The sequence below is a fragment of the Microcoleus sp. MOSTC5 genome, from assembly GCF_036701825.1.
Taxonomy (GTDB): domain Bacteria; phylum Cyanobacteriota; class Cyanobacteriia; order Cyanobacteriales; family Microcoleaceae; genus Microcoleus; species Microcoleus asticus.
In genome coordinates this window covers 1-57,671 of record NZ_JAUBRK010000049.1, presented here as the reverse complement: position 1 = coordinate 57,671, position 57,671 = coordinate 1, and the positions used below count along the sequence as shown (strand labels likewise).

Annotated in this window: 47 protein-coding genes; 22 read left to right on the top strand and 25 right to left on the bottom strand. The window is 46.1% G+C overall.

The annotated features are described in order from the left end of the window. Positions 1-19 precede the first annotated feature (19 nt). Positions 20-154, bottom strand: a complete 135-nt coding sequence (locus tag QUA54_RS24220; protein ID WP_333416633.1) for a hypothetical protein — start codon at positions 152-154, stop codon at positions 20-22. Between the two features lie 393 nt (positions 155-547). Next, positions 548-1,528, bottom strand: a complete 981-nt coding sequence (locus QUA54_RS24215; RefSeq protein WP_333416632.1) for an ABC transporter ATP-binding protein — start codon at positions 1,526-1,528, stop codon at positions 548-550. Between the two features lie 110 nt (positions 1,529-1,638). Between QUA54_RS24215 and QUA54_RS24210 the strand changes: the two genes are divergently transcribed. Beyond that, entirely contained in the window at positions 1,639-1,845 is a 207-nt protein-coding gene (locus tag QUA54_RS24210) for a hypothetical protein (protein ID WP_333187318.1), read from the top strand. Between the two features lie 199 nt (positions 1,846-2,044). On the opposite strand, the gene QUA54_RS24205 is transcribed toward QUA54_RS24210, so the two are convergent. Both QUA54_RS24205 and QUA54_RS24200 read right to left on the bottom strand, forming a co-directional pair. Next, complete coding sequence (locus QUA54_RS24205) at positions 2,045-2,974, bottom strand: phosphoribulokinase (RefSeq protein WP_172186600.1); 930 nt, start codon at positions 2,972-2,974, stop codon at positions 2,045-2,047. Between the two features lie 802 nt (positions 2,975-3,776). Then, positions 3,777-5,408: a YcjF family protein gene (locus QUA54_RS24200; RefSeq protein ID WP_172186598.1), complete on the bottom strand. Its 1,632-nt coding sequence runs from the start codon at positions 5,406-5,408 to the stop codon at positions 3,777-3,779. A 267-nt stretch (positions 5,409-5,675) separates the two neighbouring features. Between QUA54_RS24200 and QUA54_RS24195 the strand changes: the two genes are divergently transcribed. The 3 genes from QUA54_RS24195 to QUA54_RS24185 all read left to right on the top strand — a co-directional run bounded on the left by QUA54_RS24195 (position 5,676) and on the right by QUA54_RS24185 (position 9,016). Continuing rightward, the gene (locus tag QUA54_RS24195; RefSeq protein ID WP_333416631.1) at positions 5,676-6,008 is read left to right on the top strand and encodes a hypothetical protein; all 333 of its coding nucleotides are present in this window, start codon (positions 5,676-5,678) and stop codon (positions 6,006-6,008) included. A 148-nt stretch (positions 6,009-6,156) separates the two neighbouring features. Further along, positions 6,157-8,088 carry a HAMP domain-containing sensor histidine kinase gene (locus QUA54_RS24190; protein ID WP_333416630.1) on the top strand — a complete coding sequence of 644 codons (1,932 nt, stop codon included), beginning with the start codon at positions 6,157-6,159 and terminating at the stop codon, positions 8,086-8,088. A 397-nt stretch (positions 8,089-8,485) separates the two neighbouring features. Then, positions 8,486-9,016, top strand: a complete 531-nt coding sequence (locus tag QUA54_RS24185; RefSeq protein ID WP_333416629.1) for a DUF937 domain-containing protein — start codon at positions 8,486-8,488, stop codon at positions 9,014-9,016. 117 nt (positions 9,017-9,133) lie between these two features. Here QUA54_RS24185 and ilvD read toward each other — a convergent pair whose 3' ends face one another. Then, positions 9,134-10,819, bottom strand: coding sequence for a dihydroxy-acid dehydratase (ilvD, locus tag QUA54_RS24180; RefSeq protein ID WP_333416628.1), 1,686 nt, complete (start codon positions 10,817-10,819; stop codon positions 9,134-9,136). Between the two features lie 280 nt (positions 10,820-11,099). Between ilvD and QUA54_RS24175 the strand changes: the two genes are divergently transcribed. Next, positions 11,100-11,942 (top strand): pentapeptide repeat-containing protein, encoded by an 843-nt coding sequence (locus QUA54_RS24175; RefSeq protein WP_333416635.1) that lies wholly within the window; start codon positions 11,100-11,102, stop codon positions 11,940-11,942. Between the two features lie 80 nt (positions 11,943-12,022). After that, a complete protein-coding gene (locus QUA54_RS24170; protein WP_333202471.1) occupies positions 12,023-12,886 on the top strand; it encodes a sulfite exporter TauE/SafE family protein in 864 nt (287 codons plus the stop codon). 92 nt (positions 12,887-12,978) lie between these two features. Here QUA54_RS24170 and QUA54_RS24165 read toward each other — a convergent pair whose 3' ends face one another. Continuing rightward, on the bottom strand, positions 12,979-13,779 hold the full coding sequence (locus tag QUA54_RS24165) for a hypothetical protein (protein ID WP_333416627.1): 801 nt from the start codon (positions 13,777-13,779) through the stop codon (positions 12,979-12,981). A 331-nt stretch (positions 13,780-14,110) separates the two neighbouring features. Between QUA54_RS24165 and QUA54_RS24160 the strand changes: the two genes are divergently transcribed. Together QUA54_RS24160 and QUA54_RS24155 are read left to right on the top strand one after the other, a co-directional pair. Further along, positions 14,111-14,437, top strand: coding sequence for a hypothetical protein (locus QUA54_RS24160; protein ID WP_333416626.1), 327 nt, complete (start codon positions 14,111-14,113; stop codon positions 14,435-14,437). A 59-nt stretch (positions 14,438-14,496) separates the two neighbouring features. Continuing rightward, positions 14,497-15,036, top strand: coding sequence for a GIY-YIG nuclease family protein (locus QUA54_RS24155; protein ID WP_333416625.1), 540 nt, complete (start codon positions 14,497-14,499; stop codon positions 15,034-15,036). A 145-nt stretch (positions 15,037-15,181) separates the two neighbouring features. Here the strand turns inward: QUA54_RS24155 and QUA54_RS24150 are convergent, their stop codons facing one another. The 5 genes from QUA54_RS24150 to QUA54_RS24135 all read right to left on the bottom strand — a co-directional run bounded on the left by QUA54_RS24150 (position 15,182) and on the right by QUA54_RS24135 (position 27,058). After that, complete coding sequence (locus QUA54_RS24150) at positions 15,182-16,504, bottom strand: response regulator (RefSeq protein WP_333187340.1); 1,323 nt, start codon at positions 16,502-16,504, stop codon at positions 15,182-15,184. Between the two features lie 106 nt (positions 16,505-16,610). Next, on the bottom strand, positions 16,611-20,741 hold the full coding sequence (locus QUA54_RS24145) for an ATP-binding protein (RefSeq protein ID WP_333416624.1): 4,131 nt from the start codon (positions 20,739-20,741) through the stop codon (positions 16,611-16,613). Positions 20,742-20,773: 32 nt separating this feature from the next. Then, positions 20,774-21,301, bottom strand: coding sequence for a DUF6887 family protein (locus QUA54_RS24140; RefSeq protein ID WP_333416623.1), 528 nt, complete (start codon positions 21,299-21,301; stop codon positions 20,774-20,776). Further along, positions 21,288-21,473, bottom strand: coding sequence for a DUF6888 family protein (locus tag QUA54_RS34545; RefSeq protein WP_422614725.1), 186 nt, complete (start codon positions 21,471-21,473; stop codon positions 21,288-21,290). Before QUA54_RS34545 ends, QUA54_RS24140 begins: the two co-directional genes overlap by 14 nt. Before the next feature lie 77 nt (positions 21,474-21,550). Next, positions 21,551-27,058 (bottom strand): PAS domain S-box protein, encoded by a 5,508-nt coding sequence (locus QUA54_RS24135; protein ID WP_333416622.1) that lies wholly within the window; start codon positions 27,056-27,058, stop codon positions 21,551-21,553. A 241-nt stretch (positions 27,059-27,299) separates the two neighbouring features. On the opposite strand from QUA54_RS24135, the gene QUA54_RS24130 reads away from it, so the two are divergent. After that, complete coding sequence (locus tag QUA54_RS24130; RefSeq protein ID WP_333416621.1) at positions 27,300-31,112, top strand: glycoside hydrolase family 2 TIM barrel-domain containing protein; 3,813 nt, start codon at positions 27,300-27,302, stop codon at positions 31,110-31,112. Positions 31,113-31,115: 3 nt separating this feature from the next. Here the strand turns inward: QUA54_RS24130 and QUA54_RS24125 are convergent, their stop codons facing one another. The 9 genes from QUA54_RS24125 to dnaK all read right to left on the bottom strand — a co-directional run bounded on the left by QUA54_RS24125 (position 31,116) and on the right by dnaK (position 39,754). Then, the gene (locus QUA54_RS24125) at positions 31,116-31,502 is read right to left on the bottom strand and encodes a type II toxin-antitoxin system VapC family toxin (protein WP_333416620.1); all 387 of its coding nucleotides are present in this window, start codon (positions 31,500-31,502) and stop codon (positions 31,116-31,118) included. Continuing rightward, entirely contained in the window at positions 31,499-31,735 is a 237-nt protein-coding gene (locus QUA54_RS24120) for a toxin-antitoxin (TA) system antitoxin (protein WP_333416619.1), read from the bottom strand. The genes QUA54_RS24125 and QUA54_RS24120 overlap by 4 nt, the downstream gene beginning before the upstream one ends. A gap of 91 nt (positions 31,736-31,826) precedes the next feature. Further along, positions 31,827-32,072, bottom strand: coding sequence for an HNH endonuclease (locus tag QUA54_RS24115; protein ID WP_333202488.1), 246 nt, complete (start codon positions 32,070-32,072; stop codon positions 31,827-31,829). Then, the gene (locus QUA54_RS24110) at positions 32,069-32,485 is read right to left on the bottom strand and encodes a KGK domain-containing protein (protein ID WP_333416618.1); all 417 of its coding nucleotides are present in this window, start codon (positions 32,483-32,485) and stop codon (positions 32,069-32,071) included. Before QUA54_RS24110 ends, QUA54_RS24115 begins: the two co-directional genes overlap by 4 nt. 104 nt (positions 32,486-32,589) lie before the next feature. Continuing rightward, entirely contained in the window at positions 32,590-32,793 is a 204-nt protein-coding gene (locus QUA54_RS24105; RefSeq protein ID WP_333416617.1) for a hypothetical protein, read from the bottom strand. Positions 32,794-32,896: 103 nt separating this feature from the next. Then, positions 32,897-35,332: a dynamin-like GTPase family protein gene (locus QUA54_RS24100; RefSeq protein WP_333416616.1), complete on the bottom strand. Its 2,436-nt coding sequence runs from the start codon at positions 35,330-35,332 to the stop codon at positions 32,897-32,899. A 384-nt stretch (positions 35,333-35,716) separates the two neighbouring features. Beyond that, a complete protein-coding gene (locus QUA54_RS24095) occupies positions 35,717-36,931 on the bottom strand; it encodes a J domain-containing protein (protein WP_333416615.1) in 1,215 nt (404 codons plus the stop codon). 181 nt (positions 36,932-37,112) lie between these two features. Further along, on the bottom strand, positions 37,113-37,463 hold the full coding sequence (locus tag QUA54_RS24090; protein ID WP_172186580.1) for a four helix bundle protein: 351 nt from the start codon (positions 37,461-37,463) through the stop codon (positions 37,113-37,115). 182 nt (positions 37,464-37,645) lie between these two features. Further along, the gene (gene dnaK, locus QUA54_RS24085; RefSeq protein WP_333416614.1) at positions 37,646-39,754 is read right to left on the bottom strand and encodes a molecular chaperone DnaK; all 2,109 of its coding nucleotides are present in this window, start codon (positions 39,752-39,754) and stop codon (positions 37,646-37,648) included. 55 nt (positions 39,755-39,809) lie between these two features. Between dnaK and QUA54_RS24080 the strand changes: the two genes are divergently transcribed. From QUA54_RS24080 to QUA54_RS24045, 8 genes are all read left to right on the top strand, one after another. Further along, positions 39,810-39,968 carry a hypothetical protein gene (locus tag QUA54_RS24080; RefSeq protein WP_333416613.1) on the top strand — a complete coding sequence of 53 codons (159 nt, stop codon included), beginning with the start codon at positions 39,810-39,812 and terminating at the stop codon, positions 39,966-39,968. Positions 39,969-40,060: 92 nt separating this feature from the next. Then, complete coding sequence (locus QUA54_RS24075) at positions 40,061-41,311, top strand: FAD-dependent oxidoreductase (protein WP_333416612.1); 1,251 nt, start codon at positions 40,061-40,063, stop codon at positions 41,309-41,311. A gap of 34 nt (positions 41,312-41,345) precedes the next feature. After that, entirely contained in the window at positions 41,346-41,600 is a 255-nt protein-coding gene (locus tag QUA54_RS24070) for a hypothetical protein (RefSeq protein ID WP_172186576.1), read from the top strand. Positions 41,601-41,690: 90 nt separating this feature from the next. Beyond that, complete coding sequence (locus QUA54_RS24065; protein WP_333204284.1) at positions 41,691-42,731, top strand: DUF6745 domain-containing protein; 1,041 nt, start codon at positions 41,691-41,693, stop codon at positions 42,729-42,731. Between the two features lie 245 nt (positions 42,732-42,976). Next, positions 42,977-43,747 (top strand): Uma2 family endonuclease, encoded by a 771-nt coding sequence (locus tag QUA54_RS24060; RefSeq protein ID WP_333416611.1) that lies wholly within the window; start codon positions 42,977-42,979, stop codon positions 43,745-43,747. A gap of 123 nt (positions 43,748-43,870) precedes the next feature. Further along, positions 43,871-44,959: an SPFH domain-containing protein gene (locus tag QUA54_RS24055; protein ID WP_333416610.1), complete on the top strand. Its 1,089-nt coding sequence runs from the start codon at positions 43,871-43,873 to the stop codon at positions 44,957-44,959. A gap of 86 nt (positions 44,960-45,045) precedes the next feature. Then, positions 45,046-46,308, top strand: coding sequence for a hypothetical protein (locus QUA54_RS24050; RefSeq protein ID WP_333416609.1), 1,263 nt, complete (start codon positions 45,046-45,048; stop codon positions 46,306-46,308). Between the two features lie 464 nt (positions 46,309-46,772). After that, on the top strand, positions 46,773-47,402 hold the full coding sequence (locus tag QUA54_RS24045; RefSeq protein ID WP_333416608.1) for a TraX family protein: 630 nt from the start codon (positions 46,773-46,775) through the stop codon (positions 47,400-47,402). Between the two features lie 102 nt (positions 47,403-47,504). Here QUA54_RS24045 and QUA54_RS24040 read toward each other — a convergent pair whose 3' ends face one another. Further along, a complete protein-coding gene (locus tag QUA54_RS24040; RefSeq protein ID WP_333416607.1) occupies positions 47,505-48,143 on the bottom strand; it encodes a restriction endonuclease subunit R in 639 nt (212 codons plus the stop codon). Positions 48,144-48,236: 93 nt separating this feature from the next. Beyond that, on the bottom strand, positions 48,237-48,797 hold the full coding sequence (locus QUA54_RS24035; protein WP_333416606.1) for a DUF6009 family protein: 561 nt from the start codon (positions 48,795-48,797) through the stop codon (positions 48,237-48,239). A gap of 196 nt (positions 48,798-48,993) precedes the next feature. Here QUA54_RS24035 and pds point away from each other — a divergent pair, with 196 nt between their 5' ends. Both pds and crtB read left to right on the top strand, forming a co-directional pair. Next, positions 48,994-50,367, top strand: a complete 1,374-nt coding sequence (gene pds / locus QUA54_RS24030) for a 15-cis-phytoene desaturase (RefSeq protein ID WP_333187388.1) — start codon at positions 48,994-48,996, stop codon at positions 50,365-50,367. A gap of 92 nt (positions 50,368-50,459) precedes the next feature. Continuing rightward, a complete protein-coding gene (gene crtB / locus QUA54_RS24025; protein WP_172186569.1) occupies positions 50,460-51,389 on the top strand; it encodes a 15-cis-phytoene synthase CrtB in 930 nt (309 codons plus the stop codon). Positions 51,390-51,531: 142 nt separating this feature from the next. Here crtB and QUA54_RS24020 read toward each other — a convergent pair whose 3' ends face one another. Both QUA54_RS24020 and QUA54_RS24015 read right to left on the bottom strand, forming a co-directional pair. Next, positions 51,532-52,029: a hypothetical protein gene (locus tag QUA54_RS24020; RefSeq protein ID WP_333416605.1), complete on the bottom strand. Its 498-nt coding sequence runs from the start codon at positions 52,027-52,029 to the stop codon at positions 51,532-51,534. Positions 52,030-52,184: 155 nt separating this feature from the next. Continuing rightward, the gene (locus QUA54_RS24015) at positions 52,185-54,908 is read right to left on the bottom strand and encodes a valine--tRNA ligase (RefSeq protein ID WP_333416604.1); all 2,724 of its coding nucleotides are present in this window, start codon (positions 54,906-54,908) and stop codon (positions 52,185-52,187) included. A 102-nt stretch (positions 54,909-55,010) separates the two neighbouring features. Here QUA54_RS24015 and QUA54_RS24010 point away from each other — a divergent pair, with 102 nt between their 5' ends. Continuing rightward, positions 55,011-55,376, top strand: a complete 366-nt coding sequence (locus tag QUA54_RS24010; protein WP_333416603.1) for a GxxExxY protein — start codon at positions 55,011-55,013, stop codon at positions 55,374-55,376. A 62-nt stretch (positions 55,377-55,438) separates the two neighbouring features. Here QUA54_RS24010 and QUA54_RS24005 read toward each other — a convergent pair whose 3' ends face one another. After that, the gene (locus tag QUA54_RS24005; RefSeq protein WP_333416602.1) at positions 55,439-57,091 is read right to left on the bottom strand and encodes an FAD-dependent oxidoreductase; all 1,653 of its coding nucleotides are present in this window, start codon (positions 57,089-57,091) and stop codon (positions 55,439-55,441) included. A 58-nt stretch (positions 57,092-57,149) separates the two neighbouring features. On the opposite strand from QUA54_RS24005, the gene QUA54_RS24000 reads away from it, so the two are divergent. Together QUA54_RS24000 and QUA54_RS23995 are read left to right on the top strand one after the other, a co-directional pair. Beyond that, entirely contained in the window at positions 57,150-57,320 is a 171-nt protein-coding gene (locus tag QUA54_RS24000; RefSeq protein WP_333416601.1) for a hypothetical protein, read from the top strand. A 41-nt stretch (positions 57,321-57,361) separates the two neighbouring features. Then, positions 57,362-57,616 carry a hypothetical protein gene (locus QUA54_RS23995; protein ID WP_333416600.1) on the top strand — a complete coding sequence of 85 codons (255 nt, stop codon included), beginning with the start codon at positions 57,362-57,364 and terminating at the stop codon, positions 57,614-57,616. The last annotated feature ends 55 nt before the right edge of the window (positions 57,617-57,671 follow it).

Here is a 57,671-nt window from a genome sequence, read left to right as displayed (position 1 = left end):
GAGTTGGGGTACCACCATTTCAAGCCATTGTTTTCTCAGGTGTCTTTCTATGCTTTCTTTCGCTATCTAATGCCTCGGGGGGAGTGTTTTTATATAAAATTTTGGCAATTTCAGCAGTAGAGCCTTGTAAACGTTCTTGTTCGTCCGGTGTCATGTTGGATTCCTAAAAATTATTCCTTGACTATTGTAACTCTTGAGTCCCTCTATTCTGCAACTGCTAGAAAATAACTCATTGACCCTAAAACAGATTTTTCGGCAAAGTTCTAGTAGGGAGCTTGAAAAATTTTATAAAAATATCATACTTCTGCATATTTGCAAAACCGGGATGCTCCCGACAAGATGCACACCCACAAGAAACTTGATGTGCTGTGGAACGGGCATCTTGCCCGTTTTTTTATTAGTCAGGGCGGGCAAGATGCCCACCCCACAATAAACTTGATGTGGTGTGGAACGGGCATCTTGCCCGTTTTCTTAGTCCGCGAAGGCGGACTTTGTATTTGTAGCCGCGGTTTCAACCGCCCGGTTTCAGCCGCCAATTTTATGGACTTCAACCACTAGAATAAATCCCTCTTTCTTGCAGTTGCTGCATAAAAAAATCTTCCAAACTAGGCTTAGCCAAATTCATCCCAATTAGCTGCCCTCCCGTACCGTTCAGACTAGAAAGAAACTCCTTCGGCTCGCCCTGCAAATGACCGTACCACAAATCATTATCAACTTCCATATCCGGTATCCACTTTTTCAGGATATTCAAGTGACCCCCCCTACCTTCAACCCGGTAAGTTTCAGTATTGCCGAGGAGTTGGTCTATCGCACCAATGCAAATTAACTCACCCTTCGCCAAAATTGCCACTCGATCGCAAATCTTCTCCACATCAGACAATATATGCGAATTAAAAAAAATTGTTTTTCCTTGATTTTTTAGAGATAAAATTATCTCCCGCATCTGATAGCGTCCCATCGGATCTAAACCAGACATCGGCTCATCTAAAAATACCACATCTGGATTGTTAATCAAAGCTTGAGCCATGCCGATCCGTTGCAGCATTCCCTTAGAATACTGGCGCAACTGTTTTTTAATTGCTGCCGATTGAGATAGCCCAACTAAGTCTAGCAAATTCGGAATTCGCTGCCGCTGAATCGAGGGGGGAATTTGAAATAACCCCGCCGCAAATTGCAAGAATTCCCAGCCCGTGAGATAATCGTAAAAATAGGGATTTTCTGGCAAGTAGCCGACTCGCTGTTTCACAGTGCGATCGCCCAAAGGCCTCCCCAACAGCAGCGCCCGGCCAGAAGTGGGGCGCACTATACCCAGCAAAGTTTTCAGCAGCGTAGTTTTCCCCGCTCCATTTTGGCCTAACAACCCGAAAGTTTCCCCCTCAGAGACAGTCAGAGTGCAATTTTTGAGCGATTCAATTTTTTCATTCATCCAGAAGCCGGTACGGTAGAACTTCCCCAGATTAAATGTTTCCACCACTGGGGTATATCCGGGCATCTCGGTGGGAGTTGGCGCATCTATAAGAGGTTCCATTTTCGTAAGCGAAATAAGTAGCACCTGATTATATTCTATGGCATAAGTTCAGTAATAATTGTTCTTTTTAATGTTAAACTAATATTAGCTGCACTTAAATATTTCTGAATATGGATCGTTCAAAAATTATTGCTATTATCACTGGGGTGATTTCTATAATTTTAGCAGTTGCCTACCTGCTGCTCGTTACCATCCTCGACTTCCGAGGCGAAATGCTGCCCGCACCTCAAAGTCATTTGCCCGTCTCGCTGCCGATTCAGCAATTGGCTAATGCTACTCTGACTTTACCAGCACTGAGGATTTATCCTCAATTGTGACACAAATAATATAATTTAAATTCCGCAATTTCGCCCATAAATTATGTACGTAAAACTGCGGGCGAAATGCTGCTATTTGTAGGGTGCGCAATGCGCACCTTACCACTATTTAGTCCGCGCAGGACGTTCGGCGAATCGAGCGTCGAGCCGCGGACGAAAGTTTGACTCTTGAGCGGTTTCAACCGCCAAGTTTTCTCAATTAATACACGTGAATTGCTTTCATCATGTGATACGCAACCAGCAACTGCGTCAAAGCTAGCGGGTAACTTTGCAAAACTTCGCCAGTTGTGCCGATCAGTTTGCCAATTTCCGGGTTGCCTTGGGCGGTGCAAAATCCCCGCAGGTGTGGCAACTCGCTGCACAAGATCATTTCCAGTTCGTTTACTTGATCGCTGGTAGCGTGGGAGTCTACTTCCAAAACGTCAACAGGTTTGCCCATATCCCGATCGAGTTCCAAGCGAATTGCAGGTTTAAAACTCTCGCTGCCTAGACCTAAAATTTCAGTAAAATCAGGGTGAGGAATTGTCGGTCTGAGCACTAAACGGACGCTCAAATTCGATTCATTGTCCGCTTCGGGAGGGTAAAAACTAACTACAACGTCGGCCGATTCACGCTGAGGACGAATGAAGTCTTCCGAGTCCGGTTCCCGTTTTTTTATTTCTGCAAGCACCTGTTCTTCAGTATAACCGCGCTTCATGATATCCCGCTTAACTTTCCACTGAGTTCGCAACTCTTCGGGAGGAGCGAGATACACTTTTACGTCGTAAGAATCGCGGATTGTTCGGGTTGCGTAACCCAGCAAACCTTCAACTATGACAAATTTGCTGGGCTTGATGTATTCCGGCGCGTCGAATGTACCTGTGGTGTGGTTGTAGATGGGTTTGAGAATTGCTTGTCCCGTGCGCAGCAGGCTGAGGTGCTGCTGCATGATGTCGAGGTGATTGCAGTCGGGATGCAATGCTGTGATTCCGATTTCTGCCCGCTGCTTTCTGTCGTAGCGGTGATAGTCGTCAGTGCAAATCACAGTGACATTTTCTGGTCCCAATACTTGGGCAATTCCCCGCGTCAGGGTGGTTTTGCCCGCTGCGCTGTCTCCGACAATACCGAGAATAATTGGTCGATCGCTCATTGTTTTTACCCCGACGGACAATAGCAAATTTTGTTGTGAATCTTACATCTTATCAAAGTTGTGTTCGATCCGATCGCTCGATCCGATGGTTTGACCCGATCCCCCGGACTCTCCCTAATGTGTAAAATTATTGTCATATTTCTTAATATAATGCGGCACCTGAGACTGAAAGAGTATCTGATTAAAAAATCACGCCCATTTCTCAACTGCCGGCGATGTCGATCGTACTTTTGAATCCGGCTATTGTGGGAATTTCGGGAAAATTACCCCTGCAAAGTGTCCCGGTAGTCTCTTTTCTAGTGCAAATTGCACCAGCCAGCGGTCGGAATCGTGGGATATTTTTGGTTTCAAAACGGCCAGCAAGCAGTGAATCAACTTGCCAGTCCATCAATCAATCGACGCCGAAGCCGATCGAATTTACTTGCAATATGAAGTTTTAGCCACAGCTTTCGCTGTGCGCGACCAATTAGTATAAATTTGAGTTCAGGACGCAATCATGCTCTCAAAAACCTATTTCTTTTACTCTTGCTTGCTGTAACGAAGTTTTTCCGTGAAAAAAATAGGTTTCGACGCACCCATGCGTAATTTCTAAATTTAAACAAATAAAAGATAAATCTTCGGTTAAAATGCGTGGTGCTGTTGAGATTAAAGATAAAGGAGAAATGATGGTTTATTTATTGCTGGGGCGACATTAGTTCATTACCCCTCAATCTGCGGTTGAAACCGCTCAAGAGTAAAACAAAGTCGGCCTGCGCCGACTGAGAAATCCGGGCGATATTTAAGCCGGACTTGATATTACTAATTACCACTCATCGTTTCGCTTGTTGGTGTGGGTTTCCCAATCGTCGTGTTGCGGCGACTGATACAAAGGTTCTGGTTCCAATTCGGCTGACATTTCTAATTCTGGTTCCGATTCTTGCTGATAGATGTTCAGAGGTTCGACAACGCGGGCGATCGCATCTTTGACAAATGCTTTGACAAACTCGTCTTTCCTATTTAACTGAAACTGCCTTTGCACAACTTCGGTGATGCCACCATCGCCCCAATCTTGGTCGTGACGGAAATATTCAATAAAACTTTTACCGGCAATTCGGGTTAAATAAGCGGCACTTACTGCTTGAATGGCTTTGCCAAGTACAAACCCGGCTACGCTTAATTGCAGCGCCCTTGACACTACTTGAATTACGCCTTCAACTATTCCCAAACTGGCTAGGGTTTTTGCTAGAGACAATGCCAATTCTTTGGCGCGATCGATATTTAATTCGCAGCCGTAAATCTTGGCAATTTCTACTACCATCTGAGCGTTAACTGCTGCTGTAGCTAACAAATCCACAACTGGCAAAGGCGTTACAGCAATTACTCCGGCCCCGATCCACTGAAATCGCTCTACTGCTTTATCAGCTTGCCGTCTCCTTTGAGCGTCAATTAACTTGCGCGCTTGGTCTCCCAAGTGCTGAGATTGCAGCAAAATATTGTCGGCAATTAAGTCTTCGCCTTCGGCTCGCAAAATCGCAGCGACGCGCCGAATTAATGGCATAATATCCGGGTCTGGCTGAAAAATTGTGCCGTCTTCTAGTACAACTTTTTGCGGATTGGCGCTAATCGCTACTACATCCATTGCTGATACAAAACCTTTGACTCGCTGCCGCAGCCGATCGAGAATTTCATCTCTGTCGGTGTCGGGATAAAGGTCAACTTTATTAAAAACCACGATCGACCTTTTGCCAATTTCCGCCAAAGTCCGCAGCGGTTCGTACTCGGATTTTCGCAAATCGCCGTCCAAAACAAATAAGATCAAATCTGCCCTCGCCGCCAACTGCCTCGCCAATTCTTCTCTGTAAGTTCCCGCTACTCCCGCTTCCAAGATGCCTGGAGTATCAGTAATTGCTAATTCTCGATCGATTCCTTTCAATTTCAGAGTGTAAGTTTCCCCAACTTCGGTAGTTCCCATCGGCGCGCCCACCTGTCCCGCCATCCGCCCCACCAGCGCATTGACAGCAGAAGTTTTGCCCGCAGAACCGGTGCCGAAAACAACTACTCGAACGCTGCCCCGAGCCATGCTAGCTTCAATTTCGCGAGCTCTCAACAGCAAAGCTTGCCGCGCTACTTCATCTTGAATGCGATCGACTTGCTGCCTGATTGCTTTGAGATTTTCCGAAGCAGCTTCACTTTTTACAACAGGAACCTTAGGATTAATGGGTCGTTTTCCCTTAACTTTCTGCGGGCGTTGCAGCAGCCTAAAATAGTAAAACAGCGCAAAAATTAACGTTCCCAAAAGTACAATTATCAGAAAAATCAGCAAATTAGCCAGCAGCGGAGAAGCAGACCACGCAACTTGACTGTAAAGCCCTGTTAAGGAACTCACGAGCCCAATAATCAGCCCCAGGGCGAGGCAGAAAGCAGCAATTAAGGTTAACAGGCGCGGCAAAGGCATGAGGAAAGCGGCAAATAAAATGGTTATGCTTTGATTTTTACATTTTCATGAGAATTCGGAAGTGATAAGCTATTTGGCATTTAGATTGAAGCTCGATCGCGGGTTCTCCTGCCCGCGCCACCAGAGTTTAAGTAAACAGTAGCTTACAAATTAAATGCGCGACAGCTTACGAGTTAAAAAAAAGAATGCAACTGTAGGCAAGCCGCAAACCCCGATAGTCATCAGTCATTCCCCATCTAAAACCTAAAATCTCAAATCTAAAATGCTATGGCGAAGCGCCCGTTAGCGAAGCCCTCGAAGAGGATCGTACTGCACCAGCCCGCAAACCCGATTCTGTCCGTCTGCGGGCGCGATTTGCGGAGTTTGAGCGCCAGCGGGACGGACAAATGCGATCGCCCTCTTGCTGCAATTGTAGCTTGCACTACTACTCAGCTACAGCTTATCACCTGCCCGAACCGCAGACCAGTTTATTTGCATCTACCTACTTATTTATTTAATAGCGAGTCGAGCAATACTTTTTTATTAAGAAACCAATATGACATTAAGTACACAGAAACCAGGTTTTTTAACGCCAGTGCGTCCTGGAAGCTCCGAAAGTAGAAACGAGAAACCGGGTTTCTCAGGCAAGGTAAAAGCGTCCTAATTCACAAAAATTATCAAATTAAGTATCCATGCCGTACTCTCAAATCAGTCACGACTTAAGTTAGACTGAATTGTCAGTGCGTGAATTATTCACAGGTTAGCATCTATGCAGCTCAAACATCTGAATCAGCCTTCACAAACACTCGCTACCTCTTGCGAGCATAACATCAAAGAGAGCCAGCAACCAAAGCTTAATTATTTCGCTCAAATAGCCCGTTCCTTTAGCAACCTCAGTATTAGCGACAAAATCTGGCGTGGGTACGCACTGGCTCTTTGTGTTGCGATTGGGGGAACGACTGTCGGGATGTTGGCGGGGAATCATTACTATCGAAGAACGAACAATCAAGTACACATCGATCTAGAAAGTCGGCTTTTAAATAAGTTGCAGGTGGCTTTACTGCGGACGCAAAACAGCCAAGAGCGGCTGATTTACTGGATCGAACAGCCTGAAATATTTGACCGCAAATACCAACAGCTACAAAACAATACCCGCAGTTTGAAGTTGTCCATATCTGAAATTGAAAGTCATAAAGACATGGAAGAGGTAGAAGGTTTACAAAATTTTAAAACCAATTACGCTTCGCTACTGTCTAATTACCTTCATCAGCTAGAAATTGTCAATCAAAAAATAAGTAATTTGCCAAACAACCCCGATCAAAAAAGTGTTAAACGCAAGTTGCTGTCGAATTTAGATCGAGATAAAATTGGGTTGGAACTAGATAGGGCGGTCAATGATATAGCAGAAATTATCGATCGCGCCCAAGAGCAAGAAGATGCAGCGGGGGAGGCCCTGCTGCGAGCGCAGGCGCTGCGGGTGCAAATAATTTTTGGTAGCATGGCACTGTCGATCGTCGTTGCAGCACTGCTGGCGGGCTTCACCAGTCGGGCGATCGCCAAACCCCTCGCCGCTGTAACTAATATCGCTCAGCGAGTGACCCAAGAGTCTAATTTTCAGTTGCAAGTACCTGTTACCAGCACCGATGAAGTGGGAGTATTGGCAGCTTCGCTGAATCAACTGATTCAGAAAGTAAATCATTTGCTAGAAGAATTGAAAGCCGGACAAGAAAGCCACATACTTCAAAATGAGAAAATGGCAAGTTTGGGGCGGATGTTGGCCGGTGTTGCTCACGAAGTTAACAACCCAATCAATTTTATATATGCCAATATCGACCCGGCGAAACATTATGTTGAAGATATTTTAGATTTGCTCAACACTTACGAAACAGAAATTTCCAAGCCGCCTGCCGCAGTGATCGCGAAAGGCGAAGAAATAGACATCGATTTTCTCAAAGAAGATTTGATGAAAATATTTGACTCGATGCAAGTAGGCGCTGAAAGAGCCAAAGCTATTATCTTAAGTTTGAAAGATTTTTCTCGCCTCGACGATGCGGCCCCTCATCCCGTCGATTTGCACGCCTGCATAGACAGCAGTTTGCTGATTCTCAACAGCCGAATCAAACAGGGTGTTGAAGTGGTGCAAAATTACGGGAACATTCCGAATGTTGAAGGCTATATGGGTTTGCTTTACCAGGTGTTTGTGAACATTCTGAACAATGCACTAGATGCTGTGGAAGAGAAAGCAAAAAGTGAGAAAACAAGTTTTGAGGAGGCGAAAAAACAATCGGCTTCGGAATCAATCAAACAGGAAGCACCGATTTTTTTGCCCAGGATTGTGATTGCTACAGAATACTTAGACGAAGACTCAGTGGTAGTGCGAATTTCCGATAACGGTACGGGAATAGCGCCAGCAAGTCAAGAAAAAATGTTTCAAACATTCTTTACGACTAAACCGAGAGGTGTAGGTACTGGTTTGGGATTGGCAATCGGTCGCGAAATTATTGTTAAGAAACACGGCGGGACAATTAACTTTTGGTCGGAGGTGGGAAGGGGGACGGAATTTACGATCGCCCTGCCGATTAAGCAGGATGATTTAATGCCAAATACGCTCTTAGAACCTCCAATTTCTCGCGAAGATAATTGCCTCTACAACGAGAACTTGTCAACCAAGTCCGAGGAGAGAGGAACTGTAAAACAATAAAAATTATCAGTTTTTAGATCGCTTTCAAAAAAGAAGACCATTCTAAGCCCGCAATCTAAACTCTGATGTCATAATTCATTCCAAATCTCAAATCTCAAATCTAAAATGGTATGAGATTGCTTACTGACCGAAAGCATCCAGGATACAAGCCCCCGGATTCATCAGTGGAGAAATAAAAAACCTGTATCCAATAAACAATCCCCCGAATTTATCCGTGGGATCAATGCTTCAATTCTTTAATCTAAAATCTAAAATCTAAAATCTAAAATCGATTGACTGGCTGTCGCTACGCCAATAGATGAGTGATAATACCCAACTCAAAACAATTTTTCGTAATCTTGAAAAACAGGAGTTGCTATAATTTAAAGTTGAGAAACAACTGTACGGAGCAAAAATTATGGGACTATTTGACCAAATTTTGAGCGCGATCGACAATCCCAACCAACAAGCAAGTCCCAATGAGTTGGGCAACATTTTGGGTGCGGTAGAGCAGTTGAGCAGCAACCAGGGCGTCAATACGGGCACGACTCAGCTAGCAATGTCGGTTTTGGGCGGATACGTGCGATCGGCATTGCAAGACGTGCGATCGCAGTCGGGAGACGCACAAGCTCAAGAAGTTGTCAACCAATTTAGCGGCACAAATCCCAATCCGGAAGCGGTACAGAGTTTGTTCGGAGCAGGCGAACTGACGCAGATAATAAACGATATCGCCCACAGAACCGGTTTGAATAACGCCACAGTGCAGGCGATGATACCTGTTTTGGTGCCGCTGGTGCTGAATTTGCTAAAAACTGGCAGCAACGCCCAAAACACAGCCCCAGGCAGCAATCCCGTTTTGAATACGTTTTTAGATGCAGATGGAGACGGCGACGTAGATATTACTGACGCCATGTCGATGGCAGGCCGCTTTTTGAATCAGCGCAGTTAATTTGGGAATTTTGTAACCGCAGATATCAGCGGATGGAAACAGAGGAACGCAGATAGGATTTTATCTGCGTTCCTCTGCGTTTATCTGCCTCGATCTGCGGTTACAAAAACTCCTACTTTAACCCAAACCCAAATCAGTCACAGCACCAACACTGCTAGAAGAAACCAACTTAGCATATTTAGCCAAAACGCCTTTAGTATACCGAGGTTGAGGAGGCTGCCAAAGAGCGCGCCGCTGCTCCAATTCTGCATCAGAAACATTGAGCTGCAACAAGCGATTTTTAGCATCAATTGTAATCGAATCGCCCTCTTTTACCAAAGCAATTGTGCCACCAACTTGCGCTTCTGGTGCAACGTGACCTACAACCATGCCGTAAGTTCCGCCAGAGAAGCGGCCGTCAGTAATTAACCCGACAGAATCGCCCAAACCTGCGCCAATAATTGCCGAAGTTGGTGCTAACATTTCGCGCATTCCCGGCCCGCCTTTGGGCCCTTCGTAGCGGATCACAATCACATCTCCGGCTTGAATTTTGCCCGCTAAAATTGCATCCAAACAATTTTCTTCAGATTCAAATACCCGCGCCGGGCCGGTAATTATCGGTTTTTTAACGCCAGTAATTTTAGCAACGGCTCCTTCTGTTGCCAGATTTCCCCTCAGAATTGCTAAATGTCCTTGGGCGTAAAGCGGGTTGTTCCAAGGGCGGATGACATCTTGGTCGGTGCGGGGTTCGGCTGGAATATCTGCCAACACTTCAGCAACAGTTTGACCGGTAATTGTCAGCGCGTCGCCGTGCAGCAAACCCTGTTTTAACAGCATTTTCATTACTTGAGGAATGCCGCCGGCTTTGTGCAAATCGGTTGCTACGTATTTGCCGCTGGGTTTGAGGTCGCACAGCACCGGCACTTTCGCTCTAATAGTTTCAAAATCGTCGAGGGACAGTTCAACTCCGATCGCATTTGAAATGGCCAATAAATGCAGCACAGCATTGGTTGAACCGCCGATTGCCATAATTACCGCGATCGCATTTTCAAAAGCCTTGCGAGTCAAAATCTGGCTGGGTAACAACTGTTTGCGGACAGCTTCCACCACAACTTTTGCAGATTCGGCAGCGCTGTCAGCTTTTTCGGCATCCTCAGCAGCCATTGTCGAAGAATAAGGCAAACTCATGCCCATCGCTTCAAAAGCGCTCGACATCGTATTTGCTGTGAACATTCCGCCGCAAGAACCAGCGCCGGGACAAGCTTTGTGTTCCACTGCATTGAGTTCTGTTTCGTCAATTTTGGCGGCGCTGAATTGACCGACTGCTTCAAAAACGCTGACGACGGTTAAATCCCGTCCGTTGTGGTGTCCGGGTTTGATTGTGCCGCCGTAAACAAAAATAGCAGGAATGTTCATGCGGGCGATCGCAATCATCGCCCCCGGCATATTTTTATCGCAACCGCCGACAGCCAGCAACCCGTCCATACTTTGGCCGTTGCAAACAGTTTCTATCGAATCAGCAATCACATCTCTCGACACCAGAGAATATTTCATCCCTTGAGTTCCCATCGAGATCCCGTCGCTGATAGTAATCGTACCGAACACCTGCGGCATTGCCCCGGCTTCCTTTGCACTCGCAATAGCCCGCAAAGCGAGGTCGTTCAATCCCATGTTGCAGGGCGTAATCGTGCTGTACCCGTTGGCAATCCCCACAATCGGCTTAGTGAAATCGCCGTCGCCAAAACCGACTGCCCGCAGCATTGCCCGGTTGGGCGCGCGCTGCACGCCCCCAGTCACAGCTTGGCTTCTCAAATTTTCAGGCATTTTAAAATTTCCTTTGTCAGTTGTCTGTTGTTCAGTTGTCTGTTTTTCTTTGCTGCTGGCTGTTTGAGTGCCCAGTGCCGAGAGTTTTACCCTATTGTTGATTTTCTCAGAAGCGTTGATATTTGTCAGGCCTTTTAGGAGGCAGCAGCACAGCATTGCCACCAAAGCAGTGCAAAGATTCTACAGATACTACAGGTGCAGGGTGAATACCGTAGTTATCTGGGATGATGTGGTAACACCCATCACTCTAACGTTTGAAAACAATTGCGAGGCGAATGACATGGAGGCCGATCGAATTCTGAGGCAATATGCGGCCGGAGAAAGAAATTTTCGAGAAATTAACCTCGCCGGGGCCGACTTACAAGGGGTAAACCTCAGCGAGGCTAACTTTACCAGAGCGAATTTCCAAGACGCAAACCTCAAAGGCGCTAACCTGACGGGAGCGAACTTGCGCGAGGTGAAATTGCCAGGGGTGGACTTGACGGAAGCTAATTTGACCGAAGCAAATCTGATCGGTACTGATTTGAGCCGCGCCAATCTCAGCGGGGCTAACCTGATGGGAGCCAACCTTCGCGGCTCAATGGCGAGAGAAGTCAACATGACCAAGGCTAATTTGACGGAAGCTAATTTGACCGAAGCCAACTTTACCGAAGCGAATTTGTTTGCGGCCAACTTAACCGACGCTAGCATGATTCGCATTAATTTGATGAAAGCAAATTTGAGTTGGTCAACTCTCAAAGCGGTAAACCTGACAAATGCCATCCTTAGCGAGTCGCTTTTAGAAAGAGCTAACCTGAATCAGGCAGTTCTCAGCGGGGCGATGCTCAGCGGGGCCAACCTGACTGGTGCAGACTTGCGCCAAGTAACGATGATTGGAGCTAATCTGAGCGAAGCTAATCTGAGCAATGCTAATTTGAGAGTTGCTAATGTGAGTTGGTCAACGCTGGCAAAAGCTAATTTGAGCGGTGCTAATTTGTACCGGGCAAAGCTTTGCTGGTCTAATTTTAGCGGGGCTGTTTTGATGGAAGCGGTTTTGATTGATGCTAATCTCAATCGAACTAACTTCCGCGATGCAGATTTGAGGCGGGCAATTATGCCCGACGGCACAACTAATGACTCTTAAAATTTGATTGTTGATTGTTAACTGTTGACTGTTGACTGTTAACTGTTGACTGTTGACTGTTAACTACTGACTAATGACTAATGACTATCAGTGAATTATTGATTCTGGGTGCGGCCGGACTTTTTGCCGGAATTCTAGCTGGTTTTTTGGGTATCGGCGGCGGTACGGTGATCGTGCCTTTGTTGGTGACTCTCAATTACACTCCGGTGCAAGCGGTTGCTACTAGCGGTTTGTCGATCGTCATTACAGCTATTTCTGGCAGCATCCAGAATTGGCGCATGGGCTACCTCAGCTTGAGTCAAGTCGCCGGCATCGGATTTCCCGCCGTCATCACAGCACAAATCGGTGCTTATTTGGCGGGGATATTTCCGCCTTACTTGCTGTTACTTAGTTTTGGGCTGTTGCTGTGGCTGAATATTTATTTAATTGAAGTTCGCAAGCGCGTGACAGCTAAGAAGAAAGCGGAAGCAGAACAAGGGGAACTAGGAGGACAAGCGGGACAAGGGGAAAATCCTCAATTACCAATTACCAATTACCAATTACCACAAAATTCAAATATTTTATTCCATCCAACTTTTGCTAAAATTGCTACCGGCAGTGCTGCGGGTTTATTAGCGGGTTTGTTTGGCGTAGGCGGCGGCGTGATTATGGTTCCCCTGCAAATTTTGCTGTTAGGAGAAAGCATTAAAACTGCAATTCAAACGAGCTTGGGCGTCATCGTCATCACGGCCATTTCCGCGACGGCTGGACACGCGGCGCGCGGGAATGTTTTGTGGGTTGTGGGGTTGATTCTGGGCGGCGGCGGTTTGTTGGGGGTGCAGGTGAGCACGCGGTTTTTGCCGAGATTGCCCGATCGTATTGTTAGTTTAGCTTTTCGATCGCTCTTGGCAATCTTATCGATTTATATTTTCTGGCAAGCTTGGCAAAAATTTAGTAATGGGTAATTGGTAATTGGTAAGGTGCGCGGCCCGGCGCACCCTACGAAAGAAGGAGGGAAAGTGCGCGCAGCAGCCTACGAAAAACTCATAACTAACGACTAATTTGTTGATAGTTTCTTCACGGCGCGAGTCAGACGCTGCAAATAAGGCTTGACAATTTCTTGATTTTGCCGCTGCAATTCGGAAACTTGCTGCTGCAAATGCTGCATCTCGGTTTGCAGCATTTCTGTGTCTATTGTGGGTCGATCGAGCAAATCCTGCAATTGCTTCACAGAAGCTTGGATTGTCTCCAAGTCTACTTCGTTCGATCGCTCCTGCAACTGAGCTGTAAGAGTTTTAACTTCAGTTAACTTTTCGTTCACCAATAAAAATCGGAGGTTGACATTTTCCCAATCATGCTCTCTGAGGGCACTATTTTCCAAAATGCGCACTTTTTGCTGCAAATCCAACAGGATGCTGTTGAACTCCTGAGAATCTGCCGGAAGCGCCTGCGCTTGGCGTTCGAGGGAGGCTACGGCAGCTTGTACCTCGGCGATGGCGCCGGATTCCAAGCCCTGGAGTTTCTGCTGCAAGTCGGAGACAGCGGTGTAGAGTTCCGCAGGTTGTCCAGGTAGTATCTGAACTTGCTGCGATCGACGTTCTACAGCGGCCTGTACGTCCGCGATCGCAGAATTTGCCTTGTGTTGCATTTGTTGCTCGAAACGCTGGCGATTGGCGAGATTCAGCGAGAGTGCTGCGGTTAAAGGGGCAACAGCGTAGAGAATTTGGCCTGACAATCCAGCAGCAATCGCGCCAATCGCTGAACCGGCAACAGAGGCGTATTCTGCGAATTCTAGCCAATCCGGCTGGTTCGGGGCACTTCTCAAAGTTGGGAATGATGCTTTTTCAATCTTCTGCATAGCCTTTTAGTCGTAGTCTGATAGATGGCGATAGGGACATGATAAAAGCGATCGGCAAATAAATCAGGGCTATTTGTCAAATTTTCGGGATTGTGGTATTTTTATTGACCGAAAGCATCCAGGATACAAGCCCCCAGATTTATCCGTGGGGTCAATGCTTCAATCTAAAATCTAAAATCTAAAATCTAAAATCGATTGACCTCATGCCGAATACCTTCTGCCTTCAAAACGGTCAATCTCATGTAAAATTCAGGATTAAGTCGATCGCTCAATCAACAGTTAACTGATAACTGATAACCGTTAACCGCCGTCTGTCAGGAGTACACAGAAAATGGGTCTTAAGATTATTGAAAGCTACGATAGCAGTTTTGTCCTCGAACCTGATGCTAAAACTGCACTGTTCGCTTCATTAACCGGTGACAGCTTTCTCCAACAAGTAGCCCTACAATTGCAATGCTCGCGCATTGAGTTTGCCGAGTTACTTTTTCAGCCCGTCCCTTACAGCAGCGAGACGCCGAAGGGAATGCCTGCTGAATTTGAAAAATATCACGAATCGAGCGATTTTGCGATCGTCAACGTCCCGCCTAATTTCATGTTCCAAGCCAAAATATTTAAACCAAGCCGCCTCTGTGCCGTTTATCGCGTTTTCAAGAGTTAGGTCAAGGCTGGTTCATCTGTGGTTGAATCTAAAATCTAAAATCTAAAATCTAAAATCGGATGACAGAAGAAATTCACTCTCTCGCCAGCTTAGAATTCATTCCCTACATTGACTCCGAGGGGAAATTGCCCGATTTTACCCAGGGAAAAATTGGCGTTTACGCAATTTTTGACAACGAGAAAGTCCTGCAATTTGTCGGTTATTCTCGCGATATTTACCTCAGCCTCAAACAGCATTTGGTACGGCAAACCCAATATTGCTACTGGCTGAAAATCCAAACTATCGACAAACCCAGCCGCACTATTCTAGAAAGCATCCGCTCGAGTTGGATTGCAGAAAACGGTTCCGAACCCCAAGGTAACGGTGTCGATGCTGCCAAGTGGAACGATCCCATCGACACCAAAACTGTGATGACTGCCCAAGAAACGGCAAACTATGAAGGTATCTTCGCCGATGAAATTGCCAAAGATAAATTGTTGAAAAATGTGGCGCGGCGCGTAGAAAATGAAATTTTTTCGCTGCTGAAAGCTCGCGGTGTAACTGAAGAAATTCGGTTTAATCCCAAGCTGAAAACGAGCGGATTGCTCGATTTAAAGTAAATACAATAGTCCTTACTGCGAACAGTAGGGAAACGGCAATGCCGTTTCCCTAATTCCCGCCCCGGACACGGCATTGCCGTTTCCCTACAGATTCTCGGCTACAATCTATCTGATATATCATCTCCGTCTCTTAACATTTTAACAGTTAAGATTTAACACAGATCGGAATCTGCACAATTAACTTAGCTCCTCGGCCCGGAGCAGAAATACAACTGATTTGCCCTCGATGTTTTTCCACTACAATATCGTGACTGATTGCCAACCCTAATCCAATACCGCTGCCTACAGGCTTCGTAGTAAAAAATGGGTCAAATATCTGGTGGCGCACTTCCTCACTCATCCCACAACCGTTATCGGCAATGTGAATAACAACCGATTTATAGTTGTGAGTGGCTAATTTGGAATCTTGATTGTGCAGGGCCGATTCTGACTCACAACTTACTGAAGTGCTGATGGTAATTTTTCGGGGAGACGGTTGAGTTTGCAGGGCATCAATAGCATTACTTAGCAGGTTCATGAACACCTGATTTAATTCACTGGCGTAACAGGTGACTCTTGGCAGTTGGCTGTAGTGCTTAATGACCTCTATCTCACCAGCTTTGTTTGCTCCCTTCAGTCGGTGCTGCAAAATAACTAAAGTATTGTCAATGCCTTCATGAATATCCACTGACTTGTACTTTTGTTCGCCAAGGCGGGAGAAGTTGCGCAAAGACATCACAATTTGACTGATCCGAGAAGCACCATCTTTCATCGAATTCAGCAGTTTTGGATAATCCTCTGCGATGAAGTCGGGTTGAATTTCGTCCAATTCGCCGATAATTTCTGGAAGGGGGTGCGGGTAGTAATGTCGGTACAATTCGACGAGGCGAAGCAAATCTCGCGCATAGTCCGCCGCTAGAGCAAGATTGCCGTAGATAAAGCTAACGGGATTGTTGATTTCGTGAGCAATTCCTGCCGCTAGCTGACCTAAAGAAGCCATTTTTTCCTTCTGTATTAACTGAGCTTGAGTCTTCTTGAGTTCAGTTACGGTTTGTTCGAGTTGCTGGGCGTAGGATTGCGTTTGTTGAAACAACTGGCGCTGCACGAGTTGATTTGAGACGCGGGCCAGAACTTCTTGTTCGTGAAACGGTTTTGTGATATAATCTATACCACCAAGTTCAAAGGCTTTGACTTTATCAAACACTTCATTTAAAGCACTGATAAAAATAACCGGAATGTCCTTGGTTGTGGGAGAAGCTTTCAATGCTTGGCAGACTTTGTAGCCGTCCATACCGGGCATCATGATATCCAGCAAAATCAAGTCAGGAGCAGTTAATTCGATCGACCGCAGAGCTAGTTTGCCATCGGGTGCGGTGCGTGTTTTGTACCCTTGCTGCGAGAGTATTTGAGCTAAAAGCTGCAAATTAGCCGGAATATCATCAACAATTAAAATATTCCCTTTTAAGACGGGAGTTGGTTCGCGATTCATATCTAGTTTGGTAAAATAACATTTATAGGTTTGTATTGAGTACGACCGTCCGAGCGGGTTTTATGAGGACGGTCGTACTCAATACAAACCCGATATAATATCGTTTTTATTTTATTTCGGGATGGATGAGAGCTAGTATTTGGTTGAACTGAAACTCGTTAGCCAATGCGGCTAGAGCGCTAGCTAAAGCGTCATTTCGATCGCGAATTCGTTCAATTTGGATAAGTATTAACTCTAAATCGCACTCAATTGTGGCTTTCTCTAAAGCTGCCAGCCAATCTGCGGGTAAAGCTGCAACAGTCTCTGGAGTGGGAGCTTCGATGTGAGTTGAGTCGGGAACGCTCTCCGGTTCCTCGTAAATGTAACGCACTCCGAGATGTTTGTGCAGGGTGGCAAAGATTTCTGTATCTCGAAAGGGTTTGTGGATAAAGTCATCGCAATCATCTGATACAGTAACGGTTCGCGCTTCCTCGGCGTTACCGGCACTCAGGGCAATAATGGGGGTAGCTTGACCTTTAACCGTGGCTTTAATACGTTTCGTCGCTTCCTGTCCATCCATCACGGGCATCCACATATCCATAAAAATTAAGTGTGGCTCAAAACTCGACCACATTTCAATAGCTTCTATGCCGTTGCTGGCTTCTTGGAGTTCAAAGTTAAAGGCAGCGAGGAGTTCGATCAGCAGTTGGCGGTTGTCGGCTCGATCGTCCACAATCAAAATACGATAGCGCGGTTGGTTGCGTTCTAGAGCTATCACCCGACGCGGCGGCTGTAGGGGTTGAGCCGCCGGGGCCTCAACGGCGCTGACGGAGATATCAAACGCGAAGGTTGTGCCGCGTCCTTCTTCACTGCACACAGTAATCATGCCACCCATCAGCTTGATAAACTGCTGGCTGATAGCCAGCCCCAACCCTGTTCCCTGCTGAGATGCTGCCCCTGTTTTGGTTTGCACAAACGGTTGAAAAAGCCGCTCTAACTCTTCAGGAGCCATGCCGAAACCAGTGTCTTCTATTTCAAAATGTAATTGATAATTAGTGATTGGTAATTGCTGGTTTTCACGATCCATACCCGCACTTACTCTTACCGCAATTCCTCCTTTTTTCGTAAACTTAATGGCGTTAGAAAGCAGATTAATTAAAACTTGGCGCAACTTAAGTTGATCGGTTTGCACGTATTCGGGAATATCGCTAGAGCAGTCAAATGTTAACTGTAATTGTTGCTCCCGTGCCTGAAGTTGGAACATCTCTTTTACATCGTTCAGCAAGCTGCTTAATTTAAAGTCTGTTGGGTTGAGGGTAATGCGTCCCGCCTCTATTTTGGCTAAATCTAATATTTGATTGATCAGAGCTAGCAAGTGTTCTCCGCTGCAGTTGATAATGCGGATATTTTCCTGCTGTTCGCGACTGAGGTTGGTAGAACGCTGCATCAATTGGGAGAATCCCAGAATTGCGTTGAGCGGGGTGCGGAGTTCGTGGCTCATATTTGCCAGGAAAGTGCTTTTCGCGACGTTGGCGGCTTCTGCTGCCCAGGCGGCTTCTTGGAGCAGTAGCGATTGCTGCTGAGTAGCTTCGAGCAATTGAGCTTGTTGTAAGGCGACTCCCAGTTGAGTGCTAATTTGCACCCCAATATTGATTTCTGCTTCGCGCCAAGTGCGGGGTGCAGAATTTTGATAGCTGGCGAGCAAACCCCAAAGTTGACTGCCGCAAAATATAGGAAAAATAACGTAGGCTCTAGCTTGAAATTGCTCTAACAGTTGCAGGTAACAAGGACTCAACCCAGCGCTGTATATGTCTTCAATTATGTGGTAAGGAACGCCTCTAGCATACATACCGCCTTGATTTCTTTGTAGATAGGTATCTCGCACTGGTTCACCGGAGGCTTGCATAGTTTTCGCGGTACAGCGAGAGTCTTCGAGGAGAGTGTTTGGAAAATTAAAATCGTCAGTTTGTTGCATCAGAGATATCCAGCCCGGAGCCAGTGATTCGGCAACAAATTCCCCGCTCCAATCAGGATTAAAACGATAGATACCGACACGATCGCATTTTAGGGTTTGTCGCAGTTCAGAGGTTGTAGTTTTGAATATTGTGTCAATATCTAAGGACTGACGGATGCGATCGATCGATCGGGCGATGGCTTGTTCTCCCTGCGCGCTTTCTCGCAAAGCTGACTCGGCTTGTTTGCGATCGCTAATATCCAAGACAGTGCCAAACAAACGCATCAACTGCCCTTTTTCATCGTAAAGCGGTTTCCCTCTGACTTCTATGTAACAGAGCGAGCCATCTCTTCGGATCAGCCGCAGATCGATTTCAAAGCTTTGTCCCGACATAGCTCTATCGCGAAGTATTGCGACATAGCGCGATCGATCCTCTGGATGAAAACGCTCGATTAATTGTTCGGTTGGCAGCGGTTTTTGAGTCGGATCGAACTCGTAAATGCGATAGAGTTCCTCACTCCAAGTGGTTGTGTTTGTGGCGATATCGTGTTCCCAACTACCAATACGAGCAATTTTTTGGGCTTCCAGCAGTCGGGATTCGGCTAACTGGCGATCGCTAATGTCGCGCGCTACCCAAACCGCAGAGCGATCGGACAGCGGCGAAATTTTAGCAGCAAACCAAACTTCTTGATTATTAATCTGCTGACTGTAATCAAAACTAATCGTTTGTTTAATTTCCAATGCCTGTCGAACTTGAGCGAAATAAATCTCCTCGCTTTCCTCATGAAAAAATTGTTCGATGATCGAGTCAATCTGACTCGTCTGATAGTTGTAGTGAGAAATGCCCTTGGTAGGTATAATTTTTATCGTTTTTTCTGGTAATTCAAAAATTAATACAATATCGGCAATTGACTCAAATATTTGTAGAACTTGCTCGGTAGAGGTGTAAAGTTTTTGCTCGATCAATTGGCGCTCGGCTATTTCATATTGTAATATTTCGTTAGCACGAGCTAAGGCGTAGGTACGTTCCGCAACTTCGGATTCTAAAGTGCGATTGTAGTCAGTTAATATTTTTTCAGATTGTTTGCGCTGTGCGATGTTATAAAAAATAATCAGGGCATAAATAATATTTCCGCCTTCGTCGAAAATTGGTGTGGCGCGCACCTCAAAAGGAATAAATTTCCCATCTCGATGAAGTTCTAAATCGTCAAGGAACACCGTTTCGCCGCGCAGCGCTCGGAATGCAGGCAGTTCTTCAGTTGGATACGGCTGGTTTTTGCGGTACATTTGATAAACTTTTACTGCTTCTTGTAAAGTCGCATCGGGGATAGTTTCTACGCCGAGCCAATGCTTGGCAGTTTCGTTGAAGTACACGGCTTGACCGGAGGCATCGTGGATAGATACTCCCGCAGGTATGGCTTCGATAAATTGCTTCAGTTGGCTCTCGCTCTGCGCTAAAGCTTCATTTAAAGCTTTTTGGTCTGTAAAAGCCTTTTGCAGTTGTGCTGCCATAAGATTAAAGGAATTGGTCAGTTCTCCGACTTCATCCAAGCGTCTAATTTCTAAAGGTCGATCCCATTTTCCTTTGGCAACATTTTTGGCGGCGGTATTCAAGCGCATAATTGGCTTTGTCACCCAACGGGAAGTCAACAATGCGATCGCGATCGCCAGCGGCAGCGTAGCGGCGCACAACCACAATGTGTTGCGCGTATTTGCTTGAAGGCGATCGATGAAATCAGACTCTGGCACCACCACCACAATCAACCAATCCAAGCCGCGGAAATCTCGATAGGGAGTGACGCGGACAAACTGCCGCGAGCGGTTGTTCGCCAGGGTAAATTTCTGGGTTGTTTGCAGCGTGCGGAAGTTCCCAAATCGGTTGGCGAGTTGTCGAGCAATATCTCGCGTTCGGGCGTCCTTGCTGTTGATGGCTAGCAATGGCGTCGGTTGGTTTTTTGCTTGCGTCACCAAGGGTGTTTCTCGTGTGGATGTGGCAATCAGATTCCCCGATCGATCCATAATAAAAGTCTGTCCCGATGCAGAGAAGTGCAGCCTAGCCAGAAAGGTATTGATTGCCGACAGCCCATCCCGATCTGTGAGGCGATCGCTAATCCGTTCTCCTACTTGTTCGATTAGCTGATGCGCTACATTCTCAACTGATTCCTGACCGCTTTTGAAACAAAGAAAGCTCACTAGCGCGACTACACTTACCGTTTGCAAAACAAACGGAACAATCAGAACCGTTCGCAGGGGCAGCTTGCTGAAAAGTTTGGCGGCTGGGCGGTTGAAGGGATAAATGGGCATGGGTGTGAACCAATTGGGCTGGCGATCGAATTTTAACTGCTGTGGTCTGCCTTTACCCCGGCAATTGTTGCGCCTGGTAGGCTCTGAAATTTTCCTCCGGGTTCAATATAGCCAACTACCAGCGAAGATTGGGCGCGGCTGTCAAAATTTGCCTCTGTCAGTTCTGTTTCTAGCTGTTTGGCAGTTGATTCATTTCTACTAACAAAAACAGCCAGAGTTTTTATATGTTGTTTCTGTGTATGGGAAATCATATCGTTAATTAACAGCTCGATTAATGGCTTATTATTCGGCAGATAACTGCCCATAACTTGAATTTTAATTTCTGTTTGATTTCCCTCCCCATCTGTCAAAATCAAGCTAGAGGAGCTTTCGGAAATTTTATTAATAGTTTGATTGGGATGCTGGAAGTGCAACCATTTAACAACGGCAGCCTCTGTGGCGGCTACTGATTCGTGCAGCCGGTCCGCCAAAGCATAGAAAGCCTCATTATCTTCTCGGTGAGCAAGTACGTAAGCTCGCAATTCCTTTCTGCTCATAGCTTGAAAATTAGGCTTGTTCATCACAGTATCTCCATTGCCCGTTAGGATAAATCTCTATTTCAATAGTTTCACCAGCCAAAATATACAGGTAATTTGTGCGTTCATCGAGCCGCACTATGTAGATAGGCTGATACATATTTGTTAATTCATAGCAAACTACAAAGCATTTGAGTAACTGCGCTGCTGTAGGAATAATTTTTCCTCCTTCACTCTCGCACTTTTGGTTGTTTAGTTTACAAGAGTCAGAGTTTGCAGTAACGCCCGATCGCGTTACTGCAAATTTGTTAACTTTGCTAAAACGGCGGCGAATACAGCGGGTTCGATCGGCTTTGTTAAATGTTCGTTGTAACCCGCGGCGATCGCCCGATCGCGGTCTTGTTCGCTAGCATAAGCTGTCAGCGCCACGGCCGGCAAGCGCTTGATTTTGTCGGATGCGGACGATCGCACTTGGCGGATCAGCGAGTCGCCGTCCTCAACGGGCATAGCGATATCGCTGACTAAAATATCCGGCGGCGACTGCTGTAAAATGTCGATCGCCTCTGCAGCCGAAGCAGCCGCAGTCGCAGTCGCCCCCAACTCTTCGATCGCCACAATCAAAAACTCGCGGTTGTCGGGTTCGCCGTCAACTACCAATACCTTTAAACCTGCCAAAATACCCGGACGGATTTGAGGGGAGTTGCTTTCCTCTCTCAACTTTGGCTGGTATTTCCGACGCTGTTTGAGCGGCAGTTTCACCGTAAATGTCGCACCCTTGTTTTTACCCGGACTTTCCGCAGTCACAGTGCCACCGTGGAGTTCCACCAAGTGCCGGACGATCGCCAATCCCAGTCCCAAACCGTTTTGATGCCTAGTAATCGAGCCGTCTGCTTGTCGGAAGCGATCGAACACGTAGGGCAGAAACTCTTGGGAAATGCCCTTTCCGGTATCGCTGACAGTAATTTGCACGTAATTAGGTGATGAGGAATCGGTAACAGCTACCGCAGATAAGCGCAGTTCCACATTTCCCCCCGAAGGCGTAAACTTCACGGCGTTAGTCAGCAAATTCGACACTACCTGCTGCACCCTCGGGGCGTCGCCCCACATCAAGCTGACTGCGGGGTCAAATTCTGAGGAAACGGTGACAGACTTAGCCTTGGCCGCCAAACGAACTGATTTCAGAGCAAACTCAATCGTCTGTCTCATGATGAACCAGCCGGGTTTCAGAGCCAGCTTACCTTGAATAATCCGGGAAACATCGAGCAAATCTTCCACTACCTGCACCTGCACCCTCGACTGACGCTCGATCGCTTCCAAACCGGAAGCTAAATCCTCTTCGGTGTAGGGGCGGGTGCGCAACGTCTGTGCCCAGCCCATAATCACATTTATAGGCGTGCGCAGTTCGTGGGAAAGAGTGGCTAGAAACTCGTCTTTCAGGCGGTTGATGGCTTCTGCTTGGGCCCGCGCGGCCTGTTCGCGATCGAGCAACTGAGCGCGTTGGGCCTCCAATTGCTTGCGATCGCTGATGTCGGTGACGATCGACATACAGTTGATGTTCCCGTTGCTGTCGCGGACTTGAGTTGCCCACAAACTGATGTCGATCGAGCTGCCGTCTTTCCTTTGGCGCTGGGTTTCCATGTCGGCGATCGCGTTTCCTTCGCGAATTCGTTTCAAATTCGCCATGAATTCCTCCCGCTTGTCTGCGGGAACGCTGGGCGCAAATTGACCTAACGCCTCTGATTCGGACCAGCCAAAAATCCTCTCGGCGGCTGGGTTCCACATTTTCACAGTGCCGTCGTCGGTGTCCAAAACGGTAATTGCCAGGGGACAAGCCTGAATCAAGGCTTCTAAAGTTTGATTGAGGTGCGATCGCGCTGCTTCTGCTTGTTTGCGATCGGTGATATCGACGTTCACTCCGATCGTCCGCCAAGGCAAACCGCGATCGTCGGGAAACCCCTTAGCCCTGCAAGCAATCCAGCCCACGCTTTTGTCGGGGCGGCAAATGCGGAACTCAATGTTTAATTCCTCCCCGGAAGCCCCCGCAGCTTTTACCTGCTGTTCGGTAACAGCGCGATCGTCTGGATGCAGCATTTGCGCCCAACTTTGATAGCTGTCTAAAGCGCCGGACGGCAGCCCGTACAAAGCCTCTAATTCCGGCGTACACGCGAGATCGTCGGTTTGGACGTTCCATTCAAAAGTTCCGATTTTGCCTGCTTGCTGAGCGATTTGCAGCCGTTCTTGATTCTTTTTGAGTTCTGCTTCCACCCGCGATATCTCGGTCAAGTCGATGTAAAATGCGACGATCGTCTCTGGTTCGCGAGCGTCCGGGCACAGGATCGTACCGCCCATCAGAATCGGCACGCGGCTGCCATCTTTGCGGATGTACTCTTTCTTGAAAGGAGTTGCGACTCCCTTAACTCGCAGTTCTTGCGCCGCCACGGCGTCGAGGTGCAGGTATTCGGGGGGGGTCATCCTGTCCCACCGCATTTGACCGGAGAGCAAATCTGAGCGGGTGTAGCCGACCATGTTGAGCAGGGATTGGTTGGCGTAGGCGATGCGGCCGCTCAAATCACCGATCGCGACTCCGAAAATATTTGACTCGAACAGCCGCCGGAATATGGCTTCGCTTTGCTGCACTACTCGTTTTGCTTGGTTGCGATCGGTGATTTCCGCAACCACGGTGCTGACTCCCAGCAGTGTTCCGGATTCATCGATCACGGGGTAAAAGCTGATTTGCCAATCCCGCAAAACTCCTGGCTGTTGCAGGGTTTCAGCCTTAATTTCCAAGTCTGTCACGGGGGTTTGCGTCGCCAGCACTTGGCGGTAAATCGGCTCTAGCATATCGGCGATTTCCGGACTCGCTTCTCTAACGGTGCGCCCGAGGTACTCTGCGATCGAGCGACCGTTGATCTGAGCGAGGCATTCGTTGATGCGGATGTAGCGCAAATTGGTATCGACAAAGCACAGCCCGACCGGTGTGGTGTTGTAAACTAAGTCGAGTTCTGCTAGTTGGCGGCGAATGCGTATTTCGTTTTCTCCAAGCTGGTTTTGGGCTTGTTTGCGATCGGTAATATCCAGCACGAAGAACGATCCTTTGTCTGTGCATCCTTGCAAGTTTCCGGCGCCGACTAAAATTGGGAAGCGCGTCCCGTCTTTGCGGATGTATTCTTTTTCATAAGGCGCGCAACTTCCTGATTGTGCGATTTGAGCGATGGCGGCGCGATCGAGTTCTCCGTATTCCGGCGGCGTGATATCGACCCAGCGAATCTGTCCTGAAACTAAGTCTTCCCTCGTATATCGGATCATTTCCAGCAAGGCGTCGTTAGCGTCAGTAACTTCGCCGTTGGCATCCCAGAAACCGATGCCGATCATGTTAGATTCTACCACGCTGCGGCAGCGCATTTCGCTTTCCCGCAAAGCTAATTCTGTTTGTTTTGCTGCGGTAATATCTGTGAGAATTAGGCCGACTCCGATTATTTCTTCTCTTTCATTTTTAACTGGGTAGTAGTTTGCTACCCAGTAACCGAAATATCCCGGTTTCCCATCCGGTTCGCCACTCATTTCTAAGTTTAAAACAGGCTGACCGGTTTCTAAAACTTGCTGAATTATCGGCGCAAATTTGGCTGCATATTTTGGCAACAATTGCCGGAAGTCTTGGCCGAGATGCTGTTCTATCGGCAAACCGTTGAGTTCTGCTAATACTTGATTGATATGGATGAAGCGCATTTCGCGATCGAGAAAGCAAATCGCTAGGGGAGATGCTTCTAACAGCGCGTCAATTAAGGCGAAGGATTGCGCTGTTTGAGATAGTGCTTGCTGCGCTTCTGCATAAAGTCTGGCGTTGTCGAGGGCGATCGCCACGCGGTATGCTAAATCTTCTAGCATTGCCATGTCTTCTGCACTGTAGCGGCGGCCCAACTTTGAGGTAAAGCAAGTGATCGAACCCATTACCCGCCCGCGCGCTTTCAGCGGTACGCAAGCGTGCGATCCCATATTGAGCGATCGCAATATTTCTATTTCTGCTGCATTTTCGCATCCTGCTGCTAACATTTCCTCATCCACTTCGGCAATTAGTTCGGATGTTCCGGTGCGGATTACCAGCGGATAGCCGTTAGTAGCATTGTCGGCCATCGGACTGCGGATTCTCAAGTTATTCAGACTATCAACTATAGAGGCTTCTGCGTGAGCTGCTGCGACTCGGCGCACTTTTGAGTCGGTTTCGGTCAAATGAATGCAGCACCCGTCGGCGATCGAATTTATTGCTAATTCTGCTACCTTTTGCAGCACCGTTTCCCCGTCAAACGCATCAGCCAGCATTTTGCTGACTTCTGCTAAAAATGCCGAGCGCTGCTGTTGTATTTCCGCTTTTTCTCTCGCTGCTTGCTCGATTGTTAACTGCAATCTTTGAGTTTCTGCAAGTTTGAGTTCTGTGATATCGCGGGCGACAATCAAGGCGGATTCTGCTACGCCGTCTTTGCCAAATTCTGGAACTACGCGGGATTGATAACTTCGGATACCGTTGGTTGAGAAAGCCTGAAATTCGATAATTTCTTCTCGACCTGTTTCTAACACTTTTTGCAGCGTTTCATCCCACACCTGGCACAGGTCTGGCGGCACTCCTATTTCTTGACTGGTTTTTCCCAGGAAGAATGAAAGCGGTTTTTCTTGGCTTGTTTCAACTGCTTTATTGACATACATATAACGCAGTTTTTTGTCCGTGCGGATAATGATATCTGGCGTATTTTCTAGCAGCGTTCTCAGTTGCTGTTCGCTGCTTGCCAAAGCTGCTTGCGCTTGTTGTCTTTCCGTGATATCTCTCACCGTACCCACGTATCCGATGAGTTCGCCGGAGTCGGAGAACATCCGCGAGGAACAAACGTTAATCCAGCGCACAATCCCCTCTGGTGTTTGCAAGCGATACTCGATCGCATATTCCCCACCTTCCCGAGTATAATCCAGCCATCGGGCTAATACGCGATCGCAGTCTTCCGGGTGGATGCAATTCTCCCAACCGTCTCCTAAAAGTTCTGCCAAACTCAAGCCGCAAATAGCCTGACAGTGAGGGTTTGCGTAGGTGTAGCGCCCCTCAAAATCGGCCATAAAAATGCCGATCGGCGAACAGGAACTCAAACAGCGAAATCGTTCTTCTTGAGCTTGCAGCGCTTCTTTAGCTACTGTCAGTTCTGCTGTGCGCTCTTTGACGTGGCTTTCTAGCTTAGTGTAGGATAAAGCCAGGGCTATTTCTGCTTTTTGGCGGTCAGTAATATCGATGCCAGTTGCTATCACATATTCTACCAAGCCCGCGCCATCGGTCGTCACAGTATTCGACCAAGAAATTAAGCGTTTATCGCCCTTTTTAGTGCGCCAATAGTTTTGATATTCGCTGTGAAAATGTCCGGATTTTAGTTCGGTAAAAAATGTTTTAACTGGTTCTATTTCTTCCGTAATCAAAAACAAATCCCACACATATTTATTGACAACTTCTGCTGTCGAGTAGCCTGTGGTTTTTTCGCAAGCTTGGTTGAAGCGGACAATCCGTCCTTGGCTATCGAGAACTACAATCAAGGAAGCCGTCGTGTCAATTACTTTTGAACTAATTTTACGTTCTATTTTTAATTCTTTTTCTGCGGACTTTAAGCCAGCATACCAAGCGCTAACCACTGCTGCGGTCAAAAGTAAGATTGCAGGAGCGACATTGAATGAAAACAGTAAAAGAGCGGTCAGCAGTAAAGCCGTGCCGGCACTAAATGTAGCAATGCTGTAAGATTGAATGGGTAAGGGCAAGACCTCAAACTGGCTCATTTTTTTTTGACCTGTAGCGCTGGCGCGATCGCACTATTGCTTATGTCGATGAAACAACCTTGTTAAAACTAAGCTAAAACTAAGTTAAAACTAATCATCTATTTTTTCTCTAGAAAACCACATTGGTCGGCGCTGCGTCATCTTCCCCGCGACAGATTTGCAGCGGGATTAGTGCTAAATAAACTGCTATTCTAGATGAAGAGACAAATTCGATCGGCTAATTTCTGGGAGTAATAAGCGAGTGAATAACAAGCGGGCAAAAATTATCGGATTATTTTTCGCAGCCGCCACCCTCTTTGGATTCGTCGGTTACGCGCTTCAAAATCCCAACTTCGCCAGCAACTCAGCGATGTCGATCGGCTTCCCCAATCTTACCATCGCGGCTGTCGGCGCGATCGACAACAAACGCGACCAAATATATCTCAACGGAACTTGGCAATTTGTCCCCGCAGTTGGCAACTCCCAAAAACCCCCCGTCTCCCCAAGTTGGGGTTCCATCCAGGTGCCCGGAGACTGGCAAAAAGAAAACAACCAATCCGTACCCGGAATTATCACTCGCGGCAGCGGCAAAGATTGGGAAAACTTCAACAGCAAACAACTATCAAAAGCTTGGTATCAGAGAAATATAGACATCCCCGACAACTGGAGAAACCGCCGAGTTTTTATCGACTTAGCCAGAGTCAGCACCGATGCAGTCATCTTTGTCAACGGCATTAACTGCGGTCAAATCGCATGGCCTTACGGCACTATTGAAATTACCAAAGCAGCAAAACTAGGTCAAAACACCCTGTCTATTTTAGTCGTGGCAGTATCCGACGAAAAGGAAAAAGCCGTCATCATGGGCCCCACTGAAATCTACACAGAAAAATCCAAGTTGCAATCGCGGGGAATCATCGGCGAAGTGCGGCTTCTGGCCGTTCCTCCAGGCCCGCTAATTAGCGACGTGTTCGTCCAAACTTCCACCAGAAAAAAGCAAGTTAAATTAGATATAGAACTCAAAGACGTTGCCCAAAGCGGTCAAGTTGAATTAATCGCACAAATGCTAGACGACCAAGGCAAAGTCGAACAAAAATTCACCGGAACCGCCAGGGTTCAAGCTAAAGCAATTCAAACCGTACAAGTCCAGTGGAATTGGCCAAATCCCCGTATTTGGGAGGTCGCTAAACCCAACCTTTACACCCTGCAATTAGAAGTAAAAGGTAGCGGGGTTAACACGCAATACGACCAACCTTTTGGCTTCCGCGAATTTTGGATAGAAGGGCGCAAATTTTTCTTAAATGGAACTGAATTTCGGCTGCGACCAAACTTGCACTCCGATTCTTGGCAAGGCGGGACAGTAGAAGTTTCTGACAGCCTAATTGATGGCTACGTAAAAGCCGGTTTTAACATAACAGAAATGTGGCCTTGGAATCACGACGAACGGGGTAGGTGGCACTTCCGAGAGTTATTTGCGGAAAGAGCAGACCTCAAAGGTTTTCCAATTATGGCTCCCGCTTTAGACATTAGTCCTATCGCTTGGAACGGCAAGTGGAAGAACCCCCTGTGGAAAAACCGCTGGAAATCCCGAATGGTGACTGAAATGCGCCGCTACCGCAATCATCCATCAGTATTAATGTGGGCGACAAGTCCTAATTTTTTCGGCAACGGTGACGACCTAAATCCCCGCCGCATCGGCAAAAGCAAGGTAGAAGGAACTCTCAGTCAGTCGGACAACGAGCGTTTGCGGGTGAACACTCCCCTAGGAAATGACGCTTTAGCTGCGATTAAATCAGCAGACCCAACCAGACCTGTGATGGTACACCAAGGCGCAAACTTCGGCGATGTTTATGCCCTGAATACTTATTTAAATATGATTCCGTTGCAAGAACGGGAAGAGTGGATTTCTGAGTGGAGCAAAACCGGGGAAAGGCCCTACATGGCAGTCGAGTTTGGGACTCCTCTGCACGCAACGATGATGCGGGCCCGCAAAGGTTTTGGTCAGGCAATTCTCAGCGAACCTTTGATGACTGAGTTTGCGGCAATTTATTTTGGCAAGCAGGCTTACGAGTGGGAAACGGTTGCTTATAAAGCTAAAATTCGCGAGCAATTTGTCAACGGCCAGGAATATCAAAGCTGGCATTTTAACAAAGAGTTAGATTTTGCACCAGCTTTTCAAAAGTTGCAGGAGTTATTCAGTACAAATACTTGGCGGAGTTGGCGGAGTTTTGGAATATCTGGCGGGATGATTCCTTGGAATGACGGACACGGTTGGGAAGTTTCCGAGGCTGGCAAAAAAAAGGTGGATATTGGGGCATTTCAACCTGGCCGCCGGGGAGTTTATTTGAAGCAAGTCTCGAATAATCTTTTGAATTATTTGCAGCCAGAAGCTTACACTGTCCATCCTGGGGGCAAGGCAATTATGAATAATAATAGCTCGACTTTGGCTTGGATTGCTGGTGCTAGCCCGGTTTTTACTGCGAAAGATCGCAATTTGTTTGTGGGCGGAAAACTGGCAAAGCAAGTAGTGTTAATTAACGATACGCGGGCGCCACAAGAATTTTCGTTTAATTGGCGAGTTTTGGTGGGGGGTAAAGAAGTAAAAAAAGGCGAGCAAAAAGGGAGGATTGAGTCGGCAGGAACGCTGTTTTTTCCAATAGACGTAAATTTGCAAAATACCATTTCTAGCAAGGCTGACGGCGAAATCCGCTTGACTGCGCGAGTGGGCGATCGATCGCATTCTGATACATTTGCTTTCCGGGTTTTTCCCAATCCAGCCAACATCAAGGATACGCTGACAATCTTCGATCCAGCGGGCAAAACATCGGCAATGTTAAAACAGTTAGGTCATCAGCTTGTACCGTGGAATGGTTCGCAAATTTCATCGCTATTAATTATCGGTAGGGAAGCATTTTCTAACGGAGAAAGCTTGCCGGGAAGTTTAGAAAGTTTTGTGCGAAACGGCGGCAAAGCAATTGTGTTTCCTCAGCGCAGGGAATGGCTGGAAAATACGGGTTTCCGGGTTGCTGCCCACGTCAGCCGCCGCGCTTATCCAGTTGACAGCAACCATCCGGCAATTAGCGGTTTAGACAGTGAAGATTTGCGGGATTGGGTGGGGGAAAGCACGCTGCTTGAAGCTTATCCAGATACGATCCAAACTGGCCCCAATTTGAGTCCGGCAAATAAACATTGGTACGGCTGGCATTGGGGAAATCGCGGCGGTGTCAGCAGCGCTTCTATTGAGAAGCCGCACCGCAGCGGTTGGCGGCCAATTTTGGAATCTGAGTTTGATTTAGCTTATTCGCCGCTGATGGAATTGGATTACGGAAAAGGGCGGCTGATTTTAAACGAGTTGGATTTGGAAGACCATTATTCTGTAGATGCTGGGGCGGCGCAGTTAGTACAACAAATTGTGAGTTACGGGATGAATTCTCCGGTGGTTGGAAAGCCGGATCGAGTGGTTTTAATTGGGGGAGATGGAGATGCGCAGAAGCTGGACAGTTTGGGGGTAATTTATCAGCGCGCTAATTCGCTTTCTAATGATGTTGGTTTGGCAATTGTGGGGACAGAAGCGAATCTGAAAGATGCAGATTTGCGCGGTTATTTGAATGCTGGCGGGAAGGCGTTTTTCTTGCCGCGTCAAGTGCCTGTTGCGGGTTTGGGCGTGGGTTTGCAGCAAGCGCAGGATTTTGGGGGTTCGCTGGCGGTTCCGAGTTGGGATGAGGTGAAGGGGGTTAGCGCCTCAGATTTGCGATCGCGCTCTTTTTATGATACTTGGTTGATTGAGTCTGGGGGAGAAATCGGTGCTGACGGGTTGTTAAGTCGGGTACAAATGGGCAAGGGCGTGGCGATTTTTTCTCAGATTGAACCGGACAGTTTGAATGCTGATACTAAGACTTATTTGCGTTTTACTCGCTGGCGGCAAACCCGGGCAAATGCTCAGATTTTGGCTAATTTAGGGGCGAGTTTTAAGGCGGATGAATCTGTATTTAACGGTTCGAGTCGGGAGTTTTATCACTGGGATTACAAGACGGATTTTGAGAATGGGGACGATCCTTATCGGTATTATCGATGGTAGGTGTTACCACTCTATTTTGACCGGATAGTTGGCTAGTATCGAATCGCCACTCACCAGCACAGCATTTTCTACAATCGTTTGAGAAATCAACAGGCGATCGAACGGATCTTTGTGATGGTTGGGTAGGCTATCCAAGGTGAAAAGATGAGTTAAATTAATAGGTAACACTTCTATATTATTAGTCTGTTGCTGACTTTCTATAAGTTCTGGTAAAGGCAGATTGAGACTCAGCTTCCCCAGTTGGAGCTTGATTTGCATTTCCCAAATGCTGCCAATGCTTAAAAGCAAAATATTTTCTGGGTTTTGGCACAAGGCCAAAGCCTTTGGTGAAAGCTTTTGGGGGGAACTATCCCACCAAATGAATGTATGAGTATCCAGCAGTAATTTCATAGATTCCCTGTCCAAAATTCTTCTGGTAACGGTTCATCAAAATCATTACTTGTCCAGATTGCTCCTGCGTGCAATCCTGCTGTACGCTGCTTAGTTGGGGATGCGATGGGTGCTAAACGGACAAGGGGAATGCCACCTTCTGTGAGAACAACCTCTATGCCTTTAAGTGCTAGAGATAATAACTCTTTTAAATTTGTCTGTGCTTCTTGCACGTCAACTGTTTTTGTCAGCATTGCAGTTATCCAAGCTAGGGATTAAAAGTGCGATCGGACAGAGGTTAGCAATTTCAATCTTAAATTGCTGATTTTATTATACTGTTAAAAATCAAAGGTCAAAGTGACGGCGGAAGCGGGGGTCTAGTTTGTCGGTTTTCTTTTGGTTGCAGGTGTCGCAGAGGGTTTGCAAGTTGCTGATGTCGTTGCTGCCGCCGCGCGCTAAGGGGATGATATGATCGATCGTCAGTTGGGTTTCTAGTTTGGTTTGGCCGCAGCTTTGGCATTGGTATTTATTGCGAGTGAATACATATTTTCTGACTTCGGGAGGAATCGGGATTCTAGGCGTTTTGCTCATGAATTGTTAGGTTGATTTTCAGGGTTTAGTAGTTGGCGGCGCAAATCATCAAGGGGTGATTCTGGTTTGGGAGTTTCTGATTCGTTCTTTTCTGGTGTTTGTTCGGCTTCTGGTTCGTCTGGGCAAAATTCTACGCATATTTTAACTCGAATTTTTCCTTTTTGCCATCCTTGAGAACCAAATCTAAGAACTTTACCTGCTATACCTTCATCAAATAGCACATCTTTTATCTTTTCTAATAGGCTAATAGAGTTTTTGAGATAAGTTTGAAATTGACCACTACTAATAATTGGGTACTTAAAATAGGAGTTGACTCCTAAATCTTTATTGACACTTTCCCATTCGTTTACCAACCACAAAACTTCTTCATCATCTAACTCAATAAATATTTTTTTTGTGTCATCATTATTCATAATTAAACCTAGTTCTGAGTAATCATTGACTGTTGGTTGAGGTAAAGATAGACGCGCATCTAACTACAGACTCAACTCTAATACCAGCTAATCCAATTTCATTGTCACCGCACCGTAAATTCATCGGCAAATAACTCGTCATAAATGTCATTGTCCACACTCAGCCAATCTTGATAAGCTTGGGATTCAAACATCGGTTGAACAGATGTTTTTCCACTTTTCAAGACAAGCGCTAGGTTCAGAAGTATTGCTAACTTATCATCGGGAAGTGGCTCGCTTATTGTTAGAAGTTTTTGGCGAATGTTCATAGGATTAAAATCGCTCTTTGTTGGCTATTTATTATAGCACAATAAACACAATAAAGAAACGCGGCGAATATAATTCGCCGATTTCCGAACGCCAAAATTGCAATCATTCACCATCCACCGGAACGCTATCATTTTGCCCAATTACAGGCAACAAATGCTCGTGCAGCTTCATCGCCTGCAAACAACTATTAATCCCAGAAACTGCCCGATCGTACTCTTGAATCTTCTGCTCATTCTCAGCTTGCCGCCGCAGATTCCCAGCAATCTTTTCCTCCGCTTCCTGTGCCAAAGTTTGCTCCAAATAATCGCGGGCTTGACTGTATTTCTGCAAAATATCATCAGCTTGCTTTTGGGCCAGTGGCAACAAATGCTCTTTCAGGGTTTGGTTGACAGTTTGGCGGAAAGTTTGCCGAATAGTTCTAGATACTTTTGGCTCAAAATCTAGCCGCAATAATTGCCGAATGGCCGGTTGGGCATCCACCATGTTTTCGCAGTCGAAACCTTGAGAAGTTTGCTGCAATGTTTCCCGGAATTGATAAATCGAAAACGTGCCTTCATCGTAAAAACGGGGACTTTCTCGCACGTAGCGATCGCACTCAACGCCCGCCGCATTTACCAAAGCATCAGAAACTCGCTTTGATAACTCCTCTAACTGCTGTTCAATTCCCCCGTCATTCCCCAACAACCGATAGAGTAATCGATAGTATTCCGACTTGCGAACGCTGTCTTTCAAATACTGGAAATAATTATCAACCAGTGACTTAGTAGCCTCTACTAAAATATCTTCCAACTGATTCGCTAAATAATAAAGTGCTTCAACTAAAACAGCAATTAAAGGCGCTGTGGCATTGCGGGGATGATTCCGCAAAGTGCGTCCGTAAGCCGCCTCAACAGAAAATCCGTCTAACAATTCATCCAAGCGCCGGATCATCCGAGATTGCAGTTGCCGAAAGTCTATATCGAAAATATCGCATCTGTTCATAATCATTTCATTGACTTCTTCGGCGATATGTTCCCGAAAATCCTGTCCGACTTGCTGCAATTCTTGATTTAGTCGCAAAAGTTCCTGTGCTTTCATCGCTTCAATTTCGCGGGGCTGGCTGTCCAAATTCCGCTGAATTGTTTGGTAATGCTTCCGCAGTTGAATGCACAAGTCTTCTAAGTCGTCAGCTAAATTTTTGAACAGTTGCGGGCGTTTTTCTTCTGTGAGGTAGCGGGTGATGGCTGTGCGAAAATCTTCGATCCCGCTATCTTGAATTAATTGAGCAATTAATGGCTGTCCTTGCTCTGCAAGAATCCGCACGTAGTTTTCATTGGGTGTTTCGTAGCTGTTAACTGAAATGCGAAATCTGCTTGGAGATAGCTTGCCGGAATTCGCACAGTAGCGATTAAATTCACTAACAAATTGCGGAGTTTCTTCACTATTACCGATGAATTCTGAATCTAATTTATCATCTCCAGAAACTCGCCCTTGGCTGGTGGCAAAGATTGTATTTAAACCAAAGCGATCGCGCCCTGTTGTCCCTCGAATCAAACTCCCGTAAAATCCCAACAATCCGCTAGTTTTGTAAACTCTGGCAGTATCGCGAAAGTCGGAATTAATCAGATTTTCTAAGCGCTGTCGCAGTTGCGTGTTGTACCAGGTATCGTCGATGCGGTTGAAAATGTAAAAAAGTCGATCGCGAATTCCCGGATTTCCCCGTGTTTTTTCCATCAACTCGGTTTCTTCCGTCGTCATTTCCCCAGACGAAGCCGCTTTCAAAACGCAGACAACCGCCGAAGTATCGGGGCTTTCAATCTTATCATAAGTCAATTCTGCATCCCGCTGCACCGGCGCATCAATTCCCGGCGTATCGATAATAATATTGCCATCTTCCAGCAGCGGATGATAACAGTAATATTCTACTCGCTTGAGTACAGCACTGTTGCTACCGCGACGGGCATAACTAGCAGCTTCTTTGAGATTGGAAAAGTTAAACTGTTCCATCGAGTAGGTAGCGTTTTCTACACTTTGGATGCGATCGCGATTGGCCTTAAAACCTTCTAACAGCAGCATCAAAGCCTTAGCTTGTTTGGCTATCTCCGATTTATTCTCGCCGCCTTCCGTCTCAATAATTATGTTACATCCCTGAGATAACAGGGACACTACATCTGTTTGATTAATATTAAGTTCAGTAGGTAAACCTAGCTGATCGCAAAGCACAGAAGCTTGCTGGCTAATTTCAAATTCGCTCAAAAAAGTGAGAACAACGCGCTCTTTTTCCGGCTCAGCAAAGGCGATATAACATTCAGTACCTGTCGCGTGTCCTTCTGCACTGTAGAGCAATTCTCGCTCCAGCAAAGCATTAATCAGCATCGATTTTCCGGCACTGAAAGCACCCGCAAATACAATCTCAAATTGGGGAGAAATTGCTTTTTTCAGAGAAGCTTGTACCGCCGTGATATCTTGTTGTCGCAAAGACGATTCCTGACGCAGCAGTTGCAGTAAAGAGTCAACTTGCTCTTGCAGATTGTTGCATTGAGGGGGCATTTGAGTCATCGCGGCAGACTGCTCCTGATTGTGGGAAAATTACCTTATTGTTAATTCTCTGCTAGTTCAGGAATAATCACAACAGTAATTTTACTTATGCGATCCAGGATTGCGGAAAGTGCGATCGGCTATTCTGGCGACAAATCATATCGTTTACGAGTGTTTTGGAATGATTAAACCGCAGAGGGCGCTGAGGGCGCTGAGGCAGAGAAGAGAGAGATGAATAATTGCTATACCCACGGATTTGATATCATCTATTTACAGCCAAGTGGCTAAATCTGATATGTCAGTAAAATTTAGCTAAGCATCTCCTACTTTTTCGCACAAAATTAGTAGTAAAGTGCGCATTATTACGCCCCTAAAAAATTAAACCTCCCCATTGCGTACCCTACATTAAACCGATAAATCCTGACGCGGTTTAAAAGTCTCAATCTGCCGCAACTTTTCGTATAATTCCCGTTCCTCCTCACTAATTTCTTTGGGAATTAACACCTGAATTTCTACCAATTGATCGCCCCGATCGCCATTTCCGGTCGGATAACCCTTGTTAGCCAGCCGCAACCGCTTTCCAGACGTTACTCCAGGCGGCAATTTCATCTTTACCAGGCCGTCCAGCGTCGGCACTTCAATATCTCCCCCCAACACCGCTTCGCTGGGAGTCAGCGGCAATTCGCAGCAAATATCCGACATTTCCAATCGAAAAAATGGATGGGGAGAAACTGTGATTTTCAAATATAAATCCCCCCCGCCCATACCTTGATTTCGCAAGCGAATCCGCTGGCCCGATACCATCGCCGGAGGCATATTTACCTCGATCGATCGCCCATCTTCCAGACGAATTCGCTCTGTACCGCCCGAATAAGCCCTTTCCAAAGGCAGAGTTAGCCTGGCCTCAATGTCTCTTCTGGGTTCGCGATCGACTGTTTCCCGTCGCATTTCGCGATCGACTGCTTCCCGTCGCATTTCGCGATCGTCCACATCCCTTCTGGTGTCGCGATCGACCATATCCCTTCTGGTGTCGCGATCGACTGTATCCCTTCTGGTGTCGCGATCGAATGTTTCCCTTCTGGTGTCGCGATCGACTATATCCCTTCTGGTGTCGCGATCGTCCAACTCCCTTCTATCTTCGCGAGAATTAGCTACATAACTCGTTTTCTTAGAAGCCGTACTCCACGGTTCATAAGAAGCTGATCGCGGTGCATCATTCGCGGTCGCCATCCTCACTTCCCGGCGCCTTCCGAGCACTTGATCCAAAAATTTATTAAAATCAGAGTAATCGCTAAAATCGACATCTTCGGCCGGTTTTTTGCGGGTAGCTTTACCGTTTCCCCAAGTTTTGAAATTGGGAAGTCGCACCCCTTGCTTGCCTTGAAATCCCTTTTGTTTCCAGAATTTACTAAACTGATCGTATTGAGCTCGCTTGTCAAGATCGGAAAGAATATCGTAAGCTTCATTAATATCCTTAAACCTATCTTCAGCAGATTTATCCCCCGGATTTACGTCAGGGTGCAACTGTCTGGCCAGCCGTCGATAGGCTTTCTTAATCTCATCAGCCGTGGCATCTTTGGGCACTCCCAAAATTAGATAGTAATTGCGAAAATTCTGCATAGTTAGAGAAGGAAGAAGGATGAGGGAAGAAGGAAGAAGGAAGAAGGATGAGGGATGAAGGATGAGGGATGAAGGATGAGGGATGAAGGATGAAGGATGAAGGATGAAGGATGAAGGATGAAGGATGAAGAATGAAGGATGAAGGATTAGGGAAGAAGGATTAGGGAAGAAGGATGAGGTTTTATCCTTGTAGTTTGTTGATTGTACTGACAATTAATCGCGTGAGTTCATCTGCTTCTTTTATAACTGGTGAGATTTTTTCTGGTGCTGCTAACCCTACTCTTTCAGAAATCACTAGATGAGTATCCAGTTCTCTGAGCGAACCTAGAGCTATTCGCAAATATCGAATATACTCTTGTCTAGTAACACGCCCATATCCCTCCGCAATGTTAGCTGGTACTGATACAGATGCACGGCGAATTTGACTGGTAATACCATAAATTTCAGACGAATGAAAAGATTTAGTTAATTCGTAGCAAAGTTGACAAAGATAAATACCCCGCTGCCAGATGTATTGTTCTCTATGGGTCATACAACATAATTTTCTCCTTACTTATCATAGTAATCTTTATCTAATTCAAAGAAGTCTAGTGTAGGAGAGGAGAAAGAAAGGATACCAGAAGAATTAGGAAAAGAGCAGTCACAAATTCTCTGCTGAAAATCCGCTATATTCCTTCTTCCTTCTTCCCTCTTCCTTCTTCCTTCTTCCTTCAATTACAGCCAATCGTCGTCATCATCCCAATCGTCACTTTGATTTTGATAAGGGCGACTTGGGCGATTAGCACTGCTTCTACGATCGCCCATACGATCGCCCATGCGATCGCCCATACGATCGCCCATACGATCGCCCATACGATCGTTCATACGATCGGGAATTGGATCGACAGTCGATCGGCGATACGGTTTAGCATTGGTATAATAGCTGCTGTCATCGCTGCGCCGCTTGGTACCGTCGCCCGTAAAAGTCCGCTTCACAGACTCAAAGAAATCATCATCATCGTCATCATCAGCAAAAGCTGAAACTTCCCGGCTCAAATCGTAAAGAGCATCTTGCAAATCCGAACCAACTTGGTCAACTCCTCGCTCATCATTGCGTTCCAAACTGTCTCGCAATTCCCGAATTAAAGTTTCAATGCGCTGGCGACTTCTTTGAGCAAACTGCATTCCGCGATCGAGCGCTACCTCTCGCAACTGCCGCTCCGCTTGATAAGCTAAAGCTTCAGAGCGATTGCGTTTTTCTACCTTTTCCCGCTGCAACTTATCAGCTTGAGCAAACTGTTCCGCATCGCGAATCATTTGATTCACTTCCTGCTGAGTCAGCGTCGAAGCACCTTGCACAGTAATGCTTTGTTCCCTGCCGGTAGTTTTGTCTAAAGCAGTCACCAACAGCATCCCGTTAGCATCAATATCAAAAGCTACTTGCACCTGCGGAATCCCTCGCGGTGCCGGCGGAATTCCAGTTAGTTTAAACCGTCCCAAAGACTTATTATCCCGGCCTAATTCCCGTTCCCCTTGGATTACGTGAATTTCTACCACAGTTTGGTTGTTTTCAGCAGTCGAAAAAATGTCCGATCGCCTGACGGGAATAGTAGTATTCCGAGGAATCAGTTTTTTCATCACCCCGCCGATAGTTTCCAAACCCAGCGACAGCGGTGTCACGTCCAACAGCAGCACATCGCGGACATCGCCACCCAAAATCCCCGCTTGAATTGCCGCTCCCACCGCCACAACTTCATCCGGGTTGACATTTTGATTCGGTTCTCGATCGATCAAACTGCGAACAACTTCCTGAACCAAAGGAATGCGAGTCGAACCGCCGACTAGCACAACTTCATCAATGCGAGAAGGACTCAAATTTGCATCTGCCAAAGCTTGTTTCACCGGACGCCGCAACCGCTGCACCAAATCTGTGCACAGCCCCTCAAATTGACCGCGAGTTAGTCGCGTTTCCAAATGCAAAGGCCCATCTTCATTCGCATCGATAAACGGCAAATTAATCTCCGTGACACCGACTCCCGACAGCTCAATCTTGGCTTTTTCTGCCGCTTCGATCAATCGCTGCAAAGCTTGGCGGTTGCGTCGCAAATCGATTCCTTCTTTTTCTAAGAATTGATCTGCCAACCAATCAACAATTTTGGAGTCAAAATCATTGCCGCCCAATTGAGTATCGCCGCTAGTTGCTTTAACTTCAAATACTCCGTCTCCCACGTCTAAAATCGACACATCAAAAGTACCGCCGCCCAAATCAAACACTAAAATAGTTTGACTTTCTCGCCTGTCCAAACCGTAAGCCAAAGAAGCCGCTGTCGGCTCATTTAAAATCCGCTTGACTTCAAGTCCGGCAATTCGTCCCGCATCCCGCGTCGCCTGTCGCTGCGAGTCGTTGAAATAAGCCGGAACAGTAATTACAGCCCCCGTCACCTCTTGTCCCAGATAGCGGCTGGCTTCATCGGCCAGTTTCCGCAACACCATCGCCGAAATTTCCTCTGGGGCAAAATCTTTTTTCAGGCGGGGACACTTGACTTTGATGTTCCCGTTTTCGTCACGGCGAGTTGTGTAAGGGACGCGCTTCGATTCAGGAGTCAGTTCGGTATATTTGCGTCCGATGTACCGCTTGACGGCGTAAAACGTGTTTTGCGGGTTGAGAACAGTTTGGCGTCTGGCCATCTGTCCGACAAGGCGTTCTCCTTCCTTGGTGAAAGCAACCACCGAGGGAGTTGTGCGCATCCCTTCTGCGTTGGCAATCACAACCGGTTTGCCGCCTTCCATGACGGCTACTACTGAGTTTGTCGTTCCGAGGTCAATGCCAACTACTTTTCCCATACGTCCATTGTCTCCTGTGGCGTTGTGTGTAGCTTTTTCAATATCAGCGTTAAGTATGATTGCATTTATTGTACCGCGTCGAGAAGCGGGGGCTGCGGGGGGATTGCCTCACCTGCGGCTGAGCCTGGGGTGCGATCGCTCCGCTGGTGGATTGGCGATCGCCTTTAGGAGTAGGATTGTCAACTTGGGAAAGCCGTGTATGTCCATCTTTTGAAAGCAAAAAAAATTAGAGAATTGATTAACTACTGCGTTTTGCTAAACTAAAAGCAGCTAGCAGGATTGTTGAGCAAACAGGAACATAAAAATATGACTGTCAACTCTGTTCAGAATTCAGAATCCTCTCAAGAACACTCGATCGTTGACGTGCAGCAGACAAGCTGCTGCATTGTCGGAGGTGGGCCGGCGGGTGCTGTTTTAGCATTACTTTTAGCGCGGCAAAACATTCCAGTCATGCTGCTAGAAGTACACAAAGATTTTGACCGAGAATTTCGCGGCGATACGCTGCATCCGTCAGTAATGGAAATTATGGAGCAATTGGGTTTAGCAGAAAAATTGCTGGAATTCCCCCATACAAAAATGCGCCGCCTCACCATCCAAGCTGCTGGCAATACCGCCACACTCGTAGATTTGTCCAGTCTCAAAACCAAGTATCCTTACATCACTATCCTTCCCCAAGTCAAGTTTCTCGAATTCATCATTGCCGAAGCGCAGCGCTACCCCTGTTTTCAGCTAGTAATGGGAGCTAATGCACAAGAAACGATCGTAGAAAATGGCGTTGTGTGCGGAATTCGATACCGGGGACGCGGGGGATGGCATGAAGTGCGATCGACCCTCACAGTCGGTGCAGACGGTCGCTTTTCTCGCCTTCGCCAATTAGCAGGTTTTGAACCGATTAAAACTTCCTCGCCGATGGATGTGCTGTGGTTTCGTTTGCCGCGCAGTGCCGATGATGTCAAAGATTCCGGCGTGGGAGGTCGAGCTGTTGGAGGTCATTTATTAGTCACGATCGACCGCTTGGATTATTGGCAACTCGGTTACATTATTCTGAAAGGCAGCTATCAGAAATTGCGCGAATCAGGAATAGAAGCTTTGCAAAAATCTGTTGCTGAATTAGCACCAGAATTTGCAGATAGGGTCGAGCAACTAAAAGATTGGTCGCAAATTTCTTTTCTGTCCGTTGAATCCAGTCGCCTTCCCCGCTGGTATCGTCCCGGTTTGCTCTTAATTGGGGATGCCGCTCACGTCATGTCGCCCGTAGGCGGTGTGGGAATTAACTATGCTATTCAAGATGCTGTCGTCGCGGCTAATGTACTCAGCAACCCCCTGAAAAACCATCACTTGCATCTGTGGGATTTGGCAGAAGTGCAGCGGCAGCGGGAGTTGCCCACGCGGGTAATTCAAGCATTTCAGTCCTTGATGCAGGAGGGAATTATTAAGGGGGCATTAAATAGCGATCGACCGTTTACACCACCAGCTTTGTTGCAGTTACCAATTTTGCGAAATATTCCAGCGCGATTAATTGGTTTTGGATTAAATCGGGTTCGCGTGCGAAATTAATCAGATACCACACAAACTTAAAGAAGCCGGAGTTATGCAAAGTATTAAAGTACGATCGCGCGTCGGTTCGGACGGGATGCTGCATTTGCAAGTCCCGGTTGGGATTACAGATACAGATTTGGAAGTTATTGTAGTTTTCCAGCGCATATCACCCGCAAATGAAGCTAAAACACCGGAAGATTTAGGCTGGTCTCCCGGTTTTTTTGAGATAACTTGCGGGTGCTTTCAGGATGAACCTTTAGTGCGGGGAGAACAAGGGGAATTTGAAAAACGGGAGGAATTGCTGTGATTTCTTTGCTGTGATTTCTTTGCTGGATAACAAGACCTGTAAATGACTTACTTGCTGTATGCAGGTGTCGATGGATTGTAGAGGACAGCGATGATTGAACAACTTACTCCAGAACAAGAAGATTTAATGCTAGTTTATCATGAAAAGTGGTGCGAAATCATGTACTCCACTGAGCCGATCGATCGCGAAAAAGCATCAGAGGCAGTTAAACAAGCTTACCTCGCAATTGACGAAAAAGAACCCGAAATTATTTTTTGCGGTAGCCCCTACGAAGCCGCTAATCTTCTTATGAGCTGCGAATCACTTACTCAGCTATATGAAAAATTCGGAGCCAACCTTTTTGAGAAATTTGCAGAGCAACTGTACAACGAGACTTGGGAAAATATAAGCGAACAGCTTTCAGATGAGTTGTCGGGCACGTTTTACCCGCAAGCATGGAATAGATTTTCTGATATTTTTCAGGAACTATTGGAAGCAAGCCTTGGTGAGGAAGAATTTTTTCATGACGAAAATTATGAGCCTCTAGATTCTATAGTATGGGCAGAATTTGCGGCAGATTGTGACTTCTGCTTCTCCGTCTTAAAGTGCAAATACAACCCCAGAAAGTGGCAAGCGCTTAAGTCTTTGACAACTCAATGCGGCTGGATTTTTACCTATGAAAAAGTTTGTATTGTGTGCGATCGCCCTCGCATTCTCTCCTTCGACAGCCAACACCGCCTCCACGCCGAAGGAGGGCCCGCCATTCAATTTGCCGATGGATACAGCATCTATTCCTATCACGGCGTCACCCTACCCGAAAAATACGGAAAAATCCACCCCAATGAGTGGCAACCCCAATGGCTGTTAGAGGAAGAAAACGCCGAACTCAAGCGAGTGCTAATTCAAGGAATTGGTTACGATCGCATAGCCCGCGAATTAGCAGCCGTTGAATTAAATACTTGGCAAGAATACACCTTATTAAAAATTGATACAAACGTTGACGTAGAGCCAATTTATATGTTAAAAATGATTTGTCCCAGCACCGGATTTATTCACGCTTTGCGAGTGCCACCCGATATTAACTCAGCGAGAGAAGCGATTAAATGGGTGAATTGGGGAGTCGATTGTGAAGAATTTTCAGTACAGACCTGAATGGCATTACAGTTTTATAAACAAAAGTGCTGAACTTATTTTGTTAAAGTCAGAACTTACGCATAAGTACCAAAAAAACCGGGTTTTTGGCCGTTTTTGCGGGTTGTAACGCGTCTTCTGGGCAAAAAAACCGGTTTCTGACTACCCGTGCGTCCAGGACTGAAAGTGTGAAATATATCACATACAATCGATAATAAAAGCTCGATCGCCCTTGCTCTGAAAAAGCCTCCAATCAAAATAACATTATGAAATTTACCCTAGATGTAGAAAACAACCCTACAGGCTGGCCAGACCACACTCAGCTACCAGAATCCGACGGTACTTTTGTTGAAAATTTTCAAAAACATCCCCAAAGTATTCTGTTAACCGATTCAATTACTTCCGTCTTACAAAGCATTCATCCAGATGGTAACTATTGTATCGGTCAAGACAGTGGCATTTATTGGCGATTAACTGAGCCGCTAGAACGGAGTGCAGAAGCGCCAGACTGGTTTTATGTGCCTAATGTTCCGCCAACTATTGACGGTCAATTGCGCCGTTCTTATGTGATGTGGCAAGAATTTGTAGCACCGTTAATTGTGTTAGAATTTGTATCGGGCAATGGTGCAGAAGAACGGGACAGAACGCCTTTGTTGCGCTCGGGTCAACAGGAAACTAAGCCGGGTAAATTCTGGATTTATGAAAATGTCATCCGTCCGGCATTTTACGGAATTTATGAAGTAACTAAGGCTAGCGTTGAAGTCTATCACCTGATCGAAGATAGGTATCAATTAGTTGGTGCAAATGAGCGCGGTCATTATCCCATTGAACCGTTAGGAGTGGAATTGGGAATTTGGCAGGGAAGGTATCAAAATGTTGAGTTACCTTGGCTGCGCTGGTGGGATAGTGCAGGAAATCTGTTGTTATCGGGAGCAGAAAGAGCCGATCGCGAACAGGAAAGAGCTCAACAAGCAGAAGACCAATTAGAGCAATTGCGCGCTCAGTTGCGATCGGCCGGAATTCAACCGGAATTGTGAATTGTCTGCAAGTGCGATCGCCCCCATCTGAGCGCGATCGCATCTAAAAACTTTACAATGGCGATCGGGAACATCGATCGCTCCTATTGAAGCTAAAATCAAACAACAACCCAAAATAAATCTATGGGACTCTTTGACAAGATTCGCGGCGAATTTGTCGATATCATCGAATGGTTGGACAATACCAGCGATACCATTGCCTATCGATTCGAGCGTCACCAAAACGAAATTAAACAAGGTGCTAAACTAACTGTACGACCCGGACAAATAGCAGTCTTTGTCAGCGAAGGTCAAGGTGCCGATGTCTTCGCTCCGGGAATGTACGAACTGTACACCCGCAACTTACCCGTTCTCAGCACCTTAAAAGGTTGGTCCTACGGTTTTAACTCTCCCTTTAAAGCAGAAGTCTACTTTTTTAACACCAAAATATTTACCAACCTGAGATGGGGAACCTCTAACCCTGTAATTATCCGCGATCCAGAACTCGGCCCAGTGAGAATGCGGGCTTTTGGCACATACAACATTAAAGTTTCTCATCCAGAACAACTCTTAAAACAACTAATCAGCACTGACGGACTATTTCAAGTAGATGAAATCACCGATCAACTCCGCAATACAATAGTCAGTGCCTTTGCCAATTGGGTTGGCAGTTCCCGCGTTCCCCTCTTAGACTTTGCAGCCAACTACACCCACATGGGCGAACAAGTACGAGTTGCCATAGAGCCAAGTATCCAGCAGTTTGGGTTAGAGTTAACTCAGCTATTAATTGAAAATATCTCGATGCCGCCTGAAGTTGAAGCAGCACTCGACAAACGAGCCTCAATCGGACTTCTGGGAAATATGCAGCAATATACCCAATATCAAGCTGCTAACGCCATAGAAGCATCAGCAAATAACCCCAGCGGCGGCAATCAAGCATTAGAATTTGGCATGGGAATGGCACTAGGTCAGCAAATGACAAATATGATGCAGCCGCCAGCATCGCAAACACCGCCGCCACCTCCCCCACCCACACAAACTCAGTGGTATATTGCCCACAACGGTCAACAATTAGGCCCTTTTGAATTGCATCAACTTCTGCAAAATGGTTTGACACATCAGGTAATGGTGTGGCGTGCGGGTTTTGACGGCTGGAAGTTAGCATCGCAAGTGCCGGAATTAGCATCTTTGTTGGCGACAGTACCGCCGCCTCCCCCGCCAGCGGCAGCCTAAAATTTTGCATATTTAGTTAATTGGTAATTAGTAATTGATCGGGTTTCCAAATTACCAATTACCAATTACATCACCAATAAACTATTATGAATACTTCGGAACCTGCTGTTAAGCGTTTTCCCTGTCCTAGCTGCGGGGCTTATTTAGAGTTCAACCCCCAAGCAGGAAAACTCAAGTGTGCTTACTGCGGCTGGGAAGATGCAATTCCCCAAACTGCTGAAGAGGTAAAGGAAAATTCTTACGAACAATATCTACAATTCGACGAAACAACGCTGACAACTTTATCAACAACAGCCCTTGAAGTAAAATGCAATGATTGCGGAGCAAGTGTTACTTTTGAACCGCCGAAAGTAGCGGGCCAATGCCCATTTTGCGCTTCTCCAATTGTGACGCAACCTGAAAAAGCTAGCCCGAGTGTGCATCCAGAGGGAATTGTTCCTTTTGAAGTTACTGATAAACAAGCCAGAGAAAGCATTCAGAAGTGGCTAAGCAACCGCTGGTTTGCTCCTTCTGCTTTGAAATCCCTAGCGCAACAAGAGAAAATTCAAGGGGTTTATTTGCCGTTTTGGACTTACGACACTTATACCGTTAGTTACTATCAGGGTTCTCGCGGAGAACACTACTACGTGACTGAAACTTATACGGAAACAAACTCGCAGGGCGAAACTGAAACTAAAACTCGCGAAGTCCAACATACCAGGTGGTGGCCTGCTTCTGGCAGAGTCGATCGCTCTTTTGACGATATTCTGATTCCGGCCACAACTTCTGTCGATCGCCGCCGTCTGGATGCGTTAGAACCTTGGCATCTCAAAGAGTCGCTGCGCGCTTACAATTCATCTTATTTACCTGGGTTTGAAGCGCAGCGAACGCAAGTTTCTCTCACTCAAGGATTTGAATCGGCTAAAAATGTCATGGCCGGTACTATTCACTTCGATGTTTGCAGGAATATTGGTGGCGACGAGCAGCGGGTTCACAGCATTTCCACTGATTACAATGCTATCACTTTTAAACATATTTTGTTACCTGTGTGGTTGTGTGCCTATCGCTATCAAAACCAGCGATATCAAGTAATGGTTAATGCTCGCACCGCTGAAGTTCAAGGTGAGCGTCCCTACAGTGTTTGGAAGATTACTGCTGCTGTGGTTAGCGGTGTCGTGGTTGCGGGTGTTATGTACCTATTGTTTACTGGTAATTGGAGATATATCCGTGTTCCCGGTCTGCCTCAACCGCAACCCCAACCAACTTCCTTACCCGTACCGCACCAAAGTTTACCGCCAGTTCCTATTCCCTCTACCGCACCTGTACCGAGCCAAAAATTACCACCAGCGCCTGTTCCCTCTTCACTGTAGTAATTCTGGATGAAGCCGTCACCGAAGGCTGCGGAGGCATCGTCGGTGTAGTAGTCGCGATCGATGTCAGTAAAATTAACTCAATTATTATTTGAGCCGAATCAATAAATTTAAGGTAAATCTACCTTAAGGAGTACACAACAGTGTTTTTACGTATCTTTTTTAATACACCTAAATTAAAGAGAACTTGTTATATTTAATTTAGGCGTTGCTTTAACGATTGATTGTGAGTAAACTCGATTTAATTCTACTGAAAATTTTAATAAAAACAAATACTGTTTTCATAAAAAATAGATAAAATACGAACTATTGACATTAAACAAAATTTCAATAACGGCACTCTATAGCATATCAGACATACTGAAAAATCGAAAGTTTGTAAATATATTGTGTCAAAAAATCACAAGAATATTGAATTAGTACAACCAACGAACTTTTAATAACATAATTAGATAATTAATTGTATGAATCAAAATAAAATTAAATGGTTAGCTGCCGCTCTAATGCTAATAGACCACATCGGATTAATGCTTGAAGCAGAACCCATGCGTATCATCGGTCGCCTCAGTTTTCCGTTGTTTAGTTGGGTGTTTGCTCAAAATTGGAAACGACCGGGAGACAAAAATCCTCTAATTACTCGACTGCTATTATTTGGGGTACTTTCTCAAATACCTCATATGTTACTTTTTGGCAATTTAAAGTTAAACATCATGTTTAGCTTTGCCGCAGCAGCACTAACTTTGAGCTACATCCGACGCTTCGATCGCAAAATTGCAGTTTTAAGCACAGGTCTAGTAACTGCTCAAATTTTAGGAGTGAGTTACGGCTGGTATGCAGTGGCTTGCCCGCTATTGATGATTAGGTGGAAAGGAGGAGGCGATCGCCTTTGGTGGTTCGGCTGGACTATAGCAAATATCGGATATACAATTAGTTGCAAAAGCTGGATTCAAATTTTCGCTATATTGACACCGCTAGTTCTGGCATTCTACGATACCTCTAAAGACCAAAAACCAACGGCTCTCGAAAAAAGATTTTTCTATTATTTTTACCCACTACACCTTGGGGGGCTAGCGGCACTGCGAACAATTGTCTAAATAAGACTGGGGATTCTAATTAGTTCATTGTTGATTTTTTATTTAAACGAAGTACAACCGCGTCTCTGAGCGATCGCCCTCACAGAAGAGTGCGATCGCTTTCTAAACTGTATTGCCAACATTCAACTCACCAAGGCGCTTCAAAATACTCAGCACGCTGTACAAATCGTTTCCCGGATTGAACATAGAAAACCAGCGAGAAAAAGCATACTGTGGTGTTTCCCGCTTAACTAATTTGACAAATAAAAAACTAGAGCCATTGACTAACAGTCCGTAAGTATGTCGATCGGCACTCAGATTAGCTAACATATAAGCTAGTAACTGCGGTATGCCTATTTCCCAAGAAAACGCAGCTTTCTTAGATTCAATAACTACTACCCACAACTCCTGAAATAAAGCCAAAACATCCAACTGTCCCCTCACAATCACTCCCTCATCTTCGTCAACAATTTCTACAGATTTTTCTGAAGTAACATGAAAAGGAGCAAGATAAAAATCAGCTAAATCCAAAAACGGAGACAGCACCACCATTTTGACTGTATTTTCGAGCAGCGGCGGATGTTTGAGCAAATTCCTGTAACTTGCTTTCACTCTGTCTAATCGTTGTTTTTCATAATCACTGATTTCTGGCAAATCATCTTGCCACTCGCGAAAAAATTGGTCATCCTCAACCCACTCAATTTTGAAGTGGGTTTCCAAATCATTCAGTGCGACATTTCTAGCTTGAATTGTTTGTACCATCGTTTTACACTAAGTTTAAAGTCTATACAGATTGTGTAGTAAGGTGGCAACGGCCACCTTACAAATGGATTGTTGACCTAATTACTGCCTCTATTAACTCTTGCTTTCCAACGCATCAACTCTCTTTTCCAGTTCTAGTATCCTCTGAATCATGGGTACACCTTCGACAGAATCTAGGTGTTTAGCTAGGGCGCTAACTATGACATCAGTTTGAGATATGCCCGTTTGCTGAACATATCTTTTGAGCTTGCTAAAAAGACTAGGAGGAACTCTAACAGCTATTTGAGATTTTTTACTCGGAGGTAGACCCTTGAGTTTGGGTTCTACACTTAATGGTTCTACTGCTTCTAGTGGGTGATTTACTTTGTAAACTTCAAAGTCTTTTTCTCTAATTGTGAAAATCCGTCTGTTAAAATACTCGTGATTTCCTTCAGTAAAAGTAGGGGGAGCACCATCTTTTAATTCTGCAGATCCCAACAGCCTTTGACCTTCTTGCTGAAGCTCTGAAAGACGTTCTTTAGAGACCCCTTTTCTGCTACAAAAATCTACTTCGCTCTCTCGCACCCAAGGCATTTTACTGATCTCTTCCTCTTCTACAAGCCAGACAATTTTAGCTTCGTGTACTAACGTCTCGTCTCTGACTAAACTGCCCATAATTTTTACCTCTATGTGGATGATAACCAGATTATAGCACGTATGGCAAATATGGCAATGCCATAACTCAGCTACGCCAAAAATAACTCAGAGCATCCCCGCACTCCTCACATCCACCAGCCCCAGTTCCCAAAAAATGTAACGAGTTGTAAAGTATAATTAAACCGAAGCGAACACAGAGGCCAAGTAGTATCAAATGCGAGTTGCGATCGCCGGAGCAGGCTTAGCAGGACTTTCCTGCGCAAAATATCTTACCGACGCGGGCCACACCCCCATCCTCCTAGAAAGTCGGGACGTACTCGGCGGCAAAGTCGCCGCCTGGAAAGATGCAGACGGCGACTGGTACGAAACCGGCCTTCACATCTTCTTCGGTGCATACCCAAATATGCTCCAACTCTTCAAAGAACTCGACATCGAAGACAGGCTGCAATGGAAACAGCACAGCATGATTTTCAATCAGCCAAACAACCCCGGAACTTATTCGCGGTTTGACTTTCCCGATCTTCCGGCCCCCTTCAACGGCGTCGCAGCCATCCTGGGCAACAACGATATGCTCACCTGGCCCGAAAAAATCCGCTTCGGTATAGGTTTGATTCCAGCCATGCTTCAGGGTCAAAACTATGTCGAAGAAATGGACAAATACTCGTTTTCCGACTGGCTCAAAAAGCAAAACGTCCCCCCCAGAGTCGAAAAAGAAGTATTCATCGCCATGTCCAAGGCGCTCAACTTCATCGACCCCCACGAAATATCTGCAACCATACTGCTGACAGCCCTCAACCGCTTCCTGCAAGAGAAAAACGGCTCGAAAATGGCCTTTTTAGACGGTTCCCCCACAGAGAGGTTGTGTCAGCCGATGGTAGACTACATAACTGAGCGCGGTGGCGAAGTACGGCTGAATGCACCCATCAAAGAGTTTTTGCTCAACGATGACAACACGGTGCGCGGCTTCCACATTCGGGGCGTCAAAGGGGCAGAGTCAGAAATTCTGACGGCCGATATTTACGTTTCTGCGATGCCGGTTGACCCGCTGAAGCTGATGATGCCGAAACCTTGGGGCGAAATGGATTATTTCAAACAGCTCGAAGGCTTGGAGGGAGTACCCGTCATTAATGTACACTTGTGGTTCGATCGCAAGCTAACTGAAATCGACCATTTGCTGTTCTCGCGATCGCCCCTGCTGAGCGTCTACGCCGACATGAGCAACACCTGCCGCGAATATGCCAACCCAGACAAATCAATGCTGGAACTGGTTTTAGCACCGGCCAAAGACTGGATAGGCAAATCTGACGAAGATATCGTCGCAGCCACAATGGTCGAGTTAGAAAAACTCTTTCCCGATCAAATCCCAGAACCAGCCAAACTGCTCAAATATCACGTAGTCAAAACCCCACGTTCCGTTTACAAAGCCACTCCCGGACGCCAGCAGTGCCGTCCCACACAAACAACTCCCATTAGCAATTTCTATCTAACGGGGGATTATACAATGCAGCGTTATCTTGCGAGTATGGAAGGTGCCGTGCTTTCTGGTAAGCTGACAGCGCAGGCTATTTCGACGGCCAATAACAAATGAAAAATTAAGAATTTTTCATAAAAACGTAAAAGAATCTCCCGTTTTCTAAACGGGGGAATGTCAGTTCTAATCTTTAAATTTCTTATTCTCGGATGCTGCAACTGTCAAAACTCCAGTGCATGAGAACTCTGGCTTCTGTGGATGACTCTTACGAACTGTGCCGCCAAGTTACGGCGAGTTATGCCAAAAATTTTTATTTAGGCACTCAACTCATGCCCGAAGCGAAGCGTCGGGCAATTTGGGCGATTTACGTCTGGTGCCGCCGCACCGACGAACTCGTAGACGGGCCGGGTTCTGATGCAACGACCCCTGAAACCCTCAATCTGTGGGAAAAACGCCTAGAATCTGTGTTTGCCGGCCATCCTCACGACGACTACGACGTAGCTTTGGTGGATACGCTGTCTCGTTTCCCGATCGACATTCAGCCGTTTCGGGAGATGATTGCGGGCCAGCAAATGGATTTGTACCGCAGCCGCTACGAAACTTTTGAAGAGCTCAATCTTTACTGTTATCGAGTAGCGGGTACTGTAGGGCTGATGTCGATGTCTGTCATGGGTGTAGACGAATCGAAGTCCGCTGCTAATTGGAATTGGCACTGGGGGAATAGAATTCCCAAAGAAGAAGCCATCTCCCTCGGTATTGCCAAGCAGTTGACTAATATTCTGCGCGATGTCGGAGAAGACGCCCGCCGCGGCCGCATTTACATTCCCTTAGAAGACTTAGCCTTGTTTAACTACACCGAAGAAGATTTATTCAACGGTGTCATTGACAACCGCTGGCGGGAATTGATGCGGTTTCAAATTCAGCGAGCTCGCAAATTATACGCCAGCGCCGAACCCGGAATTAAAGTGCTGAGTCCCGATATCCGCTGGACAGTTTGGGCTGCTACCATGCTGTACAGCAGGATCTTAAATGCGATCGAACGCAATCAGTACGATGTTTTCCAAAAGCGGGCTTATGTTAGCAATTCTCAGAAACTGCTGTGTCTCCCCGCCGCTTGGCTGAAGTCAAAAGTGCTTTAGCCGCGGGCCGTATTGCTGGCGATTCGGCAACGGGTAAGGGGTATTTGTCAAGTTACAAATTATATGATGTCCAGCAAATTGCATATTAGATTTGTGGGGACGCGCTAGTGCCGTGTCCCTGCCTGCTGTGTATCGATATAAGTCAAAGTGGCGGTGTAGCGGGTGAAATTTTCAATTGATCGATCGAACTTTCCAACAATTGCTTTTCCTGCTGGAGTTTTGCCTCTAAATTTTGAATTTGTTCCCGGCGGGCTTCAACTTCAATCAAGCGGCGAGACAATTCTTGACTCTGCAAAGTGAGAGATTGCCGCCAATCTTCTGCTTTCTGGGCTTCTTGCTGCAAAAAATCGGGAGTAAAGCCTGTTGTTAAATATTTATCTACTAATTGTAGCACCCAGTTGGTCGCTGCTTGAATATGTAAAATCTGGCTATTTTCGTCAACATTTGCTAATACTAAAATCCCTTGATTTAAAACATTAGTTGCAGAGTTAATTTGATTTCGATCAAAATCTTTCTGTAATGTCAAGAAACTTTCTTCACTAATAATAGCCCAAGTATCATCAGAATTTTGGCAAGCCAGCAATTGCAGACTTATCTCGCCTAAATTTTCCTGATTTTGTACTTGGGCTAAATATAACATGAGGGTAATTAGTAATTGGTTATTGGTTCTTAGATAGGGGTTATTAGTTATTTCTTGTAAGATTTGCGAGTTCGTAGGGGCGGGTTTTACCAACAATAATTGCCTGAAACTAACTATCTCGTAAACCCGCCCCCGCAAAAGTCAACAGTCAACTATTAAAACACCTTTAGCCGATCGCGCAAAATCTCCGCTTGTTTTTCGGCTTCCGCCAAAGCATCCCTCGCGCCCTGAACCACATCAGGAGTAGCCTTATCCACAAACTTCTGATTAGTCAAACGCGCCGCAGTATGCTTAATTTCAGCTTCCACCTTGCTCAGCTTCTTCTCTAACTTAGCACGCAAAGCCTCCAAATCCACCACCCCAGCCAGAGGAATCAATACTTGCACAGTACCGACAACCCCAGCAATTGTCTGTCCTAAATCTGCATCCAAACTAGCCGTAACTGTCAGATTTTCGACTTTTGCCAAATCCTGAATGTAAACGCCTCCATCTGAGATGATTTGGCGTTCTTTCTCGCTTTCGCTTTGCAAAATCGCCGTCACCTTCACACTGGGTTTGATATCAGCATCTGCCCGCAAGTTGCGAACTGTGCGAATTGTACCGAACAACAACTCAAACTGCTGTTCCAAATCAGCATCAATTAGCGAGATATCCGCTTCAGGATAAGCTTGCAAAGCCAAACATCCATCGTCACCTGTTTGAGTCAGAGTGTGCCAAATTTCCTCAGTAATGTGCGGCATAAAAGGATGCAGAAGTTTCAGAATACCTTCCAAGACAAAAGCAAAAGTTTGCTGTGCCACTTTCTTAGAATTTGGTTCAGCATCCTGCTGCAAGCGAGATTTGACTAACTCAATATACCAGTCACAAAAATCGCCCCAAATAAACTCATAAAGTCCCTTCGCCGCTTCCCCCAAGCCGTAATTTTCCAAACAATTGCGGCTTTCTTGCACAACTTGATAATAACGAGAAAGAATCCAGCGATCGCACAATTCCAAACCAGCTTCCACAGAAGGACTTCCCAACTGCTGCGGAGTCTGTCCCTCCAAGTTCATCATCACAAACCGGGCCGCATTCCACAACTTATTCGTGAAATTCCGCGAAGCTTCCACTGATTTCGATTCATCAGTTTTGCGATCGTACTCCATGCGAATATTTTGACCGGCCCCAACCACTTCCTTAACCAAAGTGTAGCGCAAAGCATCAGTACCGTACTTGCCAATCAACAGCAGCGGATCGATACCGTTATTTTTACTTTTAGACATTTTTTGACCGTTTTCATCCAACACCAAACCGTGAATGTAAACAGTATCAAAAGGCATCTTTTCAGTAAAATGTCCGGCCATCATCGTCATTCTAGCAACCCAGAAAAATATGATATCAAAACCCGTAACTAAAGTCGTTGTCGGATAGTAAAACTCCAAATCTTTAGTTTCGTCAGGCCATCCCAGAGTTGAGAAAGGCCACAACCCAGACGAAAACCAAGTATCCAATACATCTGGATCTCTTGCTAACTGCACGTCATTACCAAATTTAGCCGTTGCTTTTTCCCTAGCTTCAGCTTCAGTTTTTGCCACCACAAACGGCGTCGTGTCAGTAATTTCTCCTTGGGTTTCGCTAACAGCATACCAAGCCGGGATTTGGTGTCCCCACCACAATTGTCGGGAGATACACCAATCCTTCAGCTTCACCAACCAATCCCGATAAACCTTTGTCCATCTTTCAGGAACAAAGACTGGTGAGTTATTTTGATCTAATTCTTTTAAAGCACGTTGAGAAAGAGGATCTATCTTCACAAACCATTGCGTAGATATCAAAGGTTCGACCGGGACTTTGCCGCGTTCGCTGTAGGGAACTGTATGCTTATAATCTTCTATTTTAACCAAAACCCCGTCACTTTCTAAGCGCTTCACCACATTTTTCCTGGCAACAAATCGGTCTTGTCCTTGGAACTCTCCGGCATTTTCGTTTAAAGTGCCGTCCTTATTCATAATGTTAATAAACGGCAAATTGTGACGCTTACCCATCTCGAAGTCATTCGGATCGTGGGCGGGAGTTACCTTGACACAACCAGTTCCGAAAGTCGGATCGACAAACTCATCAGCAATGATTGGGATTTCGCGATTCACGATCGGCAAAGTCACAGTTTTACCGATAAGATGCTTGTAGCGATCGTCCTGTGGATTCACAGCCACCCCTGTATCGCCCAACATCGTTTCCGGCCGAGTCGTCGCCACCTCTAAATAACCAGAACCGTCCGTCAAAGGATAGCGGAAATGCCACAAATGCCCGTCAACTTCCTGCTGGTCTACCTCCAAATCCGACACAGCAGACTGACTAGCCGGACACCAATTCACCAGGTAATTGCCACGATAAATCAGCCCCTCATCGTACAGGCGGACAAACGCTTCTAAAACCGCCGCGGATAAGCCTTCATCCATCGTAAAGCGTTCGCGCGACCAATCGACAGACACGCCCAAACTGCGCAATTGATTAGTAATAGTATTGCCCGATTCAGCTTTCCACTCCCAGGCCCGTTCCAAGAATTTTTCTCGGCCTAAATCGTGGCGAGTTTTGCCTTCTGCTTTGAGTTGCTTTTCGAGAATAGTTTGAACTGCGATGCTAGCATGATCCGTTCCCGGCAACCACAGCGTATTGCGTCCAGTCATGCGGTGATAGCGGACGAGGACATCAATCAGCGTCTCTTCAAAAGCGTGTCCCATGTGGAGGCTGCCGGTCACGTTGGGCGGCGGAATGACGACGCAGTAAGGTTCGCCGCCGGCTTCTGGGTCAGCTTTGAAGGTTTGATTGTCTTCCCAGTATTTTTGCCACTTGGTTTCGGTGGCTTTGGGGTCGTATTGCGGGGGTAGGTTTGCGGTCATGGTGGCTTGAGAGTTTGATCTTATTTAGATTGTGCCACAGGAGAGCGAGGAGAAGATGTTTGAACCGCAGAGGGCGCAGAGGGAAGAGAGTTGGGAGGGGATTTGAAAGAGTTGACTTATGCTGTGATTGGGGCGGCGATGGAGGTTCATAACGAGTTGGGGCCGGGGTTTTTGGAAGCGGTATATGAGAATTCGTTGCGTGAAGAACTCTCGCGCCTGGGAATTCCTTTTGAACCTCAACCTACGGTGAATGTCATTTACAAAGGTGTTGTGGTTGGGGAAGGCAGATACGATATGCTGGTTGCCAACACTCTCGTAGTTGAATTAAAGTCAGTCCAAACTATACTTCCTATCCATGAGGCTCAAGTTATCTCCTACCTCAAAATGGCTGGTTATCATCTAGCGCTTCTCATCAACTTCAATGTCCCCTTTTTAAAAGAAGGAATCTGCCACCTCATCCTCTCTTAACAAACCCTTTTATCCCTCCCCTCTCTGCGCCCTCTGCGGTTCATTCCTCTGAATATCTTTAATTATTTCACTTCCTTATAATCCACGCCATAACTCGTATCTCTCCCCGACAAATACGTAGTTTTCCCCGTTAAAGTCTCCAGAGTTTTTTTCGTTTCAGCCGAAGTAATCGTATTCAGCGGCACGCCGAACTTGCTAGCCAAACCAGCGGCCACGCCCACACCTTGTCCTTGATAAATATTCACCGTCGCAATTCGCCCGACAGATACAGCCATACCGACATAACCGGACGATCGCCCGACAATGGCTAAATTCTTGACTTTGCTAGCCAAAGCGTTTTCTATGCCGAAATTATAGACTGGTAGCGGCGGAATTCTCGCAGATAAATTCTTGACTCCGCCCCGCATATCGAAGTCGTAGGAAAAACTGCCGATCGACTTTTCGGGTGCAGTTCCCCCTTTGATAATCTCCTGCCCCGTCAGCGGATCTACCACATCGCGAACGTTCAAAGTTTGCCTGATATAAACCTCGTCTGGAATAAATACTCTCACATCTTTACCAGATTTCTTTTGTAGCCAGTATTGGAGAAATGACATTTCTCTAATCATCTCAGGAGTCGGTTTTCTGCCGTTAGCTTCCATCTTCATGATTTGGTCAACTTGGTATTTAAACAGAAACCCGTTCCAGGAGAGCACATTTTTGTTATAAACGCAGACATTGCCTTTATCAAAAAAGAATCCTTTATTTTGGCTAAACGGCAGATTTCTGTCTATGTGATACGCTGCTCCTATAGCTACGCTTCTGATGTCGTAGCCGTCTGTATATGGCTGATAAATCGTACTCCAGAAATTCCTCATCCAGAATTTTGTACTAGCCGGATCTTTAGATTTCATAATGCTGTCTTTAATTTTTTTTACCAAAGGCCTGTTGTAGAGAATTTCATCTTCTATGCTGCGGAATTCGGACATCGTTATACCTGTAATTCTTGGAACTACAGAGACAGCTAAAGTTTCATTTTTGGATTTTATATTTTGAGATTCATACCCTGTATAATAAGATAACCCTGCTTTTCTGGCGAATTCGGCATCTTGAGTTACGTCAATAAAAGAGTTGGCTTTAATTATTAGATTGCTGCCTTTTACTTCGGCATATTCAATTTTTTTATCTACGACGCGGGGAGTAAGAGTTGAGTTGGAAATAATTTTGACTTTGGCTGCTGAAAGCATCTGTTTGAGAGCTCGATCTGCCATTTTTGGGTCTAAGCAAGATTCGGGCGCATTCGCTTTATCTAAAAATTCCTTAAAACATTGGGCGTAGGGTTGACGATACCAATCGGAGATTTTATCTAAATCGATGTAAGCTAAACCGCCGCGGGTGAGTAAGCCGCCCAAAGGATCACTTCCGTAGTTCGATCGCACGATCGCAACTTTGCCCTTTGCGCCTAAAGTTTTCTTAGCCCATATCGCCGCACATATCCCCGGTACTTCATCGCCATACACTACTACATCGAACTTTTGCTCCGGTGATTTTTTGCGAGGTACGGGAGGCGGACTGCTGGATTTTTGGTGCAGAGTTCCATTGTCTAAAGTGGCACTTGCTGGGTTTCTATTTGCGATATAATTTTCTGCTTCTCTGAAAGGGGGATAGTTAACTAAAAGTTTTACTGCGACAAAGAAGATTGCAATTGAAGCTAATTTCTTGAAAGTAGAGAGCATTCAGTTGACTCGTTTATAAATTTGCAATACCTGAAAGGGCAGTTCAGGGTTTACGGAGTTGAATATAGCACGTTTAGATAGTTTCGACACAGTTTTAACTTTTCCGGTAACTGTTGTTAGAGGTTTTGCCAGTGTTACTGGTTTGGCAGGGCAATTGATGTGGGTAAGGATGGGGGGTGCGATCGCATCTCAGATATCTGGTGTCGGGAAGGGCGATCGGCTACAATAATTTAAGAACAACAATTGAGTCACCTTAAACATACAGAAAAAATGGAAAAAGTTTTTGTACATCCTGAATGTCCTTTTTCAGAAAACACATTTAACTTATTGGCACAATTTTATACTACAGCAGATGAAAGCTCAGATTTTTACCTGGCACATAAAAAAGATTTTTTAAAATATGTAGAAGAACCATTAAAGTCTGTTTCAATTCAGGTGGAACAGATGTTACCAGATTTTATAAAAAAACATATAAATATCAAGTGGGAAAGACTTGGCTCTATCATTAGACCTCTTGCAAAATAATTTTATGCTATAATCAAGGGTTTGCCTTAAGTGGAGCAGATTGCAGGTTATAGCT

What these genes read in the sequence shown, in the direction of transcription:
- QUA54_RS24220 (WP_333416633.1), bottom strand. Translation starts at nt 154, where the DNA reads ATGACACCGGACGAACAAGAACGTTTACAAGGCTCTACTGCTGAAATT.
- QUA54_RS24215 (WP_333416632.1), bottom strand. Translation starts at nt 1,528, where the DNA reads ATGGAACCTCTTATAGATGCGCCAACTCCCACCGAGATGCCCGGATAT.
- QUA54_RS24210 (WP_333187318.1), top strand. Translation starts at nt 1,639, where the DNA reads ATGGATCGTTCAAAAATTATTGCTATTATCACTGGGGTGATTTCTATA.
- QUA54_RS24205 (WP_172186600.1), bottom strand. Translation starts at nt 2,974, where the DNA reads ATGAGCGATCGACCAATTATTCTCGGTATTGTCGGAGACAGCGCAGCG.
- QUA54_RS24200 (WP_172186598.1), bottom strand. Translation starts at nt 5,408, where the DNA reads ATGCCTTTGCCGCGCCTGTTAACCTTAATTGCTGCTTTCTGCCTCGCC.
- QUA54_RS24195 (WP_333416631.1), top strand. Translation starts at nt 5,676, where the DNA reads ATGGCGAAGCGCCCGTTAGCGAAGCCCTCGAAGAGGATCGTACTGCAC.
- QUA54_RS24190 (WP_333416630.1), top strand. Translation starts at nt 6,157, where the DNA reads ATGCAGCTCAAACATCTGAATCAGCCTTCACAAACACTCGCTACCTCT.
- QUA54_RS24185 (WP_333416629.1), top strand. Translation starts at nt 8,486, where the DNA reads ATGGGACTATTTGACCAAATTTTGAGCGCGATCGACAATCCCAACCAA.
- ilvD (WP_333416628.1), bottom strand. Translation starts at nt 10,819, where the DNA reads ATGCCTGAAAATTTGAGAAGCCAAGCTGTGACTGGGGGCGTGCAGCGC.
- QUA54_RS24175 (WP_333416635.1), top strand. Translation starts at nt 11,100, where the DNA reads ATGGAGGCCGATCGAATTCTGAGGCAATATGCGGCCGGAGAAAGAAAT.
- QUA54_RS24170 (WP_333202471.1), top strand. Translation starts at nt 12,023, where the DNA reads ATGACTATCAGTGAATTATTGATTCTGGGTGCGGCCGGACTTTTTGCC.
- QUA54_RS24165 (WP_333416627.1), bottom strand. Translation starts at nt 13,779, where the DNA reads ATGCAGAAGATTGAAAAAGCATCATTCCCAACTTTGAGAAGTGCCCCG.
- QUA54_RS24160 (WP_333416626.1), top strand. Translation starts at nt 14,111, where the DNA reads ATGGGTCTTAAGATTATTGAAAGCTACGATAGCAGTTTTGTCCTCGAA.
- QUA54_RS24155 (WP_333416625.1), top strand. Translation starts at nt 14,497, where the DNA reads ATGACAGAAGAAATTCACTCTCTCGCCAGCTTAGAATTCATTCCCTAC.
- QUA54_RS24150 (WP_333187340.1), bottom strand. Translation starts at nt 16,504, where the DNA reads ATGAATCGCGAACCAACTCCCGTCTTAAAAGGGAATATTTTAATTGTT.
- QUA54_RS24145 (WP_333416624.1), bottom strand. Translation starts at nt 20,741, where the DNA reads ATGCCCATTTATCCCTTCAACCGCCCAGCCGCCAAACTTTTCAGCAAG.
- QUA54_RS24140 (WP_333416623.1), bottom strand. Translation starts at nt 21,301, where the DNA reads ATGAACAAGCCTAATTTTCAAGCTATGAGCAGAAAGGAATTGCGAGCT.
- QUA54_RS24135 (WP_333416622.1), bottom strand. Translation starts at nt 27,058, where the DNA reads ATGAGCCAGTTTGAGGTCTTGCCCTTACCCATTCAATCTTACAGCATT.
- QUA54_RS24125 (WP_333416620.1), bottom strand. Translation starts at nt 31,502, where the DNA reads ATGAAATTACTGCTGGATACTCATACATTCATTTGGTGGGATAGTTCC.
- QUA54_RS24120 (WP_333416619.1), bottom strand. Translation starts at nt 31,735, where the DNA reads ATGCTGACAAAAACAGTTGACGTGCAAGAAGCACAGACAAATTTAAAA.
- QUA54_RS24115 (WP_333202488.1), bottom strand. Translation starts at nt 32,072, where the DNA reads ATGAGCAAAACGCCTAGAATCCCGATTCCTCCCGAAGTCAGAAAATAT.
- QUA54_RS24110 (WP_333416618.1), bottom strand. Translation starts at nt 32,485, where the DNA reads ATGAATAATGATGACACAAAAAAAATATTTATTGAGTTAGATGATGAA.
- QUA54_RS24105 (WP_333416617.1), bottom strand. Translation starts at nt 32,793, where the DNA reads ATGAACATTCGCCAAAAACTTCTAACAATAAGCGAGCCACTTCCCGAT.
- QUA54_RS24100 (WP_333416616.1), bottom strand. Translation starts at nt 35,332, where the DNA reads ATGACTCAAATGCCCCCTCAATGCAACAATCTGCAAGAGCAAGTTGAC.
- QUA54_RS24095 (WP_333416615.1), bottom strand. Translation starts at nt 36,931, where the DNA reads ATGCAGAATTTTCGCAATTACTATCTAATTTTGGGAGTGCCCAAAGAT.
- QUA54_RS24090 (WP_172186580.1), bottom strand. Translation starts at nt 37,463, where the DNA reads ATGACCCATAGAGAACAATACATCTGGCAGCGGGGTATTTATCTTTGT.
- dnaK (WP_333416614.1), bottom strand. Translation starts at nt 39,754, where the DNA reads ATGGGAAAAGTAGTTGGCATTGACCTCGGAACGACAAACTCAGTAGTA.
- QUA54_RS24080 (WP_333416613.1), top strand. Translation starts at nt 39,810, where the DNA reads ATGATTGCATTTATTGTACCGCGTCGAGAAGCGGGGGCTGCGGGGGGA.
- QUA54_RS24075 (WP_333416612.1), top strand. Translation starts at nt 40,061, where the DNA reads ATGACTGTCAACTCTGTTCAGAATTCAGAATCCTCTCAAGAACACTCG.
- QUA54_RS24070 (WP_172186576.1), top strand. Translation starts at nt 41,346, where the DNA reads ATGCAAAGTATTAAAGTACGATCGCGCGTCGGTTCGGACGGGATGCTG.
- QUA54_RS24065 (WP_333204284.1), top strand. Translation starts at nt 41,691, where the DNA reads ATGATTGAACAACTTACTCCAGAACAAGAAGATTTAATGCTAGTTTAT.
- QUA54_RS24060 (WP_333416611.1), top strand. Translation starts at nt 42,977, where the DNA reads ATGAAATTTACCCTAGATGTAGAAAACAACCCTACAGGCTGGCCAGAC.
- QUA54_RS24055 (WP_333416610.1), top strand. Translation starts at nt 43,871, where the DNA reads ATGGGACTCTTTGACAAGATTCGCGGCGAATTTGTCGATATCATCGAA.
- QUA54_RS24050 (WP_333416609.1), top strand. Translation starts at nt 45,046, where the DNA reads ATGAATACTTCGGAACCTGCTGTTAAGCGTTTTCCCTGTCCTAGCTGC.
- QUA54_RS24045 (WP_333416608.1), top strand. Translation starts at nt 46,773, where the DNA reads ATGAATCAAAATAAAATTAAATGGTTAGCTGCCGCTCTAATGCTAATA.
- QUA54_RS24040 (WP_333416607.1), bottom strand. Translation starts at nt 48,143, where the DNA reads ATGGTACAAACAATTCAAGCTAGAAATGTCGCACTGAATGATTTGGAA.
- QUA54_RS24035 (WP_333416606.1), bottom strand. Translation starts at nt 48,797, where the DNA reads ATGGGCAGTTTAGTCAGAGACGAGACGTTAGTACACGAAGCTAAAATT.
- pds (WP_333187388.1), top strand. Translation starts at nt 48,994, where the DNA reads ATGCGAGTTGCGATCGCCGGAGCAGGCTTAGCAGGACTTTCCTGCGCA.
- crtB (WP_172186569.1), top strand. Translation starts at nt 50,460, where the DNA reads ATGCTGCAACTGTCAAAACTCCAGTGCATGAGAACTCTGGCTTCTGTG.
- QUA54_RS24020 (WP_333416605.1), bottom strand. Translation starts at nt 52,029, where the DNA reads ATGTTATATTTAGCCCAAGTACAAAATCAGGAAAATTTAGGCGAGATA.
- QUA54_RS24015 (WP_333416604.1), bottom strand. Translation starts at nt 54,908, where the DNA reads ATGACCGCAAACCTACCCCCGCAATACGACCCCAAAGCCACCGAAACC.
- QUA54_RS24005 (WP_333416602.1), bottom strand. Translation starts at nt 57,091, where the DNA reads ATGCTCTCTACTTTCAAGAAATTAGCTTCAATTGCAATCTTCTTTGTC.
- QUA54_RS23995 (WP_333416600.1), top strand. Translation starts at nt 57,362, where the DNA reads ATGGAAAAAGTTTTTGTACATCCTGAATGTCCTTTTTCAGAAAACACA.